Annotated in this window: 55 protein-coding genes, 2 tRNA genes and 1 riboswitch (2 of these 58 only partly in view); of the genes, 36 read left to right on the top strand and 21 right to left on the bottom strand. The window is 60.8% G+C overall.

The window, feature by feature from the left end:
• The 4 genes in view from JOE65_RS06755 to JOE65_RS06770 are tightly spaced (at most 36 nt apart) and all read left to right on the top strand, a layout consistent with a single transcriptional unit that may run on beyond the window.
• On the top strand, positions 1–997 hold the 3' portion of the coding sequence (locus JOE65_RS06755) for an allantoate amidohydrolase (protein WP_205162497.1). Its footprint begins 278 nt before the window's first position; 997 of the gene's 1,275 nt are visible here — the last part of the coding sequence; its start codon lies off the left edge, out of view; it ends in the stop codon at positions 995–997.
• Positions 994–2,406: a formimidoylglutamate deiminase gene (locus JOE65_RS06760; RefSeq protein ID WP_338021567.1), complete on the top strand. Its 1,413-nt coding sequence runs from the start codon at positions 994–996 to the stop codon at positions 2,404–2,406. Before JOE65_RS06755 ends, JOE65_RS06760 begins: the two co-directional genes overlap by 4 nt.
• The gene (gene hutI, locus JOE65_RS06765) at positions 2,403–3,617 is read left to right on the top strand and encodes an imidazolonepropionase (protein ID WP_205162498.1); all 1,215 of its coding nucleotides are present in this window, start codon (positions 2,403–2,405) and stop codon (positions 3,615–3,617) included. The genes JOE65_RS06760 and hutI overlap by 4 nt, the downstream gene beginning before the upstream one ends.
• A 36-nt stretch (positions 3,618–3,653) precedes the next feature.
• On the top strand, positions 3,654–4,424 hold the full coding sequence (locus JOE65_RS06770; RefSeq protein WP_205162499.1) for a CPBP family intramembrane glutamic endopeptidase: 771 nt from the start codon (positions 3,654–3,656) through the stop codon (positions 4,422–4,424).
• A 7-nt stretch (positions 4,425–4,431) separates the two neighbouring features.
• Here JOE65_RS06770 and JOE65_RS06775 read toward each other — a convergent pair whose 3' ends face one another.
• The 4 genes from JOE65_RS06775 to JOE65_RS06790 form a co-directional block, all read right to left on the bottom strand.
• Positions 4,432–6,084: a SulP family inorganic anion transporter gene (locus JOE65_RS06775; RefSeq protein WP_205162500.1), complete on the bottom strand. Its 1,653-nt coding sequence runs from the start codon at positions 6,082–6,084 to the stop codon at positions 4,432–4,434.
• The gene (locus JOE65_RS06780) at positions 6,081–6,476 is read right to left on the bottom strand and encodes an ArsR/SmtB family transcription factor (RefSeq protein ID WP_239536644.1); all 396 of its coding nucleotides are present in this window, start codon (positions 6,474–6,476) and stop codon (positions 6,081–6,083) included. The genes JOE65_RS06775 and JOE65_RS06780 overlap by 4 nt, the downstream gene beginning before the upstream one ends.
• Before the next feature lie 68 nt (positions 6,477–6,544).
• Entirely contained in the window at positions 6,545–7,570 is a 1,026-nt protein-coding gene (locus JOE65_RS06785) for an alpha/beta hydrolase (protein ID WP_205162501.1), read from the bottom strand.
• A 57-nt stretch (positions 7,571–7,627) separates the two neighbouring features.
• A complete protein-coding gene (locus tag JOE65_RS06790) occupies positions 7,628–8,269 on the bottom strand; it encodes a VOC family protein (RefSeq protein ID WP_205162502.1) in 642 nt (213 codons plus the stop codon).
• A gap of 122 nt (positions 8,270–8,391) precedes the next feature.
• Positions 8,392–8,525, top strand: a riboswitch (SAM riboswitch).
• Between the two features lie 56 nt (positions 8,526–8,581).
• Here JOE65_RS06790 and JOE65_RS06795 point away from each other — a divergent pair.
• The 3 genes from JOE65_RS06795 (at position 8,582) to JOE65_RS06805 (ending at position 11,798) form a co-directional block, all read left to right on the top strand.
• Positions 8,582–9,898: a bifunctional o-acetylhomoserine/o-acetylserine sulfhydrylase gene (locus JOE65_RS06795; RefSeq protein WP_205162503.1), complete on the top strand. Its 1,317-nt coding sequence runs from the start codon at positions 8,582–8,584 to the stop codon at positions 9,896–9,898.
• A gap of 83 nt (positions 9,899–9,981) precedes the next feature.
• Positions 9,982–11,055: a homoserine O-acetyltransferase MetX gene (gene metX / locus JOE65_RS06800; protein ID WP_205164065.1), complete on the top strand. Its 1,074-nt coding sequence runs from the start codon at positions 9,982–9,984 to the stop codon at positions 11,053–11,055.
• Between the two features lie 83 nt (positions 11,056–11,138).
• Positions 11,139–11,798, top strand: a complete 660-nt coding sequence (locus JOE65_RS06805) for an alpha/beta hydrolase (protein WP_205162504.1) — start codon at positions 11,139–11,141, stop codon at positions 11,796–11,798.
• 36 nt (positions 11,799–11,834) lie between these two features.
• Here JOE65_RS06805 and JOE65_RS06810 read toward each other — a convergent pair whose 3' ends face one another.
• Positions 11,835–12,065 carry an RNA-binding S4 domain-containing protein gene (locus tag JOE65_RS06810; protein ID WP_205162505.1) on the bottom strand — a complete coding sequence of 77 codons (231 nt, stop codon included), beginning with the start codon at positions 12,063–12,065 and terminating at the stop codon, positions 11,835–11,837.
• A 182-nt stretch (positions 12,066–12,247) separates the two neighbouring features.
• On the opposite strand from JOE65_RS06810, the gene JOE65_RS06815 reads away from it, so the two are divergent.
• Together JOE65_RS06815 and JOE65_RS06820 are read left to right on the top strand one after the other, a co-directional pair.
• Positions 12,248–13,645, top strand: coding sequence for a glycine--tRNA ligase (locus JOE65_RS06815; RefSeq protein ID WP_205162506.1), 1,398 nt, complete (start codon positions 12,248–12,250; stop codon positions 13,643–13,645).
• A complete protein-coding gene (locus JOE65_RS06820) occupies positions 13,645–14,553 on the top strand; it encodes a GNAT family N-acetyltransferase (RefSeq protein ID WP_205162507.1) in 909 nt (302 codons plus the stop codon). The genes JOE65_RS06815 and JOE65_RS06820 overlap by 1 nt, the downstream gene beginning before the upstream one ends.
• 22 nt (positions 14,554–14,575) lie before the next feature.
• Here JOE65_RS06820 and JOE65_RS06825 read toward each other — a convergent pair whose 3' ends face one another.
• The gene (locus tag JOE65_RS06825) at positions 14,576–15,400 is read right to left on the bottom strand and encodes a 1-acyl-sn-glycerol-3-phosphate acyltransferase (protein WP_205162508.1); all 825 of its coding nucleotides are present in this window, start codon (positions 15,398–15,400) and stop codon (positions 14,576–14,578) included.
• Between the two features lie 141 nt (positions 15,401–15,541).
• Here JOE65_RS06825 and dusB point away from each other — a divergent pair, with 141 nt between their 5' ends.
• From dusB to JOE65_RS06860, 7 genes are all read left to right on the top strand, one after another.
• Positions 15,542–16,741: a tRNA dihydrouridine synthase DusB gene (gene dusB, locus JOE65_RS06830; RefSeq protein WP_338021677.1), complete on the top strand. Its 1,200-nt coding sequence runs from the start codon at positions 15,542–15,544 to the stop codon at positions 16,739–16,741.
• 4 nt (positions 16,742–16,745) lie between these two features.
• Positions 16,746–18,029, top strand: coding sequence for a deoxyguanosinetriphosphate triphosphohydrolase (locus tag JOE65_RS06835; RefSeq protein ID WP_205162510.1), 1,284 nt, complete (start codon positions 16,746–16,748; stop codon positions 18,027–18,029).
• Between the two features lie 34 nt (positions 18,030–18,063).
• Positions 18,064–19,965 carry a DNA primase gene (gene dnaG / locus JOE65_RS06840; RefSeq protein ID WP_205162511.1) on the top strand — a complete coding sequence of 634 codons (1,902 nt, stop codon included), beginning with the start codon at positions 18,064–18,066 and terminating at the stop codon, positions 19,963–19,965.
• A gap of 60 nt (positions 19,966–20,025) precedes the next feature.
• Positions 20,026–20,098 (top strand) — tRNA-Asn (locus tag JOE65_RS06845).
• A gap of 171 nt (positions 20,099–20,269) precedes the next feature.
• The gene (locus JOE65_RS06850) at positions 20,270–21,778 is read left to right on the top strand and encodes an AMP-binding protein (RefSeq protein WP_205162512.1); all 1,509 of its coding nucleotides are present in this window, start codon (positions 20,270–20,272) and stop codon (positions 21,776–21,778) included.
• Positions 21,775–23,034 (top strand): beta-ketoacyl-ACP synthase II, encoded by a 1,260-nt coding sequence (locus tag JOE65_RS06855; RefSeq protein ID WP_205162513.1) that lies wholly within the window; start codon positions 21,775–21,777, stop codon positions 23,032–23,034. The genes JOE65_RS06850 and JOE65_RS06855 overlap by 4 nt, the downstream gene beginning before the upstream one ends.
• A 13-nt stretch (positions 23,035–23,047) precedes the next feature.
• Complete coding sequence (locus tag JOE65_RS06860) at positions 23,048–24,223, top strand: acyl-CoA dehydrogenase family protein (protein ID WP_205162514.1); 1,176 nt, start codon at positions 23,048–23,050, stop codon at positions 24,221–24,223.
• 64 nt (positions 24,224–24,287) lie between these two features.
• Here the strand turns inward: JOE65_RS06860 and JOE65_RS15115 are convergent, their stop codons facing one another.
• Complete coding sequence (locus JOE65_RS15115; RefSeq protein ID WP_205164066.1) at positions 24,288–24,875, bottom strand: GntR family transcriptional regulator; 588 nt, start codon at positions 24,873–24,875, stop codon at positions 24,288–24,290.
• A gap of 26 nt (positions 24,876–24,901) precedes the next feature.
• Between JOE65_RS15115 and JOE65_RS06870 the strand changes: the two genes are divergently transcribed.
• Positions 24,902–25,849: a 1-aminocyclopropane-1-carboxylate deaminase gene (locus JOE65_RS06870; RefSeq protein WP_338021569.1), complete on the top strand. Its 948-nt coding sequence runs from the start codon at positions 24,902–24,904 to the stop codon at positions 25,847–25,849.
• Here the strand turns inward: JOE65_RS06870 and JOE65_RS06875 are convergent.
• The 4 genes from JOE65_RS06875 to JOE65_RS06890 are packed head-to-tail and all read right to left on the bottom strand — an operon-like array spanning position 25,846 to position 29,967.
• The gene (locus JOE65_RS06875) at positions 25,846–26,631 is read right to left on the bottom strand and encodes a glycosyltransferase family 2 protein (RefSeq protein ID WP_205162515.1); all 786 of its coding nucleotides are present in this window, start codon (positions 26,629–26,631) and stop codon (positions 25,846–25,848) included. The genes JOE65_RS06870 and JOE65_RS06875 overlap by 4 nt on opposite strands.
• A 2-nt stretch (positions 26,632–26,633) precedes the next feature.
• On the bottom strand, positions 26,634–27,995 hold the full coding sequence (locus JOE65_RS06880) for a bifunctional PIG-L family deacetylase/class I SAM-dependent methyltransferase (RefSeq protein ID WP_205162516.1): 1,362 nt from the start codon (positions 27,993–27,995) through the stop codon (positions 26,634–26,636).
• Positions 27,989–29,119: an acyl-CoA dehydrogenase family protein gene (locus JOE65_RS06885; protein ID WP_205162517.1), complete on the bottom strand. Its 1,131-nt coding sequence runs from the start codon at positions 29,117–29,119 to the stop codon at positions 27,989–27,991. The genes JOE65_RS06880 and JOE65_RS06885 overlap by 7 nt, the downstream gene beginning before the upstream one ends.
• Before the next feature lie 56 nt (positions 29,120–29,175).
• Positions 29,176–29,967 carry an SDR family NAD(P)-dependent oxidoreductase gene (locus JOE65_RS06890; protein WP_205162518.1) on the bottom strand — a complete coding sequence of 264 codons (792 nt, stop codon included), beginning with the start codon at positions 29,965–29,967 and terminating at the stop codon, positions 29,176–29,178.
• Positions 29,968–30,104: 137 nt separating this feature from the next.
• Between JOE65_RS06890 and JOE65_RS06895 the strand changes: the two genes are divergently transcribed.
• The 8 genes from JOE65_RS06895 to JOE65_RS06930 all read left to right on the top strand — a co-directional run bounded on the left by JOE65_RS06895 (position 30,105) and on the right by JOE65_RS06930 (position 38,399).
• A complete protein-coding gene (locus tag JOE65_RS06895) occupies positions 30,105–31,895 on the top strand; it encodes an AfsR/SARP family transcriptional regulator (protein WP_338021570.1) in 1,791 nt (596 codons plus the stop codon).
• A gap of 63 nt (positions 31,896–31,958) precedes the next feature.
• Positions 31,959–33,143, top strand: a complete 1,185-nt coding sequence (locus JOE65_RS06900) for an FAD-dependent oxidoreductase (RefSeq protein ID WP_205162519.1) — start codon at positions 31,959–31,961, stop codon at positions 33,141–33,143.
• A 148-nt stretch (positions 33,144–33,291) separates the two neighbouring features.
• Positions 33,292–34,089 (top strand): phage holin family protein, encoded by a 798-nt coding sequence (locus JOE65_RS06905; RefSeq protein ID WP_205162520.1) that lies wholly within the window; start codon positions 33,292–33,294, stop codon positions 34,087–34,089.
• 77 nt (positions 34,090–34,166) lie between these two features.
• Complete coding sequence (locus tag JOE65_RS06910; RefSeq protein ID WP_205162521.1) at positions 34,167–34,796, top strand: CDP-alcohol phosphatidyltransferase family protein; 630 nt, start codon at positions 34,167–34,169, stop codon at positions 34,794–34,796.
• Positions 34,796–35,686 carry a DMT family transporter gene (locus JOE65_RS06915; protein ID WP_205162522.1) on the top strand — a complete coding sequence of 297 codons (891 nt, stop codon included), beginning with the start codon at positions 34,796–34,798 and terminating at the stop codon, positions 35,684–35,686. Before JOE65_RS06910 ends, JOE65_RS06915 begins: the two co-directional genes overlap by 1 nt.
• Before the next feature lie 34 nt (positions 35,687–35,720).
• Positions 35,721–36,917, top strand: a complete 1,197-nt coding sequence (locus JOE65_RS06920) for a glycosyltransferase (RefSeq protein WP_205162523.1) — start codon at positions 35,721–35,723, stop codon at positions 36,915–36,917.
• A gap of 68 nt (positions 36,918–36,985) precedes the next feature.
• Positions 36,986–37,059 (top strand) — tRNA-Ile (locus JOE65_RS06925).
• 149 nt (positions 37,060–37,208) lie between these two features.
• Positions 37,209–38,399, top strand: coding sequence for an acyl-CoA dehydrogenase family protein (locus JOE65_RS06930; protein WP_205162524.1), 1,191 nt, complete (start codon positions 37,209–37,211; stop codon positions 38,397–38,399).
• Positions 38,400–38,419: 20 nt separating this feature from the next.
• On the opposite strand, the gene JOE65_RS15610 is transcribed toward JOE65_RS06930, so the two are convergent.
• Positions 38,420–38,707, bottom strand: coding sequence for a M23 family metallopeptidase (locus tag JOE65_RS15610; RefSeq protein ID WP_420827491.1), 288 nt, complete (start codon positions 38,705–38,707; stop codon positions 38,420–38,422).
• Between the two features lie 649 nt (positions 38,708–39,356).
• Between JOE65_RS15610 and rpsB the strand changes: the two genes are divergently transcribed.
• From rpsB to JOE65_RS06965, 6 genes are all read left to right on the top strand, one after another.
• Positions 39,357–40,259, top strand: coding sequence for a 30S ribosomal protein S2 (gene rpsB, locus JOE65_RS06940; protein ID WP_205162526.1), 903 nt, complete (start codon positions 39,357–39,359; stop codon positions 40,257–40,259).
• Between the two features lie 119 nt (positions 40,260–40,378).
• Positions 40,379–41,218, top strand: coding sequence for a translation elongation factor Ts (gene tsf / locus JOE65_RS06945; RefSeq protein ID WP_205162527.1), 840 nt, complete (start codon positions 40,379–40,381; stop codon positions 41,216–41,218).
• A 164-nt stretch (positions 41,219–41,382) separates the two neighbouring features.
• Positions 41,383–42,114 (top strand): UMP kinase, encoded by a 732-nt coding sequence (gene pyrH / locus JOE65_RS06950; protein WP_205162528.1) that lies wholly within the window; start codon positions 41,383–41,385, stop codon positions 42,112–42,114.
• A 116-nt stretch (positions 42,115–42,230) separates the two neighbouring features.
• A complete protein-coding gene (gene frr / locus JOE65_RS06955; protein ID WP_205162529.1) occupies positions 42,231–42,788 on the top strand; it encodes a ribosome recycling factor in 558 nt (185 codons plus the stop codon).
• Positions 42,788–43,720 carry a phosphatidate cytidylyltransferase gene (locus JOE65_RS06960; RefSeq protein ID WP_205162530.1) on the top strand — a complete coding sequence of 311 codons (933 nt, stop codon included), beginning with the start codon at positions 42,788–42,790 and terminating at the stop codon, positions 43,718–43,720. The genes frr and JOE65_RS06960 overlap by 1 nt, the downstream gene beginning before the upstream one ends.
• Before the next feature lie 83 nt (positions 43,721–43,803).
• Positions 43,804–44,382 carry a DivIVA domain-containing protein gene (locus JOE65_RS06965; RefSeq protein ID WP_205162531.1) on the top strand — a complete coding sequence of 193 codons (579 nt, stop codon included), beginning with the start codon at positions 43,804–43,806 and terminating at the stop codon, positions 44,380–44,382.
• Here JOE65_RS06965 and JOE65_RS06970 read toward each other — a convergent pair.
• From JOE65_RS06970 to JOE65_RS06985, 4 genes are read right to left on the bottom strand one after another with little or no spacing between them, the layout of a single operon-like run.
• Positions 44,379–45,827: a sodium:solute symporter family transporter gene (locus tag JOE65_RS06970; protein WP_205164067.1), complete on the bottom strand. Its 1,449-nt coding sequence runs from the start codon at positions 45,825–45,827 to the stop codon at positions 44,379–44,381. The genes JOE65_RS06965 and JOE65_RS06970 overlap by 4 nt on opposite strands.
• Positions 45,828–45,840: 13 nt before the next feature.
• Positions 45,841–46,212: a hypothetical protein gene (locus tag JOE65_RS06975; protein ID WP_239536646.1), complete on the bottom strand. Its 372-nt coding sequence runs from the start codon at positions 46,210–46,212 to the stop codon at positions 45,841–45,843.
• Entirely contained in the window at positions 46,209–46,937 is a 729-nt protein-coding gene (locus tag JOE65_RS06980) for a LytR/AlgR family response regulator transcription factor (protein WP_205162532.1), read from the bottom strand. The genes JOE65_RS06975 and JOE65_RS06980 overlap by 4 nt, the downstream gene beginning before the upstream one ends.
• 16 nt (positions 46,938–46,953) lie before the next feature.
• Positions 46,954–48,138, bottom strand: coding sequence for a sensor histidine kinase (locus JOE65_RS06985; protein WP_205162533.1), 1,185 nt, complete (start codon positions 48,136–48,138; stop codon positions 46,954–46,956).
• Between the two features lie 127 nt (positions 48,139–48,265).
• Between JOE65_RS06985 and JOE65_RS06990 the strand changes: the two genes are divergently transcribed.
• A complete protein-coding gene (locus JOE65_RS06990) occupies positions 48,266–48,616 on the top strand; it encodes a DUF485 domain-containing protein (protein ID WP_205162534.1) in 351 nt (116 codons plus the stop codon).
• Positions 48,613–50,223: a solute symporter family protein gene (locus tag JOE65_RS06995; RefSeq protein ID WP_205162535.1), complete on the top strand. Its 1,611-nt coding sequence runs from the start codon at positions 48,613–48,615 to the stop codon at positions 50,221–50,223. Before JOE65_RS06990 ends, JOE65_RS06995 begins: the two co-directional genes overlap by 4 nt.
• An 85-nt stretch (positions 50,224–50,308) precedes the next feature.
• Here JOE65_RS06995 and JOE65_RS07000 read toward each other — a convergent pair whose 3' ends face one another.
• The 3 genes from JOE65_RS07000 to JOE65_RS07010 form a co-directional block, all read right to left on the bottom strand.
• Positions 50,309–50,884 carry a hypothetical protein gene (locus JOE65_RS07000; protein WP_205162536.1) on the bottom strand — a complete coding sequence of 192 codons (576 nt, stop codon included), beginning with the start codon at positions 50,882–50,884 and terminating at the stop codon, positions 50,309–50,311.
• Positions 50,885–50,974: 90 nt separating this feature from the next.
• Positions 50,975–51,388 carry a DUF4383 domain-containing protein gene (locus tag JOE65_RS07005; protein WP_205162537.1) on the bottom strand — a complete coding sequence of 138 codons (414 nt, stop codon included), beginning with the start codon at positions 51,386–51,388 and terminating at the stop codon, positions 50,975–50,977.
• A 110-nt stretch (positions 51,389–51,498) separates the two neighbouring features.
• Complete coding sequence (locus tag JOE65_RS07010) at positions 51,499–51,975, bottom strand: Lrp/AsnC family transcriptional regulator (protein ID WP_205162538.1); 477 nt, start codon at positions 51,973–51,975, stop codon at positions 51,499–51,501.
• Positions 51,976–52,217: 242 nt separating this feature from the next.
• Between JOE65_RS07010 and pdhA the strand changes: the two genes are divergently transcribed.
• From pdhA to JOE65_RS07025, 3 genes are read left to right on the top strand one after another with little or no spacing between them, the layout of a single operon-like run.
• A complete protein-coding gene (gene pdhA / locus JOE65_RS07015; protein ID WP_205164069.1) occupies positions 52,218–53,324 on the top strand; it encodes a pyruvate dehydrogenase (acetyl-transferring) E1 component subunit alpha in 1,107 nt (368 codons plus the stop codon).
• Positions 53,325–54,332, top strand: a complete 1,008-nt coding sequence (locus tag JOE65_RS07020) for an alpha-ketoacid dehydrogenase subunit beta (RefSeq protein WP_205162539.1) — start codon at positions 53,325–53,327, stop codon at positions 54,330–54,332.
• A gap of 4 nt (positions 54,333–54,336) precedes the next feature.
• Positions 54,337–55,737 (top strand): 2-oxo acid dehydrogenase subunit E2, encoded by a 1,401-nt coding sequence (locus JOE65_RS07025; protein WP_205162540.1) that lies wholly within the window; start codon positions 54,337–54,339, stop codon positions 55,735–55,737.
• 152 nt (positions 55,738–55,889) lie between these two features.
• Here the strand turns inward: JOE65_RS07025 and JOE65_RS07030 are convergent, their stop codons facing one another.
• Together JOE65_RS07030 and JOE65_RS07035 are read right to left on the bottom strand one after the other, a co-directional pair.
• On the bottom strand, positions 55,890–56,360 hold the full coding sequence (locus tag JOE65_RS07030; RefSeq protein WP_205162541.1) for a GNAT family N-acetyltransferase: 471 nt from the start codon (positions 56,358–56,360) through the stop codon (positions 55,890–55,892).
• A gap of 80 nt (positions 56,361–56,440) precedes the next feature.
• On the bottom strand, positions 56,441–56,445 hold the 3' portion of the coding sequence (locus JOE65_RS07035; protein ID WP_338021571.1) for a TetR/AcrR family transcriptional regulator. The gene runs 643 nt beyond the window's last position; 5 of the gene's 648 nt are visible here — the last part of the coding sequence; its start codon lies off the right edge, out of view — the gene reads right to left on this strand; its stop codon occupies positions 56,441–56,443.

Genomic DNA, 56,445 nt, shown 5'->3' on the forward strand with positions numbered 1-56,445 from the left:
GTTCGATGGTCCCCTCGGAGTTGCCAGCGCGCTCGCCGCAGTGGACGTCCTCCAGACCCGCGAGAAAGAGGGCAGCCTGCAGCGAAACCGGGCGCTCGCCGTCGCAGTGTTCCCAGAGGAGGAAGGGTCTCGGTTCGGCGTTGCCTGCCTGGGATCACGGCTGCTGGCAGGAGCGATCGAACCGGCGAGGGCACTGTCTCTGCGTGACGCTGAGGGCAACACGTTCGCCGACGTCGCCCGCGCCAACGGGCTGAACCCGGACCTCATGGGACGCGACGAGGCAACACTGGCCACGATCGGCGATTTCGTCGAACTCCACGTGGAGCAGGGCCGCGGCCTGAACACCAAGGAGTTCACCGACCATGCCGGACGTGGGCCAGCCGTCGCCGTCGCCGGTTCCATCCTCGGTCACGGCCGCTGGCGATTCAGTATTTCTGGACAAGGCAACCACGCCGGCACCACGCTGATGGCAGACCGCGCCGATCCCATGGTGGCCGCCGCCCAGCTGGTGCTTGCCGTGCGCAAGACCGCTGCCGCGAAAGTCGATGCCCGGGCCACCATTGGCCGGCTCGAACCGCTGCCGGGCGGCACCAACGTCATCGCTTCCAGCGTGGATCTGTGGATGGACGTCCGCCACCCCGACGACGCCGTCACCGCAGCTCTGGTGGAGTCCATTCATGGGCAGTCTCAGAAGATCGCCGCCATGGAGGGCTGCACGGTCCGGTTGACCGAGGAATCGTACTCGGGCACGGTCCATTTCGACCCTGCCCTTCAGCGTTCTCTGGAACGGTCCACGGCCCGGACGGTTCCCCGTGCTCCGGTGCTGGCCACCGGTGCGGGGCACGATGCCGGTGTGTTGGCCGCCAGCGTCCCCACGGGAATGTTGTTTGTCCGGAACCCCTCCGGCATCAGCCACTCGCCCGAGGAGTATGTGGAGGACGATGACGCCCAGCTCGGCGTCGACGCCCTCGTTGACGCGCTGCAGGACCTGCTGTGACGACTAGCGGTTCGGCGGGTGTGCATTTTTCTCTCTGGTGCGAGCAGGGCTGGGTTGATGGGGCGGTCGTCGATAAGGTCCGTCTCACAGTGGACGACGCCGGACTAGTCACCACTGTTGAAACCGGGGTGGAGGCAGCCGATTCCGATACCCAACTGCACGGCGTGACGTTCCCCGCAGCGTCGAACGCCCACTCCCACGCCTTTCACCGGATTCTGCGCGGCCGGACGCACAACTTGGGCGTCGGTAGTTTCTGGACCTGGCGTGAACAGATGTATCAGGCGGCCGGCGCCCTGACTCCTGAGCTGTATGAGGAACTGGCCACCGCCGTTTTTGCCGAGATGGTGGTGACCGGGTGGACCTCGGTTGCTGAGTTCCACTATGTTCACCACCGCCCGGACGGGACGCCGTACGACAACGAGCACGCCATGGAGCGCGCCCTCGCCCGGGCCGCCGTTGCCTCCGGGATCCGGCTGACGCTGCTGGACACCTGCTACCTGGCAGGCGGATTCGACACGCCTCTCAATGAGCAGCAGATCCGCTTCGGCGACGAAAACGTCCACGCCTGGCTGGACCGTCTGACATCCCTGCGGGCAGCGTTCGCAGCCGAGTTCGATCCGGCGCAGGTCAGCGTCGGAGCTGCCCTGCATTCCGTACGCGGCGTTCCGGAAGCGGACCTGGCAATGATCGGCAACGCCCTCCCACCGGAGATTCCCCTGCACATCCACCTTTCCGAACAGCCTGCCGAAAACGAAGCCTGCCTTCAATCGACCGGCCTCACCCCGACCATGCTGTTGAAGAAACATGGGCTCACCAGCCGGCGGTTGTCCGCGGTTCACGCCACCCACCTCACCGCTGAAGACATCCACACCCTCGGATCAGCCGGTGCCACCGTGGTCATGTGCCCCACCACCGAAGCGGACCTCGCAGACGGCATCGGCCCGGCCGCCCGCCTCCGCGCCGCGGGGGCAACCATCGCGCTCGGGACGGACCAGCACGCCGTCGTCGACCCCTGGCTCGAAATGCGGGCCCTCGAGTACGGCGAGCGCCTCAGCTCGGGGGAGCGAGGCCACTTCACGCCGGCGGATCTTCATCACGCAGCGTCCGACGCCGGTTCCCACGCACAATCCCGGCCCGCACCGGGGCTGGCGGTCGGGAAGGTCTGCGATCTGATGAGCGTGAACCCCTTGACCATCCGGACGGCGGGTTCGCAGCCTGCCCAGTTGGCCTTTTGTGCCACCGCCCAGGATGTCCATACAGTCGTCGTCGGCGGCCGAATTCGGGCCCGCAACGGGCAGCATGCCACCCTCGGCGATCCGGCCGCGCTGCTTGCCCAGGCCGTCAACGCCGTCGACCACTCCGTACACCGCACCGCCGTACACCGCTCCGCAACGGAAGGCCATCGATGACCAGTACGATCATCACCAACATTGCCGAACTGATGACCCAGGACCTGGAACACAACGTCCTGAACAACGCCGCCGTCGTCCTGGAGGGCGAACGTATTTCCTGGATCGGGCCCGCAGCGCAGGCACCGGCAACAGACGAGCAAGTCGACGCCGGCGGCCGCGCAGTCCTGCCCGGCTGGGTTGATTCGCATACCCACCTGGTCTTCGCCGGCGACCGTACCGCCGAATTCGAGGCCCGCATGGCGGGGGAGTCCTACGCCGCAGGCGGAATCGCCGGCACCACTGAAGCAACCCGTGAGGCCTCGGACTACGACCTGACCCGGCTATTGCTGGGGCGCGTCGCCGAAGCAGCCTCCGGCGGAACCACCTACCTCGAAACGAAAACCGGGTACGGCCTGGATGTAGACCACGAAACCCGCAGCGCGCGCATCGCCGCCGGCGTCGTCGATCAGGTGACGTACCTCGGAGCGCACCTGGTACCGGCAGGTATGGACGCCGAGGACTACACAGACCTGGTGTGCGGACCAATGCTCGACGCCGTCCGCCCCCACGTCCAGTGGGCCGATGTCTTCTGCGAACGAGGCGCCTTCACCGAAGAACAATCCCGACGGGTTCTCACGGCCTGCCGCGACGTCGGACTGGGCCTGCGGGTCCACGGTAATCAGCTGGGCGAAGGTCCGGGGGTGCGCCTCGCCGTCGAGTTCGCGGCCGCCAGCGTTGACCACGTGAACTACCTGGACGATGCCGACGTCCAAGCGCTTGTCGGAAGCTGGACAGCCTGGGATAGCGCCGCCGGTTCCGGGAAACCTGGCACCGTAGCCACCTGTTTGCCTGCCTGTGATTTGTCCACGCGCCAGCCACTGGCTCCGGGGCGGCGACTACTGGATGCCGGCGTACAGATTGCCCTGGCGTCGAACTGCAATCCGGGGACCTCCTACACATCCTCGATGAACTACTGTGTCACCACGGCGGTGCTCCAGATGGGACTCAGCGTGCATGAAGCTGTGCGGGCAGCCACCTACGGCGGCGCGCTGGCGCTCCACCGGCAGGCCGGGGACGACGCCGATGGCCAGCGCGCCGTTGGTTCCCTCGCCGTCGGACATCGGGCAGATCTGCACATGCTCAACGCACCATCGGCCACGCATCTGGCGTACCGGCCGGGGATGCCCTTGACCCACGCGGTCTGGCGGGCCGGCGAGCGCATCGTTTAGCGGCCGGATGTCGTCGCGCGATGGCAGGATGTAGGAATGGATTCAGAGCGCATCACTGACGGGCGCGGGCGCAGCCGATTAAAGATTGAGATCTTCATAGTTCTTGGGCTTTCACTGGGGCAGTCTGCCGTCTACTCAATCGTTAAATTGCTGGACAAGCTCTCGCGTGCGCCGTTGAAGGGACAAACCACCACGCTGAATCCTGTGCTCAATGACCGTCAGTGGTTCGATCTCACCTACCAATTGTTGGACATTGCTTTCGCGCTGGTTCCCGTAGCCCTAGTGTTGCTGCTGTTGTCCCAGCATGGGGAAAATGCATTTCGACGTATCGGATTCACATTTCGCCGCCCCGGCGTCGACTTTGGTCTGGGATTCGGGTTGGCGGCCGTCATCGGCGTCGGGACCCTTGGCGTCTACGCGGCTGGTCGGGCCTTGGGGCTGACGACGGCGATTGTGCCGGCTGCCCTTGATGCGTTCTGGTGGACTGTACCGGTGTTGATGCTGTCCGCGCTGCGCCATGCCATCTTGGAGGAAGTCATTATGGTGGGATATTTGTTTGATCGGCTTCGCGCACTCGGGTGGAACATCTGGTCCATCATTGTCCTCAGTGCAGTCATCCGAGGGAGCTATCACCTGTATCAGGGAATCGGTCCTTTTTTTGGAAACCTGCTCATGGGCATCATCTTCGGGTGGTTCTACACCAAGGTGAAGCGCGTCATGCCCTTTGTTATTGCGCACGCGTTTCTCGATATTGCAGGTTTTGTGGGCTTTGCCCTGTTCGGGGCGGCTATCGGCATCGGTAGCTAGGACCCGGCTAGTTGTGCTGAGCGGAGGTGCCCCGGTTCCGCACAACGTGGCTGCGCGCATGTTCGACGGCCGGTTCCAATGCGGTAAAGAGGTGCTTGCGGTGGCGAAGGGACTCAAGGACGCCGACCTTGGTGACCAGGCGCAGGTGACGGTCCTGGACGCCCTTGACGAGCACGGTGATTCCGCGGCGCTCGAGTGTGTTCACGATATCAGCGATGACCCTTGCACCCGTCGCGTCCAGGGACTGCAGTTGGGACATCCGGAGGATCACCACCTCCACGTTGCGTATTTCGCTGACTCTTTCCAGCACGCGCTCAGCAGCCGCGAAGAAGAGTGCGCCGTCAAGGCGGAAGACTGCTATGCGAGAGTCCCCGTCCTGGCCTGGGCCGGAGATCTCTTCGCGGTGGACTCCGCTGGACTTCACCAGCGCCCGCAGAGCAAAGAACGCCGCCACCAGGACGCCGATACCCACTGCCTGGATCAAATCAAAGGAGACGGTGATGACCGCGGTCACGACCAGGACTACGGTGTCACCGCGGGTGGAACCCAACACGCTCCGCAGGGCTGGAAACGAGACCATCCGCACGGCAGTCACCATCAGGACACCCGCCAGTGCGGCCAGCGGAATGCGTGATACAGGGCCGGTTGCCAAATAAACCACGACGAGGAGAACAAGAGCGTGGGTGATGGCCGCAAGCCTGGTGCGTCCACCTGAACGGATGTTTACTGCGGTGCGGGCGATCGCTCCGGTGGCAGGCATACCGCCAAAGAACCCAGCCGCTACTGATGCCAAGCCCTGACCAAAGAGTTCACGGTCTGCGTCGTAGGGCCCGGTGTCCGAGATCGAGGCAGCAACGCGTGCCGAGAGCAGTGATTCGATGGCGGCCAGCGCGGCGATGGTTGCCGCCGGGCCTGCCAGGGTGATGATCAATGTCCCATCCCACCCGGGCGCTGTTGGCATCGGCAGAGAATCGGGCAGGGCGCCGATTCTCGCAACGGGCATAGCCAGTACCTCTGCCATGACGCTGGCGATGACGATAGCAACAATAGATCCGGGAATTCGAGAATGGATCCTCGGAGCAATGATCATGATGACGGCAACGACTGTGACCAGGACAAGTGCCGCCAACCACTCAGTCACGGAGGACATACGCATGGCTTGGACGGCGGAGACCGCGGCGTTACTGCTGGGGCCAGCGTTCTGGCCAATCGCTGCCGGAACTTGCTGCAGAAAGATGATGATGGCGATTCCCAGAGTGAATCCCTCAATGACCGGCCACGGCAAGAAAGACACCACTCGGCCTAACTTCAGCACTCCTGCCGCGACCACCATCAAGCCCGCCAGAATACTCACCACCGCCAATGCCTCAATTCCATGGATGGCAATGACCGGCCCCAGCACGACAACCATCGCTCCGGTGGGCCCCGAAACCTGAATATGGGAGCCACCAAAGATAGCGGCGACCAATCCCGCTACGACGGCGGTAATGAGACCGCTCGCAGCACCTGCCCCGGAGCTGACGCCGAAGGCCAAGGCCAAGGGCAAGGCGACTATTCCTACAGTGAGGCCAGCAGTGAGATCACCTCTCCACGTGCGAGGTACCTGAGCGTAGTCTTGGCCGCTTGGCAGCAGTGATTGGACGGCAGACAGGAATCTCACTCTGAGCCGCCGGCCCCGGGGGATTGGCCGAGTGCCGCTGAGTACTCAAGGTCGTTCTTGGTGGTGTGAAGCATTTCCTCGAGGAGCCCTCGGGCAACGGCCAACAATTCGGCAACTTGGGGGCTGGCTAATGAGTAGAACTGTTGGAGTCCTCGTCGGTCAGACTTCACCAGGTGGTAGCGGCGAAGTACCGACAGGTGCTGTGACAAGTGCGAGGCTTCCATCCCTGTCGCGGATAAGAGATCAGAAACCGCTACTTCCGGAGCGGCAGAGAGTAGTTCCAACACGCGGATCCGAACTGGATGGGCGAGCCCTTTGAAAAGGTTTGCTTTCACCTCGTATAGTGGCGCCCGAAAATCGGCAAACCCGTTCACTGCGGGCATTTGATCCATCGACAGCTCATTCCTCTACTTGACTACTTGATACATCTATCATTTAGTCTAGCAGTGGAGTGGAAACTTCACGGACTCGTGGCGCTGGCAATCTGTACTGGTCGCCCACCGTACCCATTGAGCCATCGCTCAATCTGAGCGTAGGCTTCCTGTCGCACCGAGTCTTCGGACAAGAAAATGTCATGCATAGCGTTCTTTATTCGCACGATGGTAACGGTATCTCCAAGAGACAGGGCCCGGTGTGCCACAGCATGGACGTTCAGAGCCACGTCAGCCCGGGTTGCTGACTCGGACCATCGGGGTTGTAGATAGTCCTTATCAGATAGCATCACCAGTACCGGGCAATCGATGGACAAGCCGGTTGCGACCGCTGCTTGTGCTTGAAAGATGGCGTTGAGAAATGCCGGCGTGACGGCGAATCCGCGCGCTGGACGCCACTGCTCGTTATAGGTCCAAGTACCCTCAAACCCAGACGATACAGCTCTCGAGTAAATGCCAGGGTCAATGGCCGGAAGCGGTGCCAACGGATTGAACCTGGCGCGCAACTGAACAAGCGGAGCGATGGCGCGCCGGCCCAATTCGGCGCCCTGGAATTCCAGCCACGGACTGTTCAAGACGAGAGCTGAGGCAAGGCCCGGATTCCGGTGCGCCCACCAGCTCAGAGTGAGACCGCCCGCAGAGTGCCCCATCAGGATCAGTGGACGTTCAGTGCCGTCAAGGGTGCCCGAAGTCGAATCGTTGTTCGGTTCGACGGCGATAACGTCAAGTGCTGCCTGGATGTCGTCGTCGTACTCGATCAGATCAGCAACGTAGCCCGGGGTCTGGCCAACACGCAGGCTTCGGCCATAGCAGTGTAGATCAACCGCGTAGAACCGCGCGCCGTGTCGGTGCCAGAACCGCGCGAGGTTGGCCTGAAAGAAGTAATCCGACCAGCCGTGGATGTACAAGATGTTAGACCCCGCCGCAGCCATGTCGATGACTGGCTCCGCCGAGGGCCGGTACCGCACCAGTGTTGCAGGCCCTGTCTCGGTGAGGGGGAGGGTGAGCTGCTCAAAGTCTTTGCCCAGCCCATCGGGCTTCCACTGTTCGTCCATTACCGGACACCCTATCCCTGGTACCGTCAGCCGCGATGACCGGCGCTGCCGGGACGATTAGATGACGACGGTGCCCGTGGCGGTCTTGAACTCCACACTCATGATTCCCGGCGTCCCATTGGGCGCGGTCCACTTGACGTCAACGTCATCCAGCAGGGTTTCAACGGGGTTTCCGAGCCAGTCGGCCACGCGATCGGCGGAACCGGCAATCGTGAGGGCATCGAGCTCTACCTCGGACGCGAAGGCGTTTGAGGGATGTAGGCCGTCAACACCGTCGTCCCAGCGGAGCATGTAAGGCACCTGTGGGTCAGCGATGAGCCCCTTGATCCCTATCTGCTGCCAAGTCAGTTCCTGTCCGTCGGGAAATTTCCGGTTTCCGGGGACAGAGGCACGGCCGAGCCGCTCTTCGAAGGGGGCAAGGTCATCCACCGCAACGCACCAGCCCATCCATCCGCCACCGGATTCCGAACGCGCCCGCACTGCCTGGCCAAAAGGGGCCTTGTCCGACGCGGGGTGGTCGAGCACTTCAACAACCTCAAGGTACTGATGGTTGTTGAGCGGAAAAATGATGTTGCGTGTTCCGAATCTCGGGTGGATGCCTCCCTTCACGAACTCCATGCCGAGGGAGGCAGAAAGGCGTTCGGCTGTGGCCATCAGGCCGTCGGGTTCGCAGGCATAAGAAACATGGTCGAGGCGCATGGCTTTAGTTTGGCACTTTGTGATGTGCGTCTCGACTAAGGTGACCCTAAGTTGCCCTCGTAGAAAAGTCATGGACCGTCACATTCTTGCCGCGTTCGTCGTCGTCGGCCAATGTAATAGCAGGTCATGAGCGCCAGCGAAGGTTTCTCCAGAAACCGCCTGCCCCGGCTTGCTGGCCGGCAACCCTCCAACCGCGGTGGGGTGCCCCGGGTGAAGACCAGGCTCCGCATCAACTGATGCGGTGCAAGCGCAGGTCACAGACGCGAAACCGGTCATCCGTTCCGTCCGTGCACCCCAGTCACAGGGAGCACCATGTCCAATAATTGGTCGTTTGAAACCCGTCAGATCCATGCTGGCCAGACACTAGACGCCGTCACCGGTGCACGTGCACTGCCGATCTATCAGACAACGTCGTTCGTTTTCCCCAGCGCCAAGAGTGCCGGAGACCGTTTTGCCCTAGCCGAGCTTGAGCCGATCTATACGAGGATCGGGAATCCCACCCAAGAAGCAGTCGAGAACCGCATCGCCGATCTGGAAGCCGGAGTCGGTGCCTTGCTGCTGGCTTCTGGACAGGCAGCAACCACGTTCTCCGTCCTGAACATCGCGGAGGCTGGAGACCACATAGTGGCGAGCCCGAGCCTGTACGGAGGAACGCACAACCTGTTCAAGAACACGCTGCGAAAGTTCGGGATTGAGGCAACGTTCGTAGATGACCCAGACAATCTGGAGCAGTGGCGTGCAGCGGTGAGGACCAACACCAAGTTGTTCTTTGGTGAAAGCATCTCGAACCCGCGTCAGGACGTTCTGGATATCGAGGGCGTCAGCACCGTTGCCCACGAGGCGGGCGTGCCGCTCATTGTGGACAACACGCTCGCAACCCCGTACCTGATCAGGCCTATCGAATGGGGTGCTGACATCGTTGTGCACTCCGCCACCAAGTACCTCGGCGGTCACGGTACAGCCATCGCCGGCGTCATCGTGGATTCGGGCAACTTCGATTTCGCGGCAGAACCGGAACGATTCCCCTCATTCAACACACCGGATGAGAGCTATGCCGGCCTGGTCTTCGCACGGGACCTCGGCGTCGGCTCTGAGCTGGGTGCCAACCTTGCCTACATCCTCAAAGCACGCGTGCAGCTCCTGCGCGATCTGGGCTCCGCAGTGTCGCCCTTCAACGCGTTCCTGATCGCGCAGGGCCTGGAGACGCTCAGCCTGCGGATGGATCGGCATGTCGAAAACGCCGAAGCCGTTGCCGCCTGGCTGGAAACGCACGACGCCGTCGAAAGGGTCGCCTACGCTGGCATCCCGTCCAGCCCCTGGTACGAGCGGGGGCGTAAATACAGCGGTAAAGGTGCCGGCGCCATCGTGTCGTTCGATATCCGCGGTGGCTTAGAAGCTGGTCAGCGGTTCGTTGACGGTCTCGAACTCCATTCGCATGTGGCGAACGTGGGCGATGTCCGTTCGCTGGTGATCCATCCGGCGTCGACGACGCACCGCCAACTCAGCGCCGACGAGCAGTTGGCAGCAGGCGTCCGTCCAGGCCTGGTTCGCCTCTCGGTTGGTCTGGAACACCTCGATGACATCCTCGCGGACCTGGATGCCGGATTCCGGGCGGCCAAGGGCCTCTAGCCCACCACGAGCAAGGAGTAGCCTTGACCATTTTTCCAGCTGTCCAGGACACCGCCGGCTGCTTCGCTGCCCCCGGTGACGGCATGCTGCGCTTCATCGGGGTTGGCGATCTGGCGCTGGAAAATGGGGGAACGCTTCCGTCCGTCACGCTCGCATTCGAGACGTGGGGAACACTGAATGCGGACGCCTCCAACGCCGTCCTGATCCAGCACGCGCTGACCGGCAGCAGCCACGTAGCCCGTGGCGCCAGCAGCGAAGACGGCTGGTGGGAGGACTTGGTTGGTCCGGGCAAGACCATCGACACGGACCGGTATTTCGTCGTGGCCGCCAATGTGATTGGCGGCTGCTATGGATCTACCGGTCCGTCGTCGTACGCACCGGACGGGAAGGTCTGGGGCTCACGCTTTCCCTCGGTGACCGTCCGGGATTCGGTAAATGTCGAAGCCAGGCTGGCCGACAGTCTCGGCATCACCCGCTGGCACGCTGTCGCCGGGGGATCCCTGGGCGGTGCCCGCGCCCTCGAATGGGCAGCCACCTATCCCGAAAGGTTGGCGCATTGCCTGGTAGTTGCCGCAACTGCTGCCAGCACCGCGGAACACATCGCCTTCGCCCAAACCCAGATCGCCGCGATCCGCATGGACCAACATTTCAACAACGGCGACTACTACGGCGGGCCCCACCCACTCCAGGGGCTGGGCCTGGCCCGACGAATTGCACACATCACCTATCGATCCGAAGCGGAACTTCAACGCCGCTTCGGAAGGCAGACACAACCGGGCGAACCCCCGGAGATAAGAGACCGACCACAAGACCGGGGCCGATACCGCGTGGAGAGCTACCTGGACCACCACGCCGACAAACTAGCCGCACGGTTCGATGCCAACAGCTACGTTGTCTTGACCGAGCTCTTGATGAGTCACGACGTCGGCCGCAACAGGGGCACAGTTCAGCAGGCGTTCGCCGGCTCTGCAACGTCCTTCGTGATTGCTCCCGTGGACTCGGACCGTTTGTATTTTCCGCAACAGTCCTACGATCTTGCCGCTGCTTTGCCTGGTCCCGTGGAGGTCTGCACTATCCGGACACCGGAGGGCCATGACGGCTTTCTGACCAGCATTTCCCAGCTCGACGCTGTGCTCCGGCGCAGCATTTTCGGTTGACCCGGGGCCACGTAACGGCTCCACAGGTGCGGCGGCTCTGACATTTCGCGGGGAGCTGCGCTGAACGTGCCAGAATTGTGGTCATGACTGACACTGAATCCTGGAGCCCTGTTGTTCTCTGGTCCAAGCCCGAGGGCGAGCGTGCCGGGACGCCCCTGCTGGTGCTCTTTCACGGTTATATGTCCAATGAGCAAGATCTGATGGGCCTTGTTGACCGGCTGCCGGCCGAGTTCACGGTGGCCTCGGTTCGCGCGCCAATGGCCGTGGGGCCAGGCTTTGCGTGGTTCCCACTGTCACAAGACCTGCGATACCCGATGGATCAGGTCATCAGCGCATCCATGGACGTGCTCGCATGGCTAGACGGCGTTCGTGAGCAGCACAGCAGTGTTAGCCTGCTCGGGTTTTCCATGGGCATGACGATGGCCACAAACCTCCTGCGCCACCGTCCCCACGATTTCGCCGCCGTCGTTGGGCTCTCGGGGTTTGCCATCAAGGATGAGGGCAACCCGTTCTTCCAGGACACTGAGCTGGCCGCCACAAAAATCCCGTTCTTCTGGGGACGGGATCAAGCGGATCCAGTTATCACTGCCGAGAAGATCGAGTACACGCACTCCTGGATCGGAAAGCACACCGCCCTGACCAAGGTTCTCTACGCCGGCATGATGCACAGCATCAATGCCCAAGAGCTGACGCACGTTGCCGAGTTCCTGACGTATTCGGTTCTGCGTTCCGTGCGCCACTGACCGCAACTGGCCGCAGGTTCAGTAGCAAGTAGGAGATTACGACGACGGCACTAGCCGTACCGTCTGGCCTGAGGCTGATATCACGTCCCCCGGATGCAGCTGCCTGCCTCGACGTTCCTCAACGTCTCCGTTGACGCGAACCATGCCATTTTCGATCAGGTCTTTGGCTTCTGCGCCGTCTTCGGCAAGATTGGCCAGCTTTAACAGTTGGCCCAATCTGATCATGGAGTCCCGGACTGGAATGTCAGTGTATTCGGATTCTTTCATGGGTCCATTCTGCCTGAGCCTGCCCGGCCCGTTGCAACCTGCAGCCGCTGAGAGCCGGTCCGAACCGCCCGTACGCTAGTGTTGAATCTTCCCCGGGTAACAGCGTCTACAGGCATGGCTTTGCTCGGGCTCTCAAGCAGGCAATCGGACCGCACCCAGCGGCCCAAAACGCACAGAAACGGATGGCAAACGTGGCCAAGAAAACATCTGCACTTGATCCGATTATCTCGCTGGCAAAGCGGCGGGGATTCGTTTTCCAGGCTGGTGAGATCTACGGCGGTTCCCGGTCAGCATGGGACTACGGTCCTCTGGGCGTTGAGCTGAAGGAAAACATCAAGCAGCAGTGGTGGCAGAACTTCGTCCGTGGGCGCGAGGACATGGTCGGTCTGGATTCCTCGGTCATTCTTCCCCGCAAGGTGTGGGAAGCGTCGGGACACGTCGCTACTTTCTCGGACCCGCTCGTTGAGTGCCTCTCCTGCCACCGCCGGCTCCGCCAGGATCACCTAATTGAAACTTTTGAGCAGAAGAAGGGCCGCAGCCCGGAGAACGGCATGGCAGACATCGCGTGCCCCAACTGCGGCACGAAGGGTCAGTGGACGGAGCCGCAGAACTTTTCCGGTCTCCTGAAAACCTTCCTAGGCCCGGTGGATAATGAGGAGGGCTTAAATTATCTGCGCCCCGAGACCGCCCAGGGCATCTTCGTGAATTTCAACAACGTGCTGAACACATCCCGAAAGAAGCCGCCGTTCGGTATCGGTCAGATCGGCAAAGCATTTCGTAACGAGATCACGCCGGGAAACTTCATTTTTCGCACTCGTGAGTTCGAGCAGATGGAGATTGAGTTCTTCACAGCCCCTGCTGACGCTGATGAGTGGTTTGGGCACTGGGTTGAAGAGTGCTGGAACTGGTTCACCGACCTCGGCATCAATCCGGATAATCTGCGTCGGTTGGATGTTCCCGCAGCGGACCGCGCGTTCTATTCGGCGGGCACTATCGATATTGAGTACCGCTTCGATTTCCAGGGTTCGGAGTGGGGCGAGCTGATGGGCGTGGCAAATCGCACGGATTATGATCTGGGCGTTCACTCCAAGAATTCCGGCACGGAGCTGAGCTACTTCAACCAGCAGAGCGGCGAACGCTTCATTCCCTACGTGATCGAGCCCTCATTTGGGCTAACCCGTGCCATGATGGCTTTCCTGGTCGATGCTTACACGGAGGACGAGGCTCCCAACTCTAAGGGCGGCGTCGACAAGCGAACAGTATTGCGCCTCGACCCGCGCCTGGCACCCGTCAAGGCCGCTGTCCTACCGCTGAGCCGCAATGAGGATCTCTCGCCCAAGGCCCGTGATCTGTCAGCTGCCCTGCGCAAACGCTGGAACATTGATTTCGACGACGCCGGAGCCATTGGTCGCCGGTACCGCCGACAGGACGAGATCGGCACGCCCTTCTGCATCACTGTGGACTTTGAAACGCTCGATGACCAGGCCGTCACGATTCGTGAACGCGACACCATGGCACAGGAGCGCGTCGCCCTGGATAAGGTCGAAGGTTACCTCGCAGCACGTCTGGCGGGCGCCTGATGGCGCTGCAGTACCGTCCGTGGCGAGAGGGAGATGACCTGGAACTGCTGCAGATGTGGGGCGCCCCGGACGGCCCTCAGGCGGAGCAGGCCCGCAGTCTCCTCCGGCCTGCCTCCGAAGATCCCTGGTCTCGCTGCATTGTGGCCGAGGACGACGGCGTACCTGTGGCGGCCGGCTGTGTCTTTGAGGCAAAACTGCACAGCGAACGGCTGTGGACCTACATCGAGGTCGCTGCAGATCACCGCCGCTCCGGCGTCGGATCCACACTGCTGACCATGTTGCGGCACGAAGCCGCTAACTCGCCGTCGGGGGTCACTACATTGCGGGCGAAGGTCAACCCGCAGACATCCGGTGCAGACTTCGCGGCCGCGGTTGACCTGTCGCCCATCCAACGGTCGCGGATTGTCACGGTACTGCCTGGCGCCCTGACATCGCCTGCCTTCGAGGACCCCAAAGGCCCACAGCTTGAAGAGGCCGCTACGGGTTCGGTGGAACTGACCCGTGCTGTCGTCGATTGGTACAACGCCGTTCACTCATGGGACCCGGCGGACATGACCCTGGGGCAAGCGCAACAGTACCTGCTGGCGGATCTCACCGGAGCCTCCGGAGCCGTCGTTCTTCGGGACAGGCCAAAGGCCGATGGCGGTGCTATCGCGGCGTTCGCCATCAGCTATACACAGACCCGGACAGACGGCCCGGCAGATGTCCTGGTGGGCTGCAACACGGCGCTGCCACAGTCGGAACAGGATGCCGCATTGGCAACGCTGTTGGCCATGCTGGTTCACGAGTACCCGGTGCAGCTTGAACTTGATGACTCGATGACAGCACTGTGCCGGATAGTGGAGCCATTACTGGTTGCTGGATCAGCGCGTCAGGACGAACTGGAGACGCTCGTCGTCAGCGACTGAATCGGCCGTTGGGCAGGCGGCATTACCCGCGACGGTGGCGACCCTCGGCGCGGTCTACATCGTCGGCTTTGATCCGCTCCTCTTCGGTCATGGCGCCGCCTCCGAGGTGAGCTGGCATCCACCACGCTCCGGGCTCAGGCTGGAGTGGGAAGTCTGCAATTCCGCGGTCAATGCCGTTCTGCAACTCGGCGCGCAGAAGATTGGTTTCACCGACGACGTCCATATCAGCAACTTGCTGATCGTGCCTGATGGGTTTGCCGATATGGACTCTCACCGGTGCACGCCACGCACGGCGGGCGGAAAAGCCATGGCCGCGGGAGAGCATCCGGTGGGCACCCCAGATCGAGACGGGAATGATAGGTACCCCGGCTTCGGCGGCTAGCCTGGTGGCGCCCGTTTTGAGCTCGCGGACGCGGTAGCTTCGGCTGACCCCCGCCTCGGGCAGAACGGCAACGTACTCGCCCTGCCGCAGTTTCTCCAGGGCTCCCCGGTAACCGTCGGCGCCAGCGCTCCGGTCCACAATGACGTGACCGGTTGCGTGGACGATCGGCCCGGTGAACCAGTGAGCAGCGGCGCGCTTGGTCACCAGAAACCGCATTTGTGCCCGGAGTTCTTTCCAGAGCATCCACTCCGCGAAGACAAAATCCAGATAGCCGAAATGGGTGATGGCGATCACCGCACCATTGCCCGGTGCGGGTTTACGTGAGGGTCCGTTCATCGCTTCACGGGCGGGAAGGTTTTCCCTGCCACTGATGATCACCTTCATACGGAACACTTTGAGAAACAGCACTCCGCTGTAAACGACGGCACGATACACGCGGTCGTTGGGGCTGGGTTTCCATGTCACAGGCCAGTCCTTCCGTCGTTGCCGAGCGCCATGAGACGCCGGTCCCACGACTATATAGTCCTGACCCGCACGGATGGAGCGTTTCGTCCACAGTGGGTAAACGTTTTTGCGCAGATTTGCGAGAATAGAACGGTGAGTACCATCGCAGCAGACCATGCCCCCTCCACCGAGTCGTCGTGGGACGCGCCCGCCAAGCTTCAATTGCCCCCGCTGAAGCTCGGGCCGCTGACCATTGATACACCGGTGGTCCTCGCCCCGATGGCAGGCATCACCAACACCGCGTTCCGGAGGTTGTGCCGAGAATACGGTGGTGGCCTCTACGTGTCTGAGATGGTGACGTCCCGGGCGCTGGTTGAACGGACCCCTGAATCCATGCGCATCATCTCTCATGACGCGGACGAGCGCGTACGGTCGGTGCAGTTATACGGCGTGGATCCTGTCACGGTGGGCCAAGCCGTGCGGTTGCTGGTGGAGGAAGACCGCACAGATCATATAGATCTCAATTTTGGTTGCCCTGTTGCGAAGGTGACGCGCAAGGGTGGCGGTGCTGCTCTGCCCTGGAAGACGGACCTCTTCACCGCGATCGTGCAGACAGCCGTCAATGAGGCATCTAAAGGTAACGTGCCATTGACCATCAAAATGCGCAAGGGGATCGATGACGATCACCTGACCTACCTTGAGGCCGGGCGGATGGCACGGGACAGCGGAGTCGCAGCCGTCGCCCTGCACGGGCGCACGGCTTCACAGTTCTATTCCGGCAAGGCAGACTGGAGCGCCATCGCCCGGCTGCGGGAGGCCTTGCCGGATATTCCGGTCCTCGGCAACGGGGACATCTGGAGTGCTGAAGATGCCATGCGGATGGTACATGAAACCGGTGTCGACGGCGTCGTCATCGGTCGTGGGTGTCAGGGCAGGCCGTGGCTCTTCGGGGACCTTGCGGCGGCCTTTGAGGGCAGCAGCGAGCGGCACCGGCCCGGCCTGGGCGAGGTAGCGGCGAGCGTCTACCGCCACGCTCAGTTACTCATCGACACTTTCGGCGACGAAGGTAAGGCGCTTCGGGACATCCGCAAGCATATGGCCTGGTATTTCAAGGGTTATGTTGTGGGCGGGGATCTTCGTGCCAGACTGGCTACTGTGCCAACTCTTGAAGTCCTCCGCGAACTACTGGACGAACTGGACCCGGACGCTCCGTACCCGGGTGCGGATGCTGAAGGGCCGCGTGGACGGGCGGGTACCCCCAAGCGCACGGCGCTGCCGGAAGGCTGGTTGAACGAACGTCGTCTCAATGACGTGCAGAAGGCCGGAATTTCCGCTGCTGAACTTGACGTATCAGGTGGATGAGCACATGCCCACAGATGAACCGCCCGTGACCAGCGGCTACACAGAGGTGGATCGCCTCAGGTGGGCGCAGGAACCCCAAAAGAGTACCTTCAGAACTTCCTTTGAGCGGGATCGTGCGCGAGTGCTTCATTCCTCTGCGCTTCGGAGGCTCGGCGCAAAGACGCAAGTGGTATCGCCCAGCACAGACGATTTCGTCCGGACGCGGCTCACCCACAGCCTGGAGGTCGCCCAGGTAGGCAGGGAGCTCGGACGCTCTCTGGGTTGTGACCCGGATGTTGTGGACGCAGCCTGTCTTGCCCACGATCTCGGGCATCCTCCGTTCGGCCACAACGGGGAATCTGCACTGCACGCCGTGGCGCACGCCATCGGCGGGTTCGAAGGCAACGCTCAGACCCTTCGACTGCTGACCAGGCTCGAACCAAAAATGGTGGCACCCGACGGCTCTCCCGCCGGTCTGAACCTGACCCGTGCCAGCCTCGACGCTTCGTGCAAGTACCCGTGGTCAGCTCCAGATGCTCCCGTCATCGGCGGCCAGCGGACCACCAAATTTGGCGCCTACGAGGACGATCTCCCCGTGTTCAACTGGTTGCGCGAGGGTGCACCAGAGGGACGATCCTGCATTGAGGCTCAAGTCATGGACCTTGCAGACGATATCTCTTACTCCGTCCACGACGTCGAAGACGCGATCGTCGCGGGCCACCTTCAGCTGAAATACCTGGACAACCGGGACCACCGGGCCCGCGTAGTCGGCTATACCCGACAGTGGTATCTGCCGCAGAGTGATCCCGACGAGGTAGAGGCAGCACTTGACCGGCTTCAGGCAACTGACGTCTGGGTCCCGGAAGCAGACGGCAGCCGCAAATCCATGGCGGCACTAAAGGACATGACCAGTCAGCTGATAGGGCGTTTCTGCCTCAGCGCAATGGCAGCAACACGGGACATCTACGGTACGGATCCGCTAACCCGCTACGCTGCCGAAGTCATTGTTCCGCGGGAGACACACACCGAAATCGCGGTTATGAAGGGTCTGGCCACCACTTTCGTCATGACCAGTGACTACAGGCAGCCCATCTACGAACGCCAGCGTGAGATCCTCTCGGAACTTGTCGCGATCCTGGCCGCAACCGGAGATTCCCATTTGGAGCCTATGTTTGCGGGCGACTGGCGCGCGGCCGAAAGCGATGACGCACGGCTGCGGGTCGTCATCGATCAGGTTGCCTCGCTAACGGATGCCTCCGCGAACAGCTGGCACGAACGTTTGGCTGGTAGCCGCAGGACCCTGTTGTGAAGGCTACGTTGCGCCGGGCTGCAGGACACTGAGCATGGCCGGGTTGATCAAACGCGAAGACATCGACGAAGTCCGCGAACGCACGGACATCAAGGAAGTGGTCGACGGCTATGTCACCCTCCGCTCGGCTGGCGTTGGGTCCTTCAAGGGACTGTGCCCATTCCATGATGAGCGCTCGCCGTCCTTCCATGTGCGGCCCCAGATCGGGAATTATCACTGCTTTGGTTGCGGCGAGGGCGGAGACGTCATCTCGTTTGTGCAAAAGCTTGATCACATCAGCTTTGTTGAAGCCGTGGAAAAGCTGGCGGGTCGGATCGGGTTCGAACTCCACTACGAGGATGGCGCCGGTCCAAAGCGGGAGGACATCGGCAAACGCCAGCGGCTGTTGGATGCGCACAAGATCGCTGCCGAGTTCTTCCGTAGCCAGCTGAAAGAGCCTGGCGCGGCGGAAGCTCAGCGGTTTCTGCAGGAGCGTGGCTTTGACCGTGACGCTGCGGAGCATTTTGGAGTTGGGTTTGCGCCGAAAGGCTGGGATGGACTCCTGCGGCATCTGAGCGACCGCGGATTCACACAGGATGAGCTGAAACGTTCCGGAATGTTTTCGGAGGGATCCAGAGGCATTTACGACCGCTTTAGGGGCAGGCTGGTCTGGCCAATCCGCGGCATCACCGGCGACACCATTGGGTTTGGTGCCCGCCGGCTGTTCGAGGATGATCAGGGGCCCAAGTACCTCAATACTCCCGAAACCCTGCTGTATAGCAAGTCCCAGGTGCTGTACGGGATTGACCTCGCCAAGCGGGATATAGCCCGCAAGAGGCAGCTTGTAGTGGTGGAGGGGTACACGGACGTCATGGCCTGTCACCTGGCTGGAATCACGACGGCGGTCGCTACCTGCGGGACAGCGTTCGGCCCAGATCACGTGAAAATTGCGCGCCGGTTGCTGTCCGACGACGGCACAGGCGGGGAAGTCATCTTTACGTTCGACGGCGATGCGGCAGGACAGAAGGCAGCCCTGCGAGCGTTCGAGGAAGACCAGAAGTTCGTCGCTCAGACCTACGTGGCGGTAGAGCCCAGCGGCGCGGACCCTTGCGAACTGCGTCAGAGTCGGGGCGATTCCGCAGTCGGGGAACTCATCGCTTCTCGGCGTCCCCTTTTTGAGTTCGCCATCAAGGCGTCGTTGAAGAATTTTGATCTCACGACAGTCGAGGGGCGAGTCCAGGCACTACGTGCGGCTGCTCCCGTCGTCGCGCAGATTCGGGACGCCGCTATGCGCCCTGCCTATTCGCGGGAGCTGGCCAAGTGGTTGGGAATGGATGTGGAGGACGTTCTGCGGGCTGTTGGATCCGCGGCCAAGCGTCTGTCTGCATCAGCTGGTACGCACCCGGATTCCCGGCAGGCTTCAGCGACCAACAGTCAGACGCCACCGCCCGAGCAAACCCCAGCAGATCAGCTGCGATTTAGCCGCCCGGACCCGAACGACCGTGTAGCAAAGCTGGAAAAGGAGGCGCTGGAAGTCGTTGTGCAGCAGTCGGCGCTACTAGATGATTCCCAGTGGCAGAGGTTCGCAGCGGCCAAATTTACGGTTCCTGCTTATTTAGCCGTGCATGCGGCGGTACGCTCGGCCGGAGAGGCAGGCCCGACTCCGGCCGGGTGGGTTGAGCAGATCCGTCGGGAAGTGCCCGAGGTTCTTGGACCTCTGGTCAGCGAACTTGCGGTTTCGCCCATCCCGGCACGGAATGCCGACGCCATGGTTGCCTACTGCCGGGATATTCTCAACCGCCTGTTTGAGCTGGATATCACGCATCAGAAGGCAGAGAAACTAGGGGAGCTGCAGCGGCTGGATGCGGCCGCTGATCCTGCTCGTATTCAGGAGCTGAACAGGGACCTGATGCGGTTGGAAATGGAGCGTCGTGAGTTGAGGAGTGAGCTTTCCTAGCCCGCGTAGGCCACGATTTAACTTCCACTCAGAAGCCTTGTAGAGTTGTGTCTGCCGCTTTCCCCCGTAGCTCAATTGGCAGAGCATTCGACTGTTAATCGAAGGGTTACTGGTTCGAGTCCAGTCGGGGGAGCACATTATCGAAGGTCCCGTACTCGTTCTGAGTGCGGGACCTTTTAGTGTTAGAGACCTCTGCGATCAACGGCACGGTCCCAATTCCCTTCGAACCGGGAAGCCACTAAAATGGATTCCGGCGTGAAAACACGAATTTAATGGATTCTCGATCTACAGGAGGGGGCCGCGGGTGCCGATCACGCGGACCGTGCTGGACATGGCCGAACACCATCCCGACCAGCCCGCGATAGTCGGGGACGACGGCCAGCTGACGTATGCGCAGGTCGTCGAGAATTCTCGGCGGATGTTCGCCGTCGTGGATGCCCTGCACCGGGCACAGGCCACGCCGCCGGCACCGACCGCCGAAACCGCCGGCATCCCGATCACGGCGGTGAGCATCGCGTCGGCGTTTCACACGTCGCGCGTCATCGCGGGGCTCGCGGGGTTCAGAGCCGTGTCGGCGACCGTCGACCCACAGTGGCCACTGGAGCACCGGATCGGGGTCATCCTCGCCACGGGAATCGGCGTGGTCATCAGTGACCCGACCGACCTTGCGGATGCCCTCACGGTGAGTGGGTGGACGGGCACAATCATCACTCTCGCCGAATTCATGCAGAAAGAGGCATCTGCCGCTCCGGCGGTCGGCCCGATGGTGCGCGATGATGAGGAGCCGTTCCTCCTGCTGTTTTCATCGGGTACAACGAGCAACCCTAAAGCGTTCCTGAAGACGCGGCATCAGTACCGCGAGAATTTTGCGGTCTCCAGCGCGCACCTGGAGCCGAGGACCGGTGCCGCCACGCTCGCGCCCGGGCCGGTGTCCTACAGTCTCACCCTCTACGCGCTCATCGAGTGCCTCGCCTCCGGCGGCAGCGCGCACGTGGCGGACGTGTTTGATCCGCTCGCACTGGGCCACCGTATCCGCGATGAGAAGATCACCCGAGTTGTGGCTGTACCCGCCATTGTCCAAACACTGGTGGATGTCGCCCGCCGCAACCCGGACTGCCTCAAGACGCTAGAGCTGGTTGTCACCGGCGGAGCAAACCTTCCCTCGATCCTTCGCACCGGTCTCGCCGAAGTGCTACCGCAGGTGCGGCTGATCAGTTATTACGGGGCGGCCGAGATCGGGTTCATCGGTGACAGCCGCGGCGGCGATGGCACCCGCATCAGCGTCTACGAGGGCATCGGCGTGAGCATCCGAAACGACCATGGCGCCGAGGTGGTCGACGGTGAGCTGGGCACGTTGTGGGTCCAGGCTTCTGCATGCTCCGAGGAATACCTACCGGGAACGACGGACTCGGTGCTGAAGGGCGCGGATGGTTGGGCGACCGTGCACGATCAGGGTCGGCTGGTTGACGGTGCGCTGGTGTTGGCGGGTCGCGCTGGAGACATCGCCGTGACCGGCGGGCATAAGGTTGCGCTGCCGGTCGTGGAGCGCGCGTTCGAGGGGATGCCGCGCCTCGGCGCAGTCTGCGCAGTAGCGCTTTCCCACGATCGGCTCGGCACCGTCGTGGCACTCATCATCGAGGGAAATCCGCCAAGTAAGGGCGAGCTGCTGGCCCGCGCACGTCAGAAGCTGGCCCCCCAATTTGTGCCGCGTCAGTGGTATCGGGCACAGCGACTGCCTCGCACCGTCGGCGGCAAAATCCGCCGCCCCGCCGTCGCTGAGCTTATCGCGCGGGGAGAGGCGGTGCGGCTGTGAGCGACCGCCGCCGCGTTGTTATCACGGGGCTCGGGGCGATCACCCCGAGCGGCTTGGACGTAAAGACGATGTGGGATTCCGTCATCCACGGACGCAGCCCCATCACGACGCTCGACGACCCCGAGTTCGCGAACCTGGCCGTTCGAATCGGCGGACAGGTGCAAGGGTTCGACGCATCCACTCTTCTGGAGCCAAGCCTCGCCCGACGACTCAGCCGCAGCCAGCACTGGACTGTCGCGGCCGCCGACCAGGCAGTGGCACAGGCTGGCTGGACACCCGCAGCAGGCGACATGCCATGGGACCCGCAACGGTTCGCGATAATCGCCGCTACCGTATCGGGACCGGTCGATGCCATGCAGCGTGCCACCCGTGCTCTGGACCAGCGGGGTCCGCGGGCGGTGCCGATGACGCTCGCGATCTACGGAGCGATAGACGCGGCCGCCGCTGTGCTCAGCCAGCGTTACCAGGCGTTCGGCCCCACTCAGGGCGTGTCGGCGACATGCGCGAGCGGGGCGATCGCTCTCGGCGAGGCGACCCGCCGCATCCGCCACGGCTACGCCGACGCCGTCCTGGTGGTCGGTAGTGAGGACTGCCTGAACCCGGTGAATCTCGCGTCAAACGCGAATATGCGCGCACTTGCACACGGATACGAGCAAACCCCGGCCGCAGCCTCCCGGCCGTTCGACCGGGCGCGATCCGGCTTTGTGATGTCGGCCGGGTCAGCCGCCGTCCTGCTCGAATCGGCGGATGGCGCCCGCGCCCGCGGAGCTGTCGCACTGGCCGAGCTGGCCGGGTTCGGGGCAGCCAGCGACGCTTATCACGCGACCGCTCCGCATCCGCAGGGCCGGGGAGCAGCACAGGCCGTGCGCGACTGCCTCGCCGACGCGGGCGTCACAGCGGATGCCGTCGACCACATCAACGCCCACGGCACTGGGACCCCAACCGGTGACGCCGCCGAATTGAACGCGTTGGAAGCCGCGCTCGGCGACCGTGCCCGCGGCATCCCGATCAGTGCCACCAAGTCCAGCATGGGGCATTTGCTCGGTGCGTCGGGAGTAGTGGAGGCGGTCATCGCCGTGCAGACGCTACGCGACGGGTTGCTGCCACCCACGTGCAACCTCGACGACCCCGAGTTCGACGGCTGGGATATTGTGACAGGCGAGGCCCGTCAGCAGCCCGTCAGCGCCGTGTTGTCGAACTCCTTCGGGTTCGGCGGGCACAATGGCGCGGTCCTGATCACCCGTGGGAATGGATAACGAAGGAGCATTTATGCCAGACCAAGAAACGCGACACGCAGAGTTGGCCGAGAAGTACCTGCCTGAGGATCTGCTGGAACGCTTCCGTGAACGTGCCGACGTCTACGACCGGGAGAACCGCTTCTTTCACGAGGATCTTGGCGAGCTCACCGAGCGGGAGTATCTCACCGTGTTCGTGCCGGAGGAGTTCGGCGGCGCGGGCCTGACCCTCACCGAGGTCTCCCGACTACAGCAACGTCTGGCCACGGCGGCGCCCGCGACGGCGCTGGCAGTGAATATGCACCAGATATGCGTCGGCGTCGTGCGTGCAATGTTCGAGCGGGGCGACCGGTCGCTGACATACGTGTTCGACGAGGCGATGGCTGGAGAGATCTTCGCCTTTGGAGTCAGTGAGCCTGCCAACGACTGGGTTCTGCAGGGCTCCAACACGGTTGCTGAGCCGCTGGCGGACGGCGGTTATCAGCTGACCGGGGTCAAGACTTTTACATCGTTGTCGCCGGTGTGGACACGTCTGATCACCCACGGGTTGGACAGCACCGATGCCAAGGACCCGAGGCTCGTGTACGGGTTTGTTGAGCGGAGCGCTGAGGGCATCACGACGTCGGACCGGTGGGACGTGCTCGGGATGCGCGCGTCGCAGAGTCGGGCAACGACTCTGAAGAATGCGCGAATGCGGCCCGAGAGGGTCGCCCGAAAGATTCCGACCGGGCGCCACCCCGATTTGTTGACGTTCGCGATCACGAGCAACTTCCAATTGCTTATCGGTGCGGTGTACGCCGGGGTCGCACGCCGTGCGCTTGACTTGGGCGCCCAAGGGCTGAAGAGCCGGAAGTCGGCCAAGAGCGGCACGACCTACGCCGAAGTGCCGGAGTTCCGGGCACGCCTGGCGGATGCGCTCATGGAGTACATGGCGGTGCCGGCGCAGTTGGATGCTTACAGTCGTGACTTCGACGACCTTGTCGATCACGGGGCGGGCTGGCCGTTGCGGCTGGTCAGCGCACGCATTAACGCGTCGAACGTCGCGCGGCGGGCGGCCGAGACTGCCCTGATGTGTGCGAGTGGAAGCGGATTCAACAACGGGGAGGAGCTCAGTCGCCTGTTCCGGGATGCCACGGCAGGGCTGTTCCACCCGCCAACCGCCGACGCCGCGCGACCGATGTACGCGGCCGCATTGCTCGACGACAACTGACCGCACAGCCCACGAGACAACGACGGCTTGTGGCCCTCGAGAGCCACTGAGTCCACGTACTACGTTACTGGCCGAGCGTAAAGCGCAGAGAAAGCCAGTTCTCACGGCAGGCTATAGCAGCGGCCTCAACATCGCCGCGCCGGGTGTGCTTGATGATCTGCGCGTGCTGAGAGACTGAGTCTCTGCCGGCAAAGGATGCGAACCGCATCCGTTCAACCCGTCGGATCACGGGCGTCGTCTGCTCTAGAACTTCGTGGATCACCTGATTGCCACAGACGGCGACGAAGACAGAATGGGACTCGTCATCGGAGCTCAGCGCTGCTTCAATATCGAGTTGTTCGAGGGCCTTTTCGAACCGAATATTCGACGTCACCATCCTAGAGATTGAATCTTCCGTGATCAAGGGAACGGCTAGCCGTGCCGCTAGTTCATGAATTGCGGCCACAACCTGTTGGGCGTTAACGGTGGAAGCTAGGTCATAGGGGGCAACGATGGTGGTTTTCCCTGGCACGGCGATCACCAGACCGGCACGTTCCAATCGCAGCAACGCCTCCCGGATGGGGGTCCGGCTGACTCCCAACCACAACTCTAAGTCGGTGTCTTTGAGACGTTCACCGGGCTCGAACGTGCCGTCAACGATTGCGTCCCGTATCGATCCAAAGACGTTGTCCCGGAGAAGTGACCTTTTGTGGACACCTTGGAGCGGCGCAGATCTGGGCCAAGCGCGAAGACGTCAACAGCGGGCTCGCGTTCGGGGGAAATAAGACCCGCAAACTGGAGTACTTCGTCCCGGACGCTCTCGCGCAGGGAGCAGACACGCTCGTGTCCATTGGTGGATACCAGTCCAACCACACACGCCAGGTCGCAGCAGTAGCTGCGAAGCTGGGTCTGAAGGCCCGTCTGGTCCAGGAAAACTGGGTCGACTGGCCGGACCCACTTTCTGACCGGGTAGGGAACATTCAGCTCTCCCGCATCATGGGAGCCGACGTTCGGCTGGACAGCGCCGGATTCGACATCGGCATTCGCAGCAGCTGGGAGAACGCCATCGAGGAGGTCAAAGTCGCCGGTGGCATATCCTACGCGATTCCCGCCGGTGGGTCAGATGACCGGCTCGGCGGGTTGGGATTCGCGAACTGGGCCTATGAAGTGGAACAGCAGGAACGCGAACTCGGCATCTTTTTCGACACCATCGTTGTCTGCACGGTTACTGGTTCGACGCACGCCGGCATGATTGCGGGATTCGCCGGCCAGGACAAGCCTCGCCTCGTCATTGGCATTGATGCCTCTGCAACCCTGCAGCAGACCCGCGACCAGGTCGCACGCATTGCCCGAAACACCGCGGAGCTGATCAGGCTGGGCCGGGATATCCGCGACGACGAAATCAACGTCCTGGAAGGCTGGGCCGGTGACCTCTATGGGATCCCCGTGGATTCCGCCCTTGATGCAATCCGCCTCGGTGCTTCTCTCGAGGCGATGATCACGGATCCTGTCTATGAAGGAAAGTCCCTTGCGGGGCTTATTGACCTGGTGAAAACCCGGGAGATCCCTGCAAGCAGCAATGTGCTCTACGCACATCTGGGCGGCCAGCTCGCCCTCAATGCCTACAGCGGGCTCTTCCGCTCCTAACTGCGCGGCAGACGACTCCCTGCCGTGTGCGTCTTCGACCCTGCATGCTGTTCACGGTCTGCGCGGAGCGCTTGGGTATCGGGGTCGCCGGAAATGTCTAACTTTGCCAGAAACCCAGCGAAACCACCTTCGACCCGCCCCTGCAAGCGACCGGCGGTACGGACGCGGCAAGAATCAGTGGCCACAATTGAGTACTCACACGCGTGGGCCTCTGTCACGAAAGCACGGTCCTCATGGAGTCCTATGTCGGCAAAGCCTCCCAAGGACGTAAAAACGTCCGCGCGGAATCCCAGATTGGCGCCATGAACATATGAGTGGCCTTCGCGCAGTTGGTGCTGGGCGTGCCAGTGAGCCAGCCGAGGCTCAGAGAGATCCACGCGAAAAGGTTCAACCGTACCGACCACCACGTCCGATCCGGCAACGGCCAGAGCATATTGGCGTTCTAACCAGTGCGGCGGGACGGCGCTGTCGGCATCGGTATTGGCGATCCACAGCCGTGAAGGTGGAAAACGGGATGTCGACATCGCTGCTGTGATCCCGGTATTCCGTGCTGCGCCAACCCTGCCGACGCCGATACTTTTCACTCGCGTGTTGGGATGGTCTGCCAAAATACTTGCCGATGTGTCAGTGGAGCTGTCCAAAACCACTGTGAGCGAGACCCGGACGTCGGGAAACTTCAGTGCCAGCCAACGCATTGATTCTTCGAGAGCCACAAGTGCGCGCGGTAACAACCGAGCTTCGTTTCTTGACGGAACGACTATGGCGATCTCTTCTATAGTCATGCTCACAGGCTCTCCTGCACCTGGAATACCTCGAGCAGAAAGTCCTCTTCAGCGTAGGCTCCCCGCAACGTCAGCCGTTCGTTTGCACGGAGCAGCCGGTGGACGTCGTCGCCTCCCAGTGGCCACCCGTCAATGGGATGTCGCCAGTGACAGGCCACCAGAAATGCGTCCGGCAATGCTGAGGTAACCATTCGTGCCACTACCTCCTCCAGCCCTGCAGCCGTGAGGTAGTACCCAGTTTCGGAGAGCACATATAAGTCAAAGCGTCCCTGCGGCCAGTCTCTCCCCAGCGTGGAGAGAGATACGCCAGCATTGGAGACGTCGGCTAGCCGTTTGGTGGCCGTGGCGACAGCTTCGGCACTCGCATCGACTCCGGAGATCTGTTCGCACCGGGGGGCTAGCTCGGCTGTCAGTGCGCCAGTAGAGCAGCCAAGTTCCAAGGCTGCGCGATATCGGTCACGGGGTAGTGCGCCCAGCAATAACGCACGCTTGCGCCGCTCATACCAGGACTCGGGATCCCACGGTTCGGCACCGTCGAGGTGAACGGCGTCGAACTGGGTGCAGATCCAGTCGGGGGTATCAGTCCCGGCCTGCGTGAAGTACCCGGCCATGTCGATGAACGTTTCAAAGCTGCGCTCAAAATGCGATATCAATGCAGAGGACAAGAGGGTTTCGTCCCCGACGGCGTCAGAAAGCGGGCTCATCTGAGTAGTGTGTTTGGAGATCGCCACGGCCTTTAGAGTTTGCTCGTTTTCCCTCAGTTCTAACTTCCGCAGCGCTGGCCAAGCCATGCGATCGTCTGTGGGGGAGCCCCAATGCCACCACCAGATGGGATATTCCAACAGTACGCTGCCTGTCGCTGCTGCCGCTTTGGCTGCCGCAGCACCGACGGCGTCGTGGTCGGTGTGGCCATCCGCGGACCAGGGCGCCACGATGACAGTGGACGTGCCACCCACCCCAGCGGCAGCTGTGAGCTCATGCTCGAGTTGGCTGAAGTGTTCGGCGAGCTGACCGTCGGGTAGGTCAAGCACCCTGTGGTGTGCCAGCGGAGCGAGCACGGTCACCGCGTCCTCAAACTCGACGGCGCGTCGTACAGCAAGCTGCTTCGGAGTATGGGTGGGAGAAAAGGGGTGCGAGTTCTCTCCCAAAGTAGCCACGATCACGTCAATGGCCACATTGTGGCTGGTGGCCCGTTGCAGGAGCCCCGCGGCACCGAGTGTCTCATCGTCTGGATGCGCGGCGACCACTATAAGCTTTTCCACAGAGGTCCAATCGATATCCAGAGCGAGCATGCCGGATATGCGAGGACTCTTCAGCCAATCCGCTTCGGCCGTTGTTTCCTGATCGTGAGTGAAAGTTACCATGGCGCAATCCCGACGCCGACCGCGGAAGCTGCGTCGAGAACCGCCTTGCCGTGCACAGCGAGGGAACGCTCGGCATGGTCTTGACGGAGGTAGAGCTGCAGATCCGCCACGCGCTGGGCATGTTCGGGTTCGAACGCCAACGGTTCGGGACCCATGCCGTGAGATGTGAGTGAGAGGACGGACTCTGAAGCTGCGACGACCGTAGCCCGGACCCGTGCGGCCATAAGCGCTGGCGCTTCGGCACTGGGAGTGCCCTCCGTGGCAGAGTCGGCCGCGGCTGCCGCGGCCTGAATCGCCGTCCGTGAGGACCAGAGTGCCTGATCGACACTGCCTAGGTGCCACAACGCGATTTGATCCGGTTCACGGGAAAGACAATGTCGATGAAAGCGCCTGGCCAGAGATGTCGACGCACCATGCCAAATGGCTGCAATGCCCACACCGCCCCAGGCGAATCCTGGCCTCTGGATATACCATCCTGGGCCACCCACTACTACAGCTGGAACATCAATTAACACCAACCCCCGACTTGGCACCTCTGGTAAGCCAAGTGCGGTCCAAGGGCGCCCGCTGGTGGAAACACCAGGGTGGTGCAAATCAATCGCGAACAATTGCATGCCGTCCTCGGTCCACGCGCTCACAAGAGCATGGCTGAGGTCCTCCGCTAGAGAACACCACGGTTTGGGGCCGTTCAGCCGCCAGCCTCCTCCCTGGGGCGTGGCCGTCAGCTGTTCTCCAGGACCGTGGGCTGCAAAGACTCCCCACGTTGAGTCTTCCGGCCATAATTCGTTTTGGTCGGCCTGATCGAGAATAGCCAGGGCATCCAAATGCGGTTCGATGATCCGCGCAGCAGTGAGATCAGCGGCGCCTAGAGTGGCTAGCGCTTGCCAAAGCTGCACGACATTCCCATGCTGGGGAAAGGGCAGTCTGTGCCCGAGTTTCCGAGCAAGCTCAAGCAGTGCCGTGATATCCGCTCTGCAACCTTGGGCAGTCTCATAAAGATCGTGCAGAAACTCCATATTATTTGCGTCTGCTGCCGCACGACCGGGATCCAGGCGCACCCCGAAACTTCGGTGAGGCTCCGAGGCGCTGCCTGCTACTGACGCTGCATGGGATGTTGAGGACATACTGCCAGTCTCCTTGGAGCTGAGGGGAAAAGGAACTAGCTAAGCTCGAAATATGGCTAGAACATATGTGTCAGGACTCCGCCGTCAACGCGCACCGCTGATCCATTTGTCGCGGACGCTACCGGGCTTGCCAAGAACGCCACCATGTTCGCGATTTCGCTTGGCTCGATGAATCGTTCAAGTAGCGAGGTTTGATTCGTAGCGATGATAGCTTTTTTCATGTCCGCTACTGATGCGGCTGATTGATGAGCGAGCTCCCCAACAGTTTGGGCAACACCATCGGAGTACGTGGGGCCTCCAATCACCGAGTTTACGGTGACGCCGGTGCCTCGGGTGAGCTTCGCCAAGCCATTTCCAACCGCTAGCATCGCCGCCTTTGAGGTGCCGTAGTGGATCATTTCGGCTGGGATGTTGACCCCGGATTCACTGCTCACGAAAACTACTCGGCCCCAGCCCCGCTCCAATAAGGTCGGGATCACATGTCTGGCGAGTCGTACTCCGCTGAGCACATTCACTTCGAAGTACGACCACCAGTCTTCATCAGAAATGAGATCGAACGATTTCAGCTCGAAGAGTCCAACGTTGTTGATGAGCATGTCGACGTCGGCAAGTTCGGCACAAAGTTGGGCCACCTGATCGGGGTCAGCGAAATCGGCGACCAAGCCAGCAACGGATGCTCCAGGCACTTTCTCTCGCAGCGACTCGACAGCCGCGGACAACTTCACCGCATCACGCCCGTTGATTGCCACATCCACACCCTCTTTAGCCAACGCTTTCGCAATGGCATAACCGATTCCCTGGCTCGAACCGCTGATGAATGCTTTTTTGCCGCGGAGCTGCAGATCCATAATTCTCTCCTTCTCGTCGCATACAAAAACTGCGACTTCATGATGCGCTAGAAATACCGGCACTGATTCAAAGCGACGATCCCACACGCGGATCAGCTCCCAATCAGCCCATCAGGCCCACGAACTAGAATGAGCAGGTGAGCAAGCTTGGAATCCGCGTCCTCGGTCCGATCAGCGTGGAGCACGCTGGCAGTCAGCTGCCTCTCGCCAAAGCACAACACCGTGAGATCCTCGGGATACTGATAGCCACCCACGGCAGAACGGTGTCCACAGGCCGACTTATCGAAGAGTTGTGGGAGGACGCTCCTGCCGGCGCGATCGGTGCCATCCGCACCTTTATCGGTGAAATTCGAAGAATTCTTGAACCGGAGCGTCGTCCCCGCTCGTCCTCGGCAATTCTTGTCACGACAGGCGACGGTTATGTACTCAAACCCGCATCGATCACAGTCGATCTCAGTCGGGCCGAGCAAGGAATTCGTGCGGCAGAAGGAGCGGTGAACCCGGAAACGCGCGAATCGCTGTTGACTGCCGCGTTGGAGGAGTGGCGTGGGCAAGCCTTCGAGGAGTTCAGCGCGCGCCCATGGGCCAAAAATGAAAGGGCATGGATAGCTGAACTCCGTGCGGGCGCAGTCGAGGACTTGGCCGAAACCCGGCTTGGACTAGGACGGCCGGGGGGCGCAATCGTGCTACTCGATACTCAAGTTGGCGTCCATCCTTGGCGAGAGGAAAGCTGGCGGTTGCTCGCACTCACTCTCTACCGGTCCGCACGCCAGGGAGACGCCCTCGCCGTCCTATCTCAAGCCCGCTCCACGTTGTTCCATCATCTCGAACTGGAGCCAAGTATTAGGCTGACGGAGCTCGAGGGCGCCATCAGGCGTCATGATCCTTCGCTTGACATCAACGAAGACGGCCAGTCGATCCTGGTGCGAACCGCTAACGCCACTGCCCGAACTGGGGCGCGTTCCCAGTTCGAAAGCGTGACGCTTCTCTTGCCTCTACTGGCGGTATCGGGCTCGGTGCAGTTCGCGGCCGAACAACGAATCTCCGCCATTACCGCTGCCGAACAGTTTGGTGACTCAGAACTGGCCGCGCGCGTCATCGGCGGGTTCGAGGTACCCGGTAGCTGGACTCGATCAGATGATCCGGCCCAGTCAGTGTTGATCGTCGAAGCAGCCTTACGGACTGTCTCCACACTTCCACCTGAGGCCTCGGATCGGTTGCGGGCACGGCTTCTGGCCACCATAGCCATGGAATCCCGGGGTACCGTCAACCGACTCGCTGAGGCCGTCGCAGCAGAAAGAATCGCCCGGCGCCTGAGCGACGCCTCGCTCCTGTGCTTCGCGCTCAGCGCACGCTATCTTCAAACGTTTGGGACGACAGGGCAAGCAAGTTCAAGAGAAAGGATCGGTGCAGAGATCACTGCCATAGCCGTGGGAGCGGAGCTGCCGACTTTCGAAATTGAGGGGCGTCTGATCAGGATGCAGGCGTTCTGCGCCCTCGACGACATTGGCGCAGCCTCAGAGGAGGCCGACCGTATCGACGTACTTGCCGTACGTTTCTCCCGCCCCTCGCGTCTGTCTTCACCGGTTGGTTTCGGTGGACCTTCACCGGTGGCTCCACACCCCTTGAAGGAGAAGAGATGCCCGGCTTCAGGATGGGGCTACCCGAACTGGCGCTCCGAGGATGCCATGAAAGCTCTCGACACGGTTCCAGACCCACCCCAGGATCTGATGCTGGAAGTATCGTGGTTCCTCATCGGCGTTGCTGCCATCGACACCGGCAACCGGGATGCTGGAAGGCGGGCGTACGACGCTCTTCTACCGGCGGCAGACGAGCGCGCAGGGGGCAGTGGGGCGGTGGACCTCGGATCAATCTCAGATCTGATCGACGAACTCAATCAGTTCTGCACCACCAACGATCAGCACTAAAACGAATATCCCTTGAGAAAGCACAACGCACTCTAGGGCGCACCGCGGAGGAAGGGAAACACCATGGAAGTACTCGTCATCGGTGCGGGGCTGGCAGGGCTGCGCGCAGCCGGGTTGGCCGCCAAGCAGGGGCACGACGTCACGGTCCTAGAGGCATCCACACGGGTCGGGGGACGCGTGGACACCGAGATGATTGACGGGTTCCGCTGCGATCGTGGTTTTCAACTCCTGAACCCCGGCTACCCTGATGCCCAGCGGGCTCTGAACCTCGGTGTCTTGGACCTGCATGCATGGGGGCGCGGCGTCGCAGTGCGACGCGACGGCGGCGTCAATGTGCTGGCCGATCCCTCCCGGCACCCTCTGCTGGGCCGGGGACTATTGGGTGGCACTTTAGAATTGAGCGATCTTAGCGCCGTCGTGCGTTGGTATCGTCTCGCCGGCGACAAATCACGAACGCTGCGCGAGACCATCGAAGATGCTGGTTTTTCGAGTCCTTTGCGCAAGGTCATTGAGCGTTTCTTCTCCGGGGTGGTGGGGGAAACGGAGCTGTCTGTCTCTGCACCTTTCGCCCGGCGGCTTGGCTGGTACTTCGTGAAGGGAACCCCATCGCTGCCGTCGCAAGGGATGTCGGCCATTGCGCATCAGTTGGCGGAACCCGTGGTGGATCAGATCCATTTTGGTCAGACGGTAGATTCACTGACGAGCGCGGATGGAAAGGTGGTCGTGTCCTGTGCTTCGGGGGATCGGCTAGCTGCCGATCGGGTGGTGCTCGCTGCTGGTCCTCGGGCCAGTGCCCGGCTGACTGGGCAAGTTGAGCCCGCCATGCACTCCCTGACAACGTGGTGGTTCGCCACGTCACGGCGTCCCAGCGATTCGCCTTTTCTGCATGTGGACGTGCGCGATGGTTCCCGGCTCGTCCACGCGTCGGTGGTCTCCAACGTCTGCCCGTCCTATGCCCCGGCTGGCAGTCACCTGGTGCAAGCCACGGCCGTTGGTGAACACGGCGTGGATGACGCTATGGCCCTGGCCCAGACAGCAGACATCCTGGCGGTGCACAATCCTGACTGGCGGCTATTGGTTCGTCATGACATCTCTGACGCGCTACCAGCCATCAGGCCCGGGCACCAACCCCTGGTCAGCACGATGCCTGGTGTCATTATGGCTGGGGACAGCAGGGAGGCTTCCATACAAGGGGCGCTGGCCAGCGGCACCGCAGCAGGGGAAGCGCTCGCTGGGCTGGTCCCATAAGGATCGGGCGGTCTCCCGGGAGGAACGGGTAGCCCTCGAGTGTGCGCCGAAAGGTTCCATGCCTGCGGAGGAATGGTAATTTTAGGTACTAAGACGATGGCCGCCCATCATCGACCACCACTAAAGAGACCGGACGGAGGCGGGGTACATGAGCACCTCGACTAGAACACGCGGTAACCGAGAGACCAAACGGACGTCACTATTGGGACTGTTCAAGGTCATGATCAGGCTGACACCACGTCAAGTCACTGATGAAGTTTCATTGGCGATGACGCAGATGAAGCAAAAGGGCATCCAGGCAGGTGTTGCCGTTGCCTTCTTTGTAGTTGCGTTGGTTTTCCTGGGATTTCTTGCCGTGGCCTTGATAGTCTCGGCCATCGCCGGGCTGTCCAACGTCATGGACACGTGGCTGGCCGCGCTTGCCGTCGGCGGTCTCTTTCTCATCATCCTGGTGATCTCGGCGCTGATTGGATTGTCCAAACTCAAGAAGGCGCTTCCATTGATGCCCGAAGACGCCATTCGCGGCGTGCGCCACGACATCGGCGTTTTGAAGGACGGCAAGAGCTTTGATGAGTCCACGCTTGACCGCGAAAAGCCAGAGAAGGATAAGAAGAAAGACAAAAAGAAGGATAAAGACGGCAAGCCCTCTTCGCCTGCTCCATCCTTTGGTGAGTTGAAGTCGCGCACCCGTGAGCGGCGTGAACATATTGCCGCCGTACGGGATGGGCTTGGCCGAGAGCTGGACCCCAAAGCCCGCAAAGCTGAGTTGAAGCGTAGCGCGGAGTCATCCGTTGGTAACCTCAAAGCCCATTTCACGGCATCGGGAAGTGGCGCCCATCGGTCGGCGTCGGAAGAGGGTTCATCTCTTCGTTGGAAGCCGCTTATGGTACTGGCTATCTCTGTTGGTGCCATGGTGGTCATGGCTCGGAAGCTGCTTCAGAAGTGAGGCGAAATTCCGCCGTCTAACGAGGGCGGCTGCACGGGTATGGCAGGAGGGGAGTTATCCGAGGGGAGGCGGCATAGATGAGAGTGTTTGGCGCCGGGCAACGACCAGGCGTTGAGCCAAGATTGCTCACGGTGTTCTGGACCGTTCCCAACCTGATCACGGTGGTGCGATTCCTGCTTGTTCCGGTATTCGTCTGGTTGGTGGATCAGGAACATTATGGTCGGGCCGTCATCGCGCTTGTAATCTTGGGCGCGACGGACTGGGTAGACGGGTATGTCGCCCGGTTCCTGAACCAGGTGTCGGTGGTTGGGCGGTGGTTAGACCCCGTGGCCGACAGGCTCGCCCTGATCGTGGTTGCGGCGACGTTTGTCGTTCAGGGGATTGCACCCAACTGGCTTGTATACATCATCGTCATTCCGGACGTGATTCTGGTTTCGTACGGGTTACTCCTGTTCCATGGAAGTCCGGACCTTCCCGTGAGCAAAATTGGGAAGGTTCGTACGGCTCTGTTGCTACTGGGCACTCCGTTGCTGCTGTTGCATCGGGTACCTGGCTTCGATAACGACGCGCTGTTGACTGCGGCAACCGTGATTCTTGCTCTGGGTTGCGCGGGCCACCTCTTGGCGTTTGTTGACTACCTGCGCAAGGTGACGCTAAAGCATCGTCAACTGAAGTTGATGTCGCCTCCTGAGGAAACGTCCGCTTGATGGTGTGGTTGGCTATTGGCTGTGCGCTCCTTGGTGCAGTGTTCTTGGCCTTTGGTGCACAGCGGCAGGGGAGCGCGGTCCGAGCCTCAAGTGGCGGGCTTGCACTGACCTCTTCCGGGTTCTTGCGCCTGCTACGTAATCCGCGCTGGGTATTGGGTTTATTGCTGCTTGGGGTGGGAATGGCGCTGAATATCGTCGCTTTGGCAACGGCGTCTTTGACGGTGGTTCAACCTATCGGGGCCATCGCTCTGGTCATCACGACGGTGGTCAACTCCCGGGAGCTGGGGTTACGGCTGAATCGGATCACGGTCGTGGCGATCACTGCCTGCGTGGCTGGCAGTGCGACGTTCGTGGTCCTCGCTGTGAATGTGACGCGGAGCAATGCGAGCGTGAGTGGTTCCGAGGAAGTCACCACGGTGCTTCTTGTTGGCTGCGCTGTTGCGCTCTTCGGTACTCTTGCCCTGTCGTTTAGGTTCCGTCTGGGTGCCTTCGGCTACATCTTCGGCGCTGGCGTGTTGTTTGGATTCGTCGCGGTGTTGACGAAGATCATTGCGACGCATCTGCTTGACCCCAATGGCAGGTTCCTCCTGAACGTCCCCATCTATTCGGTCTTCGCCATTGCGGCAGCTGCGGCACTGGGGTCGTGGTTCGTGCAGAGCGCCTATTCTTCGGGACCTCCGGATCTGGTGATAGCCGGTCTGACAGTCATCGATCCGATCGTGGGAATCGCCGTCGGAATGGCGGTTCTGGGAGAACTTCAGCCGGAGGTACAGCCCGTGACGGCGGTGGCCATGGGGGCCGCTGCTATCGTTGCTATTGTTGGAGTCATCGCGTTATCCAGACATCATCCTGATGTTCTGCAGCGACGGAATGAACGACGGCGGCAGTAGCCGCTTCCCCAACGCCTAACTGGAAGAACGCCCTGTGACGGAACCGGCCGGACGCAAACCTCTGACCATTCTCATTGCTGCTGATACCTATTATCCCAATATCAATGGTGCTGCCCAGTTCGGCTATCGCCTGGCCCGCGGCATGAGCGCACGCGGCCACGATGTTCATGTGGTGGCTCCCCGAGGAGGCGCTGGTGGTCCCTTCACGGAGCCTCGGGAGGAAGGTACGGTTCATCGGCTTCGATCCCGAGGAGTCTTTACGCACGAGTACTTCCGCATCTGTCTGCCGTGGGAAATCAAGGCTCACATTCGGATGCTGTTTGATCGCGTGCAACCGGACGTCGTTCATGTCCAGAGCCATTATATGATTGGTGAGCAAGTGCTGTACGAGGCGGTGCGTCGTGGTATCCGTGTTGTGGCAACGAACCATTTCATGCCTGAGAATATGAATCCGTTCCTGCCCTTCCCCCAGTGGTTCAAGGACATTATCGCGCGGAATTCTTGGCGTGACATGGGCAAGGTGATGAGTCGAGCCGATGTTGTCACCACGCCCACACCCCTGGCCGCAAAAGCCATGCACGAGCACGCATTCCTGACAAAGGTTCTCCCGCTCTCCAACGGCATTGATGCCAGCGTCTATGAGCTGCTGCCCGGTGAGGTTGTTCAGCCTCCTCCCCGGCCGATAGTGCTGTTTGCGGGAAGGTTGGCGGAGGAGAAAAACATCAATGTGCTGATTGATGCGTTGGCCCGGGTTGCTCCCGATCTTGATGTTTGTCTGGAAGTGGTTGGCGGTGGTGAGGTTCGTTCCAGCCTCGAAGCCCAGGTGGTTAGGCTTGATCTCGGTGACCGAGTGACATTCCTTGGTCTGGTGGACGATGACGAACTCCGAAGGGCTTATCTTCGGGCATCGTTGTTCGTCATGCCGGGAACAGCGGAACTACAGTCGCTGGTCACTCTGGAAGCCATGTCGGCCTCGACTCCGGTTGTTCTCGCTGACGCGATGGCGCTGCCGCACCTGGTTGATGGCGGGGTCAATGGCTTCCTTTTCACACCGAATGACAGTGCTGATCTCGCGGAAAAGATGACGCGCATCCTTTCCCTTCCGGAAGATCAGCTCCACGCCATGGGTCGGGCCAGCCGGCGCATGGTGGACCGGCACAGTCACGAAAAGACACTCAAGACGTTCGAGGCTCTCTATTACGGGGAGTCGCGGTCGTCGGAAACGGTATAGGTTCCGGTTGCCATGGCGGCAGGAGCGTCCACTAGTATGTTTGAGTTGCCTGAACAGTAATGCTCCACGGGGCTATAGCTCAGCTGGTTAGAGCGCGGGACTCATAATCCTAAGGTCCTCGGTTCAAGTCCGAGTAGCCCTACGGTCAACCCCGGTCCGGACGAATATGTCGTTCGGACCGGGGTTTTCGTGTTGTGGATTGTATCCGTAAGTTACTCATTGGTAACATGCTTCTAGGTCGGTGAACCGACCCTCGACATCATTGTGCACGCGGCAACGAAGGACTACGTCATGGCCAAACCTGTTATCGATCCCGACAACCTGCCGTATGGCGACGGCGACTTCTACGCTTTCGAGGAGCTTCTGTCTGAGGCCGAGCGTAACCGCCTCCATGAAATCCGGGCGTGGTTGAAGGCCGAGGTCAAGCCGATTGCAGCCGAGGCATGGAACCAGGGAGTCTTCCCCCGTTCCATCATTCCTAAACTCGCTGAGATCGACATCATGAGCCCGGTTCATAGGCAGGGCCACTCAAGCTTGTTCGCGGGCCTGGTGCATGCGGAGTTCACCAGGGCTGATACGTCCATCGCTACGTTCATGGGTGTCCATGACGGCCTGTTCACAGGATCCATCGAGGCGCTGGCTTCACAAGAGCAGAAGGCGGCCTGGTTGCCTGATATCTACTCGCTCAAGAAGATCGGCGCATTTGGCCTCACGGAACCGCTCGGCGGATCGGATGTTGCAGGCGGCACCCGGACGACGGCTCAGCGCGATGGAGACAACTGGATCCTGAACGGGGAAAAGCGATGGATCGGAAACGCCACCTTCTCTGACTGGGTGGTTATTTACGCACGGGATCTCGCGGATAACCAGGTCAAGGGTTTCCTTGTAGATACCACTCTCGAAGGCTACTCAGCTACGAAGATCGAGAACAAGATTTCCCTTCGGTCCGTGGAGAACGCGGACATAGTTCTCGACAATGTAATCGTCAGCGACGATTTCCATCTCAAGGGAGCCAATAGTTTCAAGGACACCAATAAGGTGCTGAAGGTTACCCGCCTGGCGGTGGCTTGGCAGGCCGTGGGCCAGCAGATGGCGGCGTTCGACGTCGCACGTCGTTACGCCGTTGAACGTCAGCAGTTCGGTCGGCCGCTGGCTTCCTTCCAGCTCATCCAGGACAAGCTTGTTCAGATCCTCGGTAATACTGTCAGCTCCATGGGCATGATGGTCCGGCTTGCTCAGCTTGAAGATGCCGGGGCAGCCAAGGATGAGCAGTCTGCCTTGGCCAAGGCCTTCACCACCGCGAGGATGCGCGAAAGTGTCGCGCATGGGCGTGCGATTCTCGGTGGGAACGGTATTGTCGTTGACTACGAAATGGCAAAGATCTTCGCTGACGCTGAGGCCATCTACTCCTATGAAGGCACCCACGAAATCAATACTCTGGTGACCGGCCGCGCTATTACCGGCATCGCTGCCTTCGTGTAGTCCGCCTCGCGGACGGCAACCTACCGCGGGAGGGGGAGCAGGATGGACGGCCGCCGGTCTCTGATGAAATCCAACGGGTCCACATACTTACTGTCAACCCTCACTCCCCAGTGGAGGCAGGCTGACTCACAGTGACCTCCGGCACCTATGGCCCCTAGCCGTTTTCCGGCAACGACGACGTCGCCCTCGCTGACAATAGCCAATGCTGGCTCAAAGCTGCTTAGTACTCCGTTCCCATGATCCACTGTGATCACGGGACGGTCGACGACGGTGCCGACGAACAGGACGCGACCGTCAGCCGGGGACACTATCTCTGTTCCTGGCGCTGCCTCCAGATCGACGCCCCGGTGCCCGCTCGCCCAGGGTTGGGGTGGGGGCTCAAAGTGGCGACTGACGTCAGGCGTAGGTTGGAGTGGCCACTGCCATGGTTCTTGTGAATCGGCCTGTGCCGTCAGCGCAGGAAAAACGATCCCAAGGCAGCAGAGCGATAGAAGTGCCAAAGCCAGTGGACGAAGCGCGGGGCCGCGGAGTTTTGACATGTATCCACCATGTGCCCTCTGGCTGCCGGATGTGAGACTGGCATGCCTCTATGTGGAGTCAGCCCCGGGCCTGGCCTGATGTGGAGGAACGGTCGCCTCCGGCGTTATAGAGAAGGGGTGCTGTAGTACACTAAGTCAAGCAGTTCGGTGTCCTAAACGAGTTTCTGTTCAGGTAACAGTATTCGAGGAGGCCATCGGACTGACTTCGCGTGTTCTGAATCCCGTCCCAATCTCGCTTATTTGCGGGGTGTGAACGGGTGCATCTCCTGCGGTCCGGTTTCTGCCGGATGGACATGCAGTTCTCCATTGCAGAGCTGATGAGCACCAGGAACTCCTGCCCAACCCGGGCAGATAGTTATCAACCGTCAAAGTGGCAGTTGCCGGGCATATTTGCCCGCCTGCCGGAAGGAGTGACGACATGCCAGTCGTTACCATGCGTCAGCTGCTCGACAGCGGCGTACATTTCGGTCACCAGACCCGTCGTTGGAACCCGAAGATGAAGCGTTTCATCTTCACGGAACGCAACGGTATCTACATCATTGACCTGCAGCAGTCGCTGTCCTACATCGACCGCGCCTACGAGTTTGTGAAGGCCACTGTTGCACACGGTGGAACAATCCTGTTCGTCGGCACCAAGAAGCAGGCTCAGGAGACCATCGCCGAGCAGGCTACACGAGTTGGCCAGCCCTACGTGAACCAGCGCTGGCTCGGTGGAATGCTCACCAACTTCCAGACTGTCGCCAAGCGGATCCAGCGTTTGAAGGAACTCGAGGAAATCGATTTCGACGACGTCGCCGGCTCCGGTCACACCAAGAAAGAACTTCTTCTTTTCAAACGTGAAATGACCAAGCTTGAGACCAACCTCGGCGGTATCCGCAACCTGACCAAGGCTCCGTCCGCAATCTGGATCGTTGACACCCAGAAGGAGCACCTGGCCGTGGACGAGGCCAAGAAGCTCAACATCCCTGTTGTCGCCATCTTGGACAGCAACTGTGACCCGGACGACGTCGACTTCCCGATCCCGGGCAACGACGACGCCATCCGCTCCGTCAACCTGCTCACTCGCGTTGTCGCAGATGCTGTTGCAGAAGGCCTCGTAGCCCGTCACAACCGTTCCGGTTCTGATTCTTCCGCGGCTGCCGAGCCGATGGCAGAGTGGGAACGCGAGCTTCTCGGGGACGCCGGGACCGAAACCACGGAAGCGCCCGCTGAGGCTGCTACTTCTGAAGCTCCGGCCAAGGCAGAAGTGACCGAAGCTCCGGCCGAGGCAGACGTTACTGAAGCCCCGGTGGATTCGGAAACGGCAGAAGAAGCAAAGTAAAGCTCAGTTTCATAGCGGCCACAGGCCGGTTGGAACCAGCGTCCGTGATAGTCCCGGATTCTTGTCCGGGACTATCACGGACGAAGACATACTGCAGATACTCACTGAAGGGGTTAACTATGGCGAACTACACCGCCGCTGATATCAAGGCTCTGCGCGAGCGCACGGGCGCCGGTATGATGGACGTCAAGAAGGCTCTTGACGAGGCGAACGGCGACGCCGACAAGGCCATGGATTTGATTCGCATCAAAGGTCTCAAGGGTGCCACCAAGCGCGAGGGCCGTTCAACGGCGGAGGGTCTCGTTGCAGCCCGCATTGTGGACGGAACCGTAGGCGTCATGATTGAGGTCAACTGTGAGACGGACTTCGTTGCCAAATCCGCAAAGTTCATCGAACTGAGCGAAACGGTATTGGGAGCAGCCGTATCCTCTGCTGCCGCCGACGTTGATGCGCTTCTCGAAACAGATGTCAACGGCAAGAAGCTCTCCGAGCTCGTCACTGAAGAGGGAGCGATCCTCGGCGAGAAAATTGTTGTCCGTCGCATAGCGCGTGTCGAAGGAAAGACCGTGGATGCTTACCTGCACAAAACGTCCAAGGACCTGCCCGCTCAGGTTGGTGTCCTGTTCGCTGTCGATGGTGCAGGCAATGGCCCCAGCGAAGCTGCCCATGATATCGCCGTCCACACTGCAGCGTTCGCGCCCAAGTTTCTCACGAGGGACGAGGTTCCTGCGGATACCGTAGAGAACGAGCGCCGTATCGCCGACGAAACCGCGCGAGCTGAGGGCAAGCCTGAAGCTGCGCTAACGAAGATCGTCGAAGGGCGGCTGACCGGCTTCTTCAAGGAAATCGTCCTCGTGGACCAGCCGTTTGCAAAAGACGCAAAGAAGACAGTTGCACAGGTGCTGGAGGAAGCCGGAACGAAAGCTACTGGCTTCGCACGATTCCGCGTAGGCGCATAGTAAAGCTATCGACCAAACGGTCTTCAGGCATTGAGAGATGAAGGGGCGGTCACCGACAGGTGGCCGCTCCTTTTTCCTGCCCTAATCTTCTGAACAAGCACTTCTCGAAGTCCAGAAGTGTCAATGATGGTCACAACGGCCGCTATCTGCCATGGGAGGCACCAATGGAAAACAACGCGCAGCCAGAAGGAAACCCGCGCAGGCGAGTTCTGCTCAAACTCTCTGGGGAAGTATTCGGCGGTGGCAAGCTAGGTGTGGATCCGGAGATCGTTCGTGGCATCGCGACGCAGATCGCGGCGACAGTGGGCAAGGTGGAGGTGGCCATTGTTGTCGGCGGGGGTAACTTTTTCCGTGGAATAGAGTTGTCACAAAGCGGAATGGACCGTTCTCGGGCGGACTACATGGGCATGCTTGGTACGGTGATGAACTGTCTCGCTCTTCAGGATTTCCTGGAACAGGCTGGTGTTGAAACCCGGGTGCAGAGCGCGATCACCATGGGCCAGGTGGCTGAGGCGTATATTCCTCGCAGGGCTATCCGACACCTTGAGAAGGGGCGTGTCGTCATCTTTGGTGCTGGCGCGGGGCTTCCATATTTCTCCACTGATACCGTGGCTGCTCAGCGTGCGCTCGAAGTGCACGCGGATCTTGTCTTGATGGCCAAAAGCGGTGTCGACGGCGTATATACCGCGGACCCACGCAAGGATCCATCGGCTCAAAAACTCCAAGCGCTCACCTATGATGATGCCTTGCGCCAGGACATCCGGGTCATGGACCAAACGGCCATGACAATGTGCAAGGACAACAGCCTCGAAATGCTTGTTTTCGGTATGGAGGGCGAAGGTAACGTCACCAGTGCGATCCTCGGTGAGGAAATCGGTACCCGCGTGACCGTCTGAGCTCGCTGATTACCGGCTCGCCCGCCAACTGTACGGGCAGGAACCGCGTCCCCGTATAGGATGGACCCGAGCCCAGCCGCCGTCGTCAGCGGCCAATTTTCGTCTAAGGAGACACAGTGATTCAGGAAACCCTGCAGGAGTCAGCGGAGAAGATGGATAAGGCGGTCGAGGTCGCCAAGGAGGACTTTTCCACAATCCGTACCGGTAGGGCCAACCCATCGCTCTTCTCCAAATTGACAGTGGATTACTATGGGACCCCCACGCCGTTGCAACAGTTGGCCGCGTTCCAGGTGCCTGAAGCGCGCACACTTCTCATCACCCCGTATGACAAGTCTTCCCTCCAGGACATCGAGCGGGTGCTGCGCGATTCGAGCATCGGAGCCAACCCTGCAAATGACGGCGTCGTCATTCGCATAGTCATGCCGGAGCTCACCGAAGAGCGTCGTCGCGAATATGTGAAAGTCGTTAAGTCAAAGGCGGAAGATGCCAAAATTTCCATCCGCAATATCCGGCGGAAGGCCAAGGACGCCATCGACAAGTTCGTCAAGGACGGCGACGCCGGCGAGGACGAGGGCAACCGGGCGGAGAAAGAGCTCGACGCCGCCACCAAATCCCATACCGACACCGTCGATGAATTGCTCAAGCGCAAGGAAGCTGAGCTTCTCGAGGTCTGATGAGTGATGTTGAGCCTCCTGCGCCGGACCGTGGGCCGCTGACGGCCAGCAGTGGGAACCCGATAGGGTCGCCGGCCACCGGACCGTCGAATCGCAAGCAACGCCGAGCAGCTGGCACGTCGCGCGCTGGCCGGGACCTTCCAGCTGCCATCGGCGTGGGCTTGGCCTTGCTCTTCACGGTCCTTATTGGATTGTTCTTCATGCCGCTGGCCTTCGTCGTTACGGCCACTGTGTTCGGTGTCATAGGTGTGTGGGAGGTAAGCCGCGCGCTTCAGGTCAGGAACATTCATGTTCCATTGGTTCCGGTCGTTGCTGGCAGCGTGGCGCTCCCATTCGCGGCTTATCTAGGCGGAACTGAAGCGTTGGGCTTCGCTCTCGTGGCATCGGCTGTCGCGGTTCTGCTGTGGCGGAGTCTTGATCCAACAGAGGACGCAACGCGCAGCATTTTAGGCGGCCTCTTCGTTATTTTGTGGGTGCCATTCCTGATTAGTTTTGCCTTGTTGTTGTTCCAGCAGCCCCAAGGCAATTTTAAGGTCGTCACCCTGCTGTTATTGGTGGTCGCCAATGATACCTTCGGCTACTTGCTGGGGGCATTCTTCGGTAAACATCCTATGGCTCCGAAAATCAGTCCCAAGAAGTCATGGGAGGGATTCGCAGGATCTGTGGGCGGAGCTGTGCTGATCGGCGTCATGGCTTCTCTGTTTTTGCTCGACCTGCCCTGGTGGTTCGGGTTGGTTCTGGCCATCGCAACGGTGGCAGCAGCAACCGGGGGAGATCTCGCTGAATCCATGATCAAACGCGAACTCGGCATTAAGGATATGGGGACCGCGCTGCCCGGTCACGGGGGGGTCATGGACCGGCTTGACTCCATCGTGTTCGCGTCCCCTGTTGCCTACGTTCTATCCAGTACGCTCGTTCCAGGAGCAATGTAGTTTTTACGGGCTGTGGTCTCGGGCAGGCTTCGGCCTATGCAGGGACTGCCAAAAGTGGACAAGGGAAGGGATCGTACCTGGGGATGGAAGAGCTGCGGCGGGGGCGTTCACCCTTTGAAAGGGTGGGACGCCGCGAGTACGGATACAACATCCGGCAGGTGGACGATTTCCTTACCGAAGCCAGGGCTTATTATAACGACCCGGACCAGGACGCGGACCCCATCACGAGTAAGACGGTACGTTCTATGGCCTTTGACCCGGCCAAGGGCGGATATGAAGCGCAGGCAGTGGATGCGGCATTAGATCGGCTCGAGGACGTTTTTGCCCAACGCGAGCGGGACCAGCTCATCCGGGATGAGGGCGAGGAAGCGTGGCTCGCTGAAATCGGTCGTATGTCAACGGTTCTGCGAGCCCGGCTTCACCGTCCTTTGGGAGAACGTTTCCGTCGACCCTCGGCACGCAAGGCCTATAGCTATAACGTCAGGGACGTCGATGCACTGTGCAATCAGCTACTTGAGTATTTCGAGCAGGACCAAGCCCTGAGTGTGGATGTGATTCGACGCGCTGCTTTCCGGGAAGCGCGAGGCCACGCCGGCTATGAAGAGAACCAGGTGGATGCTTTCTTGGACCGTGTAGTGGAGCTGATGGCTTCCATCGATTAATGGTGTTCGGGCACGTGGAGGCGTGCCAGAATCCGTTCGATTCCTGAGGGTTTGCGGTGTGCCGTCAGCCGGGACGCAAGGACCATGGCGGTGAAGGCCGCTGGTACTGTCCAAGCCGCTGGATACTGCAGCAGCATCGGCGGAGGTCCGTTCAAGAGGGCCGATGTCAGGATCGCACCTCCACACAAAACCGTACCCACGCCCATGCCGACGACTGCGCCTATATCGGTCAGGCCACGCCACCAGATTCCGAGCAGCAGCATGGGGCACAGCGTTGATGCCGTGAAAGCGAAGACGAGACCCACACTACCGGCCAGTGCTAGGGAGTCGGTTGCCACCGCCACTATGAGCGGAACTACTGCAGATAACAGTGCCGCCCGGCGGAAGCCGTTGACACTGCCTCCGAAGAAGTCCTGACTCAGCACTCCGGCAACTGACACAACCAGCCCCGATGTGGTGGAGAGGAAGGCAGCGAAAGCGCCTGCGACCACCAGCGCTGACAACGCGTCCGAGGCTGCGCCGTCGAAGATCCGTCCGGGGAGGAGCAGTACGGTCGCGTCGGCATTCGAGCCAGAGGCCAGGTCTTCGGCGAAGGTCCTTCCCACAACTCCATAGAGCGTGGGAAATACATAGAATGCTGATAATAGGCCCAGCACGATCAGCGTTGTGCGCCGTGCTGAAGCGCCGTCGGGATTTGTGTAAAAGCGAACAAGGACATGCGGAAGCCCGAGTGTTCCGAGCAGTAACGCGAGTGCCAGGGAAATGTTCCTGTACCAGTTTCCGTTGTCTCCGTTGGTCAGAAACGCTGCGCCGTCTCCTGCCCAATCCTGTCCGGTGGATCCTAACCGCAGCATAATAAAGACCAGAGGAACCGCTATGGCGGTCAGTTTGAGCCAGTATTGGAAAGCCTGGACGAAGGTGATGGACCTCATCCCACCGGCCATGGTCGTGACGACGACGACGGTGACCACCACGACGGCTCCCACCCAGCCCGGTAGCCCGGTGGCCACGGTAATGGTCAGTGAGGCGCCGTGAAGTTGTGGAACGATGTAGAGCCAGCCGACGGCGATGACCAGGAAACTCGTGACTGTTCTGGCCAGATTAGATTTCAGCCTAGTCTCAGCGAAGTCCGGGATAGTGTATGCCCCTGACCGGCGCATCGGTGCCGCGACGAACAGGAGCAGCATCAGATAGCCGGCGGTGTAACCGACCGGGAACCACAGGGCGTCGGCGCCGGAGACAAGGATCAGCCCGGCAACGCCAAGGAAGCTCGCTGCAGAAAGGTATTCCCCGCCGATTGCCGAGGCATTCCACCATGGTCGGACAGAACGCGAGGCCACGTAAAAGTCTGATGTAGTGCGAGAGAATCTGAGGCCGTAGATACCAATCAGGAGTGTTGCCGCCGAAACGGCAATAAGCGCCGTGTAGCCGGCTATCGGATTCACCTGGCGTCCGGCATCAGGATTTGTCAGTGAGTTGGCGGTACCGGGTTTCATTGCGCGAGGCTGCGCGGATGAAGAGCCATGCTGCGGTGATCATGACCGGGTACATCAAGACCCCGAGCAGAAGCCAGCGCAGGGGAATGCTGAAAATAGTGAGCGCTGCCAGCGCAGGCGACAGCCAGACGAGAACGGGGACGCCGAGGAGCAGGAGAATGAATCCGGAGGCCACGACGATGGCGAGCCGGAATTGGGAGCGCATGAGTGAAGAGACGTAGGCGTCACTCTCGCTTGAGACGTCGTCGTCATGGGCGGAGGACGTGTAAGGTGCCTGAGCGCCGTTGTCATCCTTCGGAGACTGCACCCGGATCCGTCGGGGATTTCCCGTCATGAGCGCGAGCGGATTCTGGTGGCTTTCAGGACATTGCGGAAGGCCGGCAGATGGCGCCGGCTCACCGGCAGGAGCGTTCCGCCGACGTCGACACTGGCTCTTCCACCGGAGGTCCTCACACGGTCTACACTTCGCAGCGAGACCAGATATGAGCGGTGGATGCGATGGAACCCGGTACTTTCCCACTGTTCAACGAGGTCAGCTAGAGGGACGCGTACCAGATAACTCGTCTCTGCCGTGTGGAGACGCGCGTAGTCTCCCTGCGCCTGTACGTAGCGGACTTCGTCCCTGCGGATCAGTTTACTCACGCCGCCCTGGTTGACGGTGATGAGTTCCGCGGAGTCCGGATCGGTCGAAGAGGGATTCGTCAGCTCGCAGATCCGACGGACTGCTTCTGCCAGGCGTTCTGGCCGCACTGGCTTCAGCAGGTAGTCGACGGCGGCCAGATCATAGGCGGCCAGGGCATGTGCCTCGTCTGCCGTCACGAAGACGACGACGGGTGGCCGCACCATCTCTGACAGGACCCGCGCTATGGCAAGTCCGGAGACTGCAGGCATGTGAATGTCCAGGAAAACCGCGTCGATGTGCTCGGACTTCAACAGCTCCAGGACCTGTGCGCCGCGGGTAGCCGTGTGCACGGCAGCAACCTGAGGTTCGAGTGAAAGGAGGTACGCCAGTTCGTCGACAGCAGGCAGCTCATCGTCGGCCACCACCACAGATATCATGCTGACAAGAGTACGCTCATGGACGGTTCTCGGGCTGGAACTTGGGTACGCGCATGACGATGAGCGTCCCTTCGCCGGGAGCAGTTTCGATAATCAAGCCGTTCTCTGAGCCGTAGAACCGGCGGAGGCGAAGGTCCACGTTGCGTAGTCCCACATGTCCGCCGCTGTTTCGGCCAGCCAGCATTTCATGGGCATGATCCGGGTCCATGCCCACGCCGTCGTCCTCGATGATCACTTCGGCATATGCGCCAGCGTCCTGTGCGGTGATGGTGATGTGCCCCGGCCCCTCGCGTACTTCGATGCCGTGCTGAACGGCGTTCTCGACAAGAGGTTGCAGGCTCAGGAAGGGTATGACCGTGGTCAGGACCTCCGGTCCGATATGCAAGGTCACATTCAACCTGTCGCCAAAGCGTGCTCGTTCGAGCAGGAGGTAGCTGTCCACGGACTTAAGTTCTTCGGCGATTGTGGTGAAGTCACCGTGGTTACGGAATGAGTAACGGGTGAAGTCCGCGAATTCCAGGACGAGTTCACGGGCACGGGGAGGATCAGTGTTGATGAACGAGGCAATGGCATTGAGCGAGTTGTAGATGAAGTGTGGGCTGATCTGGGCGCGCAGGGCTCGCATCTGAGCCTCCATGAGCAACGCGCGTGAGGTGTCCAGTTCTGCGAGGTCTATCTGGCTCGCCATCCATCCTGCCAGTTCGTTGCAGGCTCGGATGAGTCCGGCACTTACCGTGCTGCCTCCGGCGCCAACGGATCCCACTATGCCCTTGCCTGTCCGAATGGGTGCAAACACCAACTGGTGGGGAGGCGCATCGTCGGTTCCGTTACGTTTGGGTATCTTTGTCCTGAAGATCCGGGTCTGACCGGCGCCCATAGCCTTCAACGCCGTGGACAGATAATCTGCGGGCGGTCCGTCCGCTGCCAGGACCTCGTTCAGGTTGGTGATGACGACGACGTCGGAGTGGAGCATCTCGCGCAGGTGGCGAGCAGCCTTGCGGGCACCGGTCCGGGTGAGGCCGTTGCGCAGGTGCCGTGAAGCGAGCGCCGCGGTGTGCAGTGTCCGGTACGTGGCCAGGTCCGCGTCGGTCCCGAGGTCTCGATGGGAGCGCGAAAGATAGAACCCCACGGCGGCTACGGCGGCCAGGCAACAAATGACGACGCCGGAACTGATGATGATTTCGAACGTGTCCTCTGACATTTTCTTACTCTAGCGGTGCCGGTCACCGCAGATTCTGCACCGTTGGGCGATGGCGGCTCTAGAAGGGATCCCAGGAACCCTCCCGTTCGTGCAGAGTGATCTCTATCACAACCATCCAGGAGGATCTATGTCACACCCACCACCAGAGCCGGAAGCCGTGATTTCCACAGACTTCCGCGACGTTCAGGAAGGCCCTGAATTCCGGGAACTGCGTCGACGGCACCGCTCCTTTGTGTTTCCGCTCGCCGCAGCATTCCTGCTGTGGTACTTCCTCTACGTCCTGCTCGCCGACTACGCGCACGAATTCATGTCAACGCCGGTAGTCGGAAACATCAACATCGGTATCGTCCTGGGATTGCTGCAGTTCGTCAGCACCTTCGGAATCACCATGTGGTACGTGAGCTACGCTAACCGTCGGCTTGATCCAGTTGCTACAAAAATTCGTGAAGAACTTGAATCCGAGGTGGAGGACAAATGACATTTCCGCTGCAAACGGGGGCCACAAACGTTGGCGAACCGTGGCTGAATATCACCATCTTTGGGGTCTTCATCGCCATTACGCTCGTGATCGTCCTGCGTGCCAGCCGTAACAACAAAACGGCTGCGGACTACTACGCGGCGGGCCGATCCTTCACGGGGCCGCAGAACGGCACAGCTATTGCCGGTGACTACCTCTCAGCGGCGTCCTTCCTCGGGATAGTGGGCGCCATCGCGATCAACGGCTACGACGGGTTCCTCTACTCCATCGGATTCCTCGTGGCGTGGTTGGTGGCACTGCTGCTGGTGGCCGAAATGATGCGCAACACCGGCAAGTTCACCATGGCGGACGTTCTGTCCTTCCGCTTGCGTCAACTTCCCATACGAATCGCAGCGGCCGTCACCACCTTGGCGGTCTGCTTCTTCTACCTCCTCGCGCAGATGGCCGGCGCCGGAGCGCTCGTCTCCCTGCTCCTGGGCATCGACGACAGACTCGGACAGTCCCTTGTCATCACCATTGTGGGTGGACTCATGATCCTTTACGTGCTGGTAGGTGGCATGAAGGGCACCACGTGGGTTCAGATCATCAAGGCCTGCCTGCTCATCGCAGGCGCGTTCATCATGACGATCTGGGTGCTGGCCCTGCACGACTTCAACCTCTCAACGCTGCTCGGAGCCGCTATCGAAACGTCGGGCAACCCGGCAATCATCGAGCCGGGCCTGAAGTATGGGGTTTCGGAGACGTCCAAGCTCGACTTCATCTCCCTTGCACTGGCCCTCGTGCTCGGAACGGCGGCGCTGCCGCATGTGCTCATGCGTTTCTACACTGTCCCCACGGCCAAAGAAGCACGCCGCTCAGTCGTCTGGGCCATCTGGCTCATCGGCGCGTTCTACCTGTTCACCCTGGTACTCGGCTACGGTGCCGGTGCGCTGATCGGGGCCGAGCGCATCCAGGCGGCTCCAGGCGGAGTCAACTCGGCTGCGCCGCTTCTGGCGTTCGAGCTTGGAGGCCCCATCCTTCTCGGCATTATCTCTGCGGTCGCCTTCGCTACGATCCTCGCGGTAGTTGCCGGTCTCACCATCACGGCCGCGGCATCCTTCGCGCATGACATCTATGCAAATGTCATCCGAAAGGGCCGCGTCAACCCTGACGGTGAAATCAAGGTGGCTCGCCGCACCGTCGTCGTCATCGGCATTCTCTCGATCGCAGGCGGCATCGGAGCACAGGGGCAGAACGTCGCATTCCTGGTGGCGCTCGCCTTTGCCGTAGCCGCCAGCGCGAACCTGCCGACCATCCTCTACTCGCTGTTCTGGAAGCGGTTCACTACCCAGGGTGCTGTCTGGAGTATGTACGGGGGACTGGGCGCGGCAATCGTCCTGATCGCGTTCTCGCCTGTTGTTTCCGGAACGCCGACATCGATGATTCCGGGAACGGACTTCGCGGTATTCCCACTCAGCAACCCAGGTATTGTCTCGATACCGCTGGCGTTTTTCCTTGGCTGGTTGGGAACCGTGTTGGACAAGCGCAGTGAGGACCCGGCCAAACAGGCGGAAATGGAAGTCCGGTCCATGACAGGCGTGGGCGCGGAGAAGGCAGTGGAGCACTAACGGCGCTACTGCTGGAGCACTGTGCTCATGAAAGGAAGGGAGCGAACCCAGCGGGTCCGCTCCCTTCCTTTCATGGTGCGTTTACCTAATGATGATGTCCGGGTTCAGGCAGGACGGGCTGAAGGTTCTGCCCGTGTTCGCTGTGCGGAACGGCGAACTCGCCCGCCGTTGAGGCCGCGAGTCCGGGTGTGGCCACGGCAGCTACCAGTACGGACGCCGCTGCAAGCCCCAGCAATAGACGGCCTGCCGGTGCGTCAGACCTGCCGACGTCGGCCGATGAAGTGGTCGGACGTCGTTGGAGGTAGCCACGGCAGGCGAGGATGATCAGCCCGAGGGCAACGGCGCAGAGGGCCGTGATATCCAATGACCGCTCCCCGAGCGGTGCGAACATTGCGCTTTTTAAGGTAGCCCCGAGAGTCACGGTGACCGCCACAGGGACAAGGATTTTCGCGAACGTCGGCCACGACCGCCGCGAGGACCGTAGGACCGCGGTGGCCCACAGCGCCAGTGCAACGGCCCAGATCAGGGAGAACACAACGACGGACATCCGGAGAGTAGGGATCCCCGACCAAGCCAATAAGGCGGTGCTGCCCACCCCGGCGTAGAGGAGGGCGGCACCATAACCCGCCAGGCCGCACAGTACCCGGACGACCTCAGGCATGACGGCCACGTGGACGTCATGCCTTGCACTGCCCGATAGATCGGCGTGAAGACGTGGGCTTATGGGTGCGGCGCTGGCAGTAGTCATCGCTTAGACCGCAACCCGATGGGAGGCGGCTACGTTCTTGTCCTGAGAGAGGCCGACGCCGAGGAGTAGGACGGCGCTGGCAAGGTGAAGGACGTTATCCGCACCGTTCAGGGCAATGATGTTCAGGCTGCTGCCAACCAGGAACAGGCCGAGGACGCCCACCAGCAGGTAAACGCCACCGATGGTGGTGTTTACGCCCTTGGATGCCGCGACCGAGGAGAGGCCCGCCAGCAGGAGCGCTGCGCCGATCGCCAAGTGGATGATGTTATGGAGTGGGTTGACCTCGAAGATGATGAGGTTTCTGCCTTCAGTAGCGAAGAAGCCTATTCCTGAAGTGACGAAGAAACCGGCGATGCCGACCAGAAGGTAGACCGCTCCAAAAATGGTGGCTAAGAGTCGGTTGGGTGATGTACGCATGGCTTGTGCCTTTCTCTACTCCGGCCACCTCGCGATGACCGTCCGTCGATGCTTCCCTGTTGAAGCTTCTAAGGGTTCTTCGCGGCAACTGCGCTGACGGATGGGTGGGATCAGCGTGAATGTTGGGGGCCGCGTTCTAGCAGGGGGCCTACCCTGTAAGGAACGAGCTCACGCATGGCCAGGGAAGTGTCGCAACGGACGACGCCGTCACATCCGAGGACCTTCCCGTTGATACGGAAGAGGTCTTCGGCATCGCTGGAGACTACTCTGACCATGATGTCCGCCTGTCCGGTCAGTCCGAACGCTTCGATGACCTCAGGAATGGACGCCAGTTCATTGGCGATGGAGGCGAGTTTCTGCTGCTGGACGTGCACTTGGATGAAGGCGGTCAGGGGATAGCCCAAGGCTGCCGTACTGATAGTCCTTTCGAACGGTAGAAATACGTTCTTCCGCTCCAGCTGCGCCAAGCGTGCCTGAACCGTGTTTCTCGACAGCCCAAGCTTCTGAGCCAACGCGACAACGGTTCGGCGCGGGTCTTTTGCCATCGCAATGAGTAGTCTTGTGTCGGTTACGTCCAGAGGTTGCATAGTGCGAAACGCTAGCACGGTGCGATTCGCCACAGTAGGGCATAATGCTCAATGTACGTGCTCCCGGTTGTGCTCATTGAGCTCTGTGAGTATCGTCACAATAATTCGGGGCAATGTTGCCCGGGGTGCTTTCGCTCAGTTCGCACCCCCGGGGCCGCATTTCGCCCGGCCCTGTCGCTCGGATCAACGGCGACAGCAAGACGAGAATATTAAGGTTGCGTGTATCAGTGCCCATCAATGACATGAACCCTGCGCAGGAGGATGACGTCGTTCAGCTCCTGACTCCAAGCGGAGCCAGGACGAGTGGCGAGTACGACCGCTGGGTTGAAGACGTTGACGACAACGAGTTGATGTCGCTCTATCAGGACATGGTTGTTGTCAGAAGGATCGATGCTGAGGCAACTGCGCTCCAGCGTCAGGGTGAGCTGGCTCTCTGGCCACCGCTTCTGGGTCAGGAAGCCGCGCAGGTGGGCTCCGCGCGAGCACTGCGCACCGACGACTTCGTCTTCTCGAGCTATCGTGAGCATGCCGTGGCCTACTGCCGTGGTGTGGACCTGACGGACATGACCCGGGTTTGGCGAGGAAATGCATCGTCAGGTTGGGATCCGTTCGGTATCAACATGGCCACGCCTCAGGTCATCATCGGTGCCCAGACACTCCACGCTGTCGGTTACGGTATGGCCATCGTCAATGACGGTGACGACGCCGTGGCTGTCACCTATTTCGGCGATGGAGCCACCAGCCAGGGCGATGTGAATGAGGCTATGGTCTTTGCCGCGAGTTATCAGGCGCCGGTAATCTTCTTCTGCCAGAACAATCACTGGGCCATCTCCGAACCAGTGGGCCTTCAGGCTCAGGTACCCATCGCACGCCGCGCACCGGGCTTCGGTATTCCGAGCGTCCGGGTGGACGGAAATGACGTCCTGGCAACTCTCGCCGTCACCCGTGAGGCCCTTCATCGAGCCCGTACCGGGGGAGGCCCAACGTACATTGAGGCCCTGACCTACCGTATGGGCCCGCATACGACGGCGGATGATCCTACGAAGTACCGCGACGCCAATGAGCTGGAGGACTGGGCGGCCAAGGATCCGATCGCTAGGCTCGCTGCATATTTCCAGGAGCGCGGTTTGTACACGGAAGACTTCCAGTCAAGCGTGAAAGCCAAGGCCGACGACGTAGCGCGAGAAATGCGCGCTGGTTGCGTGAACATGGCAGAACCAGAAACCATGGACGTGTTCAAGAACGTCTACAGCTCACCGAACTCGTGGCTGGAGCGGCAGCAGGACCATTACGCGCGCTATCTCGCGACGTTTGACGATACCGCTGCAGATGCGGAAGGAAGCAAGTAGATGTCCTCAATGACGTTTGGCCGAGCGATCAACGCAGGCCTCCGCAAGGCGATGGAAAATGATCCCAAAGTTGTTCTCATGGGAGAAGACATCGGAAAGCTCGGGGGGGTATTCCGCATCACCGAGGGCTTGCAGAAAGATTTTGGCGAGCACAGGGTCATGGATTCACCTCTGGCTGAAGCTGGCATCATGGGAACGGCTATCGGTATGGCATACCGCGGATACCGTCCGGTGGTGGAGATCCAGTTTGATGGCTTTATTTATCCCGCGTTCGATCAGATCGTGTGTCAGGTGGCAAAGCTTCATTACCGCACTCAGGGGAAGGTGAAGGTTCCGCTCACCATTCGCGTTCCTTTCGGTGGTGGCATTGGTTCGCCCGAGCACCACTCGGAATCGCCGGAAGCGTACTTCACGCATACTTCCGGCTTGCGCGTCGTGAGTGTTTCGAACCCACAGGATGCTTACACCGTCATTCAACAGGCCATCGCGTCCGATGACCCGGTTCTCTATTTTGAGCCGAAGCGGCGCTACCACGTCAAGGGCGAGGTTAATGAGGGCGTGGATCTCAGTGCCGAGTCCATGGAATCAGCCCGTGTTGTCACGGAAGGTTCGGATGTCACCTTGGTGACGTATGGACCCTTGGTGCCCACGGCACTGGACGCGGCGGTTGCAGCGTCGGATGACGGAGTGTCTGTGGAGGTCATTGACCTGCGGTCGCTAGCACCGATCGACTTCGCAACGGTTGAGGCATCTGTACGCAAAACCGGCCGTTTGGTCATCACCCATGAGGCTGCCCAATCCGGCGGCCTGGGAGCCGAGATTGCCGCCAGCATTACCGAACGTTGCTTCTACTATCTTGAGCACGCACCGGTACGAGTCACCGGATTCGACATTCCCTACCCTTACTCCAAGCTGGAGTTCCACCACCTGCCGGATCTGGACCGGATTCTCGATGGTGTGGATCGCGCCATGGGCCGTGCCAATTCACTGAGCTCACTGGAAGGCTAGCGCTGTGACTATCAAAGAATTCAAATTGCCGGATCTCGGTGAGGGTCTCACGGAGTCAGAGATCGTTACCTGGCGGGTCGCCGAGGGCGACACCGTTGAACTGAACCAGATTATTGCCGACGTTGAAACTGCCAAGGCCGTCGTAGAACTGCCGTCGCCTTACGCTGGCGCGGTGAAGCACCTGCATGCCCCTGCGGGCACCGTGGTGGAGGTCGGCCAGCCGATCGTCTCGTTCGACATCGGTGGGGAGGCCTCAGACGCAGCGGAAGCTCCGGCAAAACGTGAGCCAAACCTGGTGGGTTACGGAGCCGCCGTTGAGAAATCCGGGCGTCCAGCCCGTCGCAAACGTGCCAGCGAGTCTACAGGTACGTCCTCTGCGGCGGCGACTGGTGACCAGTTGGCGTCGGCGGAATCCAACGAGGCGCCGTCGTCGGGCCTTGACCAGTCGGCCGCAGAGCAGGCGGTGCCAATAGATCACCCGGCCGGAAGCGTGCAGTCGTCTGTAGAGCGTCCGCGCTCAACACCGCCGGTGCGCAAACTCGCCAGGAATTTGGGCGTGGACCTGTCGGCTGTGGAGGGTACGGGAACTGCGGGACTCATCACGCGCAGCGACGTTCTCGAGCACGCCGACAACGCCTCGGGTGGGACAGAGACCACTACGGAGGCCGCTACCGCACCGGCGGCAGCGCAACAGGGGAGCACGGACCGCGAGGTACGGACCCCCATCAAGGGCGTGCGAAAGCATACGGCCGCTGCAATGGTCAAGAGTGCCTTCACCGCTCCTCACGTAACGGAATTCCTGACCGTCGATGTCACTCCCACTATGGAGTTGCTGACCACGTTGAAAGAGAGCCGTGCCTTCCGTGGTTACAAACTCACGCCTCTGACGCTTGCTGCCAAGGCAGTGTGCATCGCCATCAAGCGCAACCCAAGCGTCAATTCGCGTTGGGATGGTGATAACGCTGAGATCGTTCAGATGAACTATGTGAATCTGGGTATCGCCGCGGCTACTCCTCGAGGGTTGACAGTGCCTAACATCAAGGATGCGCAGAATCTCTCACTCAAGGAGATTTCCGAAGCCTTGACTTCTCTGACTGATACAGCGAGGGCCGGCAAGACGAGTCCTAAAGATCTGTCCGGTGGAACAATCTCGATCACCAACGTGGGCGTCTTCGGCATCGACGCCGGAACTCCGATTCTGAACCCCGGCGAAGCGGCAATTCTGGCCTTGGGTGCCGTGCGGAAAATGCCGTGGGAACACAACGGTGAGATCGCGCTACGGCAGGTCATGACGCTGAGCTTGTCCTTCGACCATCGGCTGGTGGACGGCGAGCAGGGTTCGCGGTTCCTCGCGGACCTCGGAGCTATCCTGGCTGAGCCCGGCATGGCCCTGACTATGGTCTGATCCTCCAGAGCTGTCATGCCCTGCGGACGTCGGGCCTTGTTGCTGAGGTCACCCGTTGCACCGGGTGACCTCAGCATTAAAAGGTGATGTCGGGTAGCCATTCGTTGTGCGCGCGACTCCACGAAGAGCCACGGGAACAGGTCCAGCTGCGTCTAGTCTGTGAGCTCCATGATGACTTCCTCTACTACCGAGCCCCGTGCGTTGGCAAAGTCCTTGGCTCTACCCACTTCGGCAAAGCCCCAACGCTCCAGAACCTTGATGGAGCCCAGGTTGTCCACCACGGTACGTGCGCGAATGGGACGCTCCGGGAATTCCTTGAGGAACTGACCTACTGCGTCCGTGGTGATTCCCTGGCCCCAGTGGGCTTTGTCAATCCAGTAGCTGATTTCAGGCAATCCTTCGTTGAGATACATCAAGACGCTGCCCACCACGTCTCCATCGGATTCAATGGTGCGGACAGTGATGGATTCATCGATGAGGATGTTCTGCCAATGGTGGTTGAACACTCCGCGGTCAGAAGGGTTCTTCGCGGCGAAGGCCGCCATGTGGTTGGCGGTCGGCTCCAACTGATGGTTGAAGAACTCATCCAAGTCCGTTGGGTCTACAGGTCGAAGGGTGATCACGGCGTCACTTTCGTCTCGGCGTCGTCTGGCGCGGGGATGTTTAGACTTCAGGGTACAAGGGAAGTTCGCGCGGCGGACTCTCAGG

The organism is Arthrobacter roseus (assembly GCF_016907875.1).
GTDB classification, from domain to species: Bacteria; Actinomycetota; Actinomycetes; order Actinomycetales; family Micrococcaceae; genus Arthrobacter_J; species Arthrobacter_J roseus.

Excerpts from the sequence above, each read along its gene's own strand:
- hutI (WP_205162498.1), top strand. The coding sequence starts at position 2,403 with ATGACCAGTACGATCATCACCAACATTGCCGAACTGATGACCCAGGAC.
- JOE65_RS06770 (WP_205162499.1), top strand. The coding sequence starts at position 3,654 with ATGGATTCAGAGCGCATCACTGACGGGCGCGGGCGCAGCCGATTAAAG.
- JOE65_RS06780 (WP_239536644.1), bottom strand. The coding sequence starts at position 6,476 with ATGGATCAAATGCCCGCAGTGAACGGGTTTGCCGATTTTCGGGCGCCA.
- JOE65_RS06785 (WP_205162501.1), bottom strand. The coding sequence starts at position 7,570 with ATGGACGAACAGTGGAAGCCCGATGGGCTGGGCAAAGACTTTGAGCAG.
- JOE65_RS06790 (WP_205162502.1), bottom strand. The coding sequence starts at position 8,269 with ATGCGCCTCGACCATGTTTCTTATGCCTGCGAACCCGACGGCCTGATG.
- JOE65_RS06795 (WP_205162503.1), top strand. The coding sequence starts at position 8,582 with ATGTCCAATAATTGGTCGTTTGAAACCCGTCAGATCCATGCTGGCCAG.
- metX (WP_205164065.1), top strand. The coding sequence starts at position 9,982 with ATGCTGCGCTTCATCGGGGTTGGCGATCTGGCGCTGGAAAATGGGGGA.
- JOE65_RS06805 (WP_205162504.1), top strand. The coding sequence starts at position 11,139 with ATGACTGACACTGAATCCTGGAGCCCTGTTGTTCTCTGGTCCAAGCCC.
- JOE65_RS06810 (WP_205162505.1), bottom strand. The coding sequence starts at position 12,065 with ATGAAAGAATCCGAATACACTGACATTCCAGTCCGGGACTCCATGATC.
- JOE65_RS06815 (WP_205162506.1), top strand. The coding sequence starts at position 12,248 with ATGGCAAACGTGGCCAAGAAAACATCTGCACTTGATCCGATTATCTCG.
- JOE65_RS06820 (WP_205162507.1), top strand. The coding sequence starts at position 13,645 with ATGGCGCTGCAGTACCGTCCGTGGCGAGAGGGAGATGACCTGGAACTG.
- JOE65_RS06835 (WP_205162510.1), top strand. The coding sequence starts at position 16,746 with ATGCCCACAGATGAACCGCCCGTGACCAGCGGCTACACAGAGGTGGAT.
- dnaG (WP_205162511.1), top strand. The coding sequence starts at position 18,064 with ATGGCCGGGTTGATCAAACGCGAAGACATCGACGAAGTCCGCGAACGC.
- JOE65_RS06860 (WP_205162514.1), top strand. The coding sequence starts at position 23,048 with ATGCCAGACCAAGAAACGCGACACGCAGAGTTGGCCGAGAAGTACCTG.
- JOE65_RS06875 (WP_205162515.1), bottom strand. The coding sequence starts at position 26,631 with ATGACTATAGAAGAGATCGCCATAGTCGTTCCGTCAAGAAACGAAGCT.
- JOE65_RS06880 (WP_205162516.1), bottom strand. The coding sequence starts at position 27,995 with ATGGTAACTTTCACTCACGATCAGGAAACAACGGCCGAAGCGGATTGG.
- JOE65_RS06885 (WP_205162517.1), bottom strand. The coding sequence starts at position 29,119 with ATGTCCTCAACATCCCATGCAGCGTCAGTAGCAGGCAGCGCCTCGGAG.
- JOE65_RS06890 (WP_205162518.1), bottom strand. The coding sequence starts at position 29,967 with ATGGATCTGCAGCTCCGCGGCAAAAAAGCATTCATCAGCGGTTCGAGC.
- JOE65_RS06900 (WP_205162519.1), top strand. The coding sequence starts at position 31,959 with ATGGAAGTACTCGTCATCGGTGCGGGGCTGGCAGGGCTGCGCGCAGCC.
- JOE65_RS06905 (WP_205162520.1), top strand. The coding sequence starts at position 33,292 with ATGAGCACCTCGACTAGAACACGCGGTAACCGAGAGACCAAACGGACG.
- JOE65_RS06910 (WP_205162521.1), top strand. The coding sequence starts at position 34,167 with ATGAGAGTGTTTGGCGCCGGGCAACGACCAGGCGTTGAGCCAAGATTG.
- JOE65_RS06915 (WP_205162522.1), top strand. The coding sequence starts at position 34,796 with ATGGTGTGGTTGGCTATTGGCTGTGCGCTCCTTGGTGCAGTGTTCTTG.
- JOE65_RS06930 (WP_205162524.1), top strand. The coding sequence starts at position 37,209 with ATGGCCAAACCTGTTATCGATCCCGACAACCTGCCGTATGGCGACGGC.
- rpsB (WP_205162526.1), top strand. The coding sequence starts at position 39,357 with ATGCCAGTCGTTACCATGCGTCAGCTGCTCGACAGCGGCGTACATTTC.
- tsf (WP_205162527.1), top strand. The coding sequence starts at position 40,379 with ATGGCGAACTACACCGCCGCTGATATCAAGGCTCTGCGCGAGCGCACG.
- pyrH (WP_205162528.1), top strand. The coding sequence starts at position 41,383 with ATGGAAAACAACGCGCAGCCAGAAGGAAACCCGCGCAGGCGAGTTCTG.
- JOE65_RS06960 (WP_205162530.1), top strand. The coding sequence starts at position 42,788 with ATGAGTGATGTTGAGCCTCCTGCGCCGGACCGTGGGCCGCTGACGGCC.
- JOE65_RS06965 (WP_205162531.1), top strand. The coding sequence starts at position 43,804 with ATGGAAGAGCTGCGGCGGGGGCGTTCACCCTTTGAAAGGGTGGGACGC.
- JOE65_RS06975 (WP_239536646.1), bottom strand. The coding sequence starts at position 46,212 with ATGACGGGAAATCCCCGACGGATCCGGGTGCAGTCTCCGAAGGATGAC.
- JOE65_RS06980 (WP_205162532.1), bottom strand. The coding sequence starts at position 46,937 with ATGATATCTGTGGTGGTGGCCGACGATGAGCTGCCTGCTGTCGACGAA.
- JOE65_RS06985 (WP_205162533.1), bottom strand. The coding sequence starts at position 48,138 with ATGTCAGAGGACACGTTCGAAATCATCATCAGTTCCGGCGTCGTCATT.
- JOE65_RS06990 (WP_205162534.1), top strand. The coding sequence starts at position 48,266 with ATGTCACACCCACCACCAGAGCCGGAAGCCGTGATTTCCACAGACTTC.
- JOE65_RS06995 (WP_205162535.1), top strand. The coding sequence starts at position 48,613 with ATGACATTTCCGCTGCAAACGGGGGCCACAAACGTTGGCGAACCGTGG.
- JOE65_RS07000 (WP_205162536.1), bottom strand. The coding sequence starts at position 50,884 with ATGCCTGAGGTCGTCCGGGTACTGTGCGGCCTGGCGGGTTATGGTGCC.
- JOE65_RS07005 (WP_205162537.1), bottom strand. The coding sequence starts at position 51,388 with ATGCGTACATCACCCAACCGACTCTTAGCCACCATTTTTGGAGCGGTC.
- JOE65_RS07010 (WP_205162538.1), bottom strand. The coding sequence starts at position 51,975 with ATGCAACCTCTGGACGTAACCGACACAAGACTACTCATTGCGATGGCA.
- pdhA (WP_205164069.1), top strand. The coding sequence starts at position 52,218 with ATGAACCCTGCGCAGGAGGATGACGTCGTTCAGCTCCTGACTCCAAGC.
- JOE65_RS07020 (WP_205162539.1), top strand. The coding sequence starts at position 53,325 with ATGTCCTCAATGACGTTTGGCCGAGCGATCAACGCAGGCCTCCGCAAG.